The sequence below is a fragment of the Sphingosinicella sp. BN140058 genome, from assembly GCF_004135585.1.
Taxonomy (GTDB): Bacteria; Pseudomonadota; Alphaproteobacteria; order Sphingomonadales; family Sphingomonadaceae; genus Allosphingosinicella.
The window spans coordinates 3,648,761-3,702,665 of sequence record NZ_CP035501.1 but is presented as its reverse complement, the minus strand read 5'-3'; the positions used below and the strand labels follow the sequence as shown (position 1 = coordinate 3,702,665).

At 66.2% G+C, this 53,905-nt stretch carries 63 protein-coding genes (2 of these 63 cut by a window edge); 26 read left to right on the top strand and 37 right to left on the bottom strand.

Translation table 11 applies throughout. From position 1 onward, the window contains the following. A protein-coding gene (locus ETR14_RS16645) for an AI-2E family transporter (protein WP_129386389.1) crosses the window boundary here: on the bottom strand, window positions 1-765 show its 5' portion. 363 nt of this gene lie to the left of the window's left edge; only the first 765 of its 1,128 coding nucleotides appear in the window; its start codon is at window positions 763-765; the stop codon falls past the left edge of the window. Window positions 766-950: 185 nt separating this feature from the next. On the opposite strand from ETR14_RS16645, the gene ETR14_RS16640 reads away from it, so the two are divergent. Next, window positions 951-1,343, top strand: a complete 393-nt coding sequence (locus ETR14_RS16640) for a hypothetical protein (RefSeq protein WP_129386387.1) — start codon at window positions 951-953, stop codon at window positions 1,341-1,343. A 50-nt stretch (window positions 1,344-1,393) separates the two neighbouring features. Further along, window positions 1,394-1,834, top strand: a complete 441-nt coding sequence (locus ETR14_RS16635) for a DUF5991 domain-containing protein (protein ID WP_129386385.1) — start codon at window positions 1,394-1,396, stop codon at window positions 1,832-1,834. Window positions 1,835-1,939: 105 nt separating this feature from the next. Here ETR14_RS16635 and ETR14_RS16630 read toward each other — a convergent pair whose 3' ends face one another. Both ETR14_RS16630 and ETR14_RS16625 read right to left on the bottom strand, forming a co-directional pair. Further along, entirely contained in the window at window positions 1,940-2,629 is a 690-nt protein-coding gene (locus ETR14_RS16630) for a DUF6683 family protein (protein WP_129386383.1), read from the bottom strand. A gap of 117 nt (window positions 2,630-2,746) precedes the next feature. After that, the gene (locus tag ETR14_RS16625) at window positions 2,747-3,817 is read right to left on the bottom strand and encodes a hypothetical protein (RefSeq protein ID WP_129386381.1); all 1,071 of its coding nucleotides are present in this window, start codon (window positions 3,815-3,817) and stop codon (window positions 2,747-2,749) included. Window positions 3,818-3,969: 152 nt separating this feature from the next. On the opposite strand from ETR14_RS16625, the gene ETR14_RS16620 reads away from it, so the two are divergent. The 4 genes from ETR14_RS16620 to ETR14_RS16605 all read left to right on the top strand — a co-directional run bounded on the left by ETR14_RS16620 (window position 3,970) and on the right by ETR14_RS16605 (window position 6,217). Then, the gene (locus ETR14_RS16620) at window positions 3,970-4,290 is read left to right on the top strand and encodes a hypothetical protein (RefSeq protein ID WP_129386379.1); all 321 of its coding nucleotides are present in this window, start codon (window positions 3,970-3,972) and stop codon (window positions 4,288-4,290) included. 125 nt (window positions 4,291-4,415) lie between these two features. After that, the gene (locus tag ETR14_RS16615; protein ID WP_129386377.1) at window positions 4,416-4,949 is read left to right on the top strand and encodes a hypothetical protein; all 534 of its coding nucleotides are present in this window, start codon (window positions 4,416-4,418) and stop codon (window positions 4,947-4,949) included. 26 nt (window positions 4,950-4,975) lie between these two features. Continuing rightward, window positions 4,976-5,473: a hypothetical protein gene (locus ETR14_RS16610; RefSeq protein WP_129386375.1), complete on the top strand. Its 498-nt coding sequence runs from the start codon at window positions 4,976-4,978 to the stop codon at window positions 5,471-5,473. 60 nt (window positions 5,474-5,533) lie between these two features. Then, on the top strand, window positions 5,534-6,217 hold the full coding sequence (locus ETR14_RS16605; protein WP_129386373.1) for a hypothetical protein: 684 nt from the start codon (window positions 5,534-5,536) through the stop codon (window positions 6,215-6,217). Window positions 6,218-6,253: 36 nt separating this feature from the next. Here ETR14_RS16605 and ETR14_RS16600 read toward each other — a convergent pair whose 3' ends face one another. Both ETR14_RS16600 and ETR14_RS16595 read right to left on the bottom strand, forming a co-directional pair. Beyond that, a complete protein-coding gene (locus ETR14_RS16600; RefSeq protein ID WP_129386372.1) occupies window positions 6,254-7,444 on the bottom strand; it encodes a diguanylate cyclase in 1,191 nt (396 codons plus the stop codon). A gap of 161 nt (window positions 7,445-7,605) precedes the next feature. After that, window positions 7,606-7,827, bottom strand: coding sequence for a hypothetical protein (locus ETR14_RS16595; RefSeq protein ID WP_129386370.1), 222 nt, complete (start codon window positions 7,825-7,827; stop codon window positions 7,606-7,608). Window positions 7,828-8,142: 315 nt separating this feature from the next. Between ETR14_RS16595 and ETR14_RS16590 the strand changes: the two genes are divergently transcribed. From ETR14_RS16590 to ETR14_RS16575, 4 genes are all read left to right on the top strand, one after another. Continuing rightward, window positions 8,143-8,454 (top strand): hypothetical protein, encoded by a 312-nt coding sequence (locus ETR14_RS16590; protein WP_129386368.1) that lies wholly within the window; start codon window positions 8,143-8,145, stop codon window positions 8,452-8,454. A gap of 13 nt (window positions 8,455-8,467) precedes the next feature. Further along, complete coding sequence (locus tag ETR14_RS16585) at window positions 8,468-8,968, top strand: hypothetical protein (RefSeq protein ID WP_129386366.1); 501 nt, start codon at window positions 8,468-8,470, stop codon at window positions 8,966-8,968. Window positions 8,969-9,039: 71 nt separating this feature from the next. Continuing rightward, on the top strand, window positions 9,040-9,552 hold the full coding sequence (locus ETR14_RS16580) for a DUF6438 domain-containing protein (RefSeq protein WP_129386364.1): 513 nt from the start codon (window positions 9,040-9,042) through the stop codon (window positions 9,550-9,552). Window positions 9,553-9,663: 111 nt separating this feature from the next. Next, window positions 9,664-10,044 (top strand): response regulator, encoded by a 381-nt coding sequence (locus ETR14_RS16575; protein WP_129386362.1) that lies wholly within the window; start codon window positions 9,664-9,666, stop codon window positions 10,042-10,044. 6 nt (window positions 10,045-10,050) lie between these two features. Here the strand turns inward: ETR14_RS16575 and ETR14_RS16570 are convergent, their stop codons facing one another. From ETR14_RS16570 to ETR14_RS16550, 5 genes are all read right to left on the bottom strand, one after another. Then, window positions 10,051-11,160, bottom strand: a complete 1,110-nt coding sequence (locus ETR14_RS16570; protein WP_129386360.1) for a sensor histidine kinase — start codon at window positions 11,158-11,160, stop codon at window positions 10,051-10,053. A gap of 225 nt (window positions 11,161-11,385) precedes the next feature. Then, window positions 11,386-13,677 carry a TonB-dependent receptor gene (locus ETR14_RS16565; protein ID WP_243455551.1) on the bottom strand — a complete coding sequence of 764 codons (2,292 nt, stop codon included), beginning with the start codon at window positions 13,675-13,677 and terminating at the stop codon, window positions 11,386-11,388. A 203-nt stretch (window positions 13,678-13,880) separates the two neighbouring features. Further along, window positions 13,881-14,717 (bottom strand): 5-dehydro-4-deoxy-D-glucuronate isomerase, encoded by an 837-nt coding sequence (gene kduI / locus ETR14_RS16560; RefSeq protein WP_129386358.1) that lies wholly within the window; start codon window positions 14,715-14,717, stop codon window positions 13,881-13,883. Window positions 14,718-14,762: 45 nt separating this feature from the next. Next, complete coding sequence (locus ETR14_RS16555; protein WP_129386356.1) at window positions 14,763-15,938, bottom strand: glycoside hydrolase family 105 protein; 1,176 nt, start codon at window positions 15,936-15,938, stop codon at window positions 14,763-14,765. A gap of 53 nt (window positions 15,939-15,991) precedes the next feature. After that, window positions 15,992-16,705, bottom strand: coding sequence for a FadR/GntR family transcriptional regulator (locus ETR14_RS16550; RefSeq protein ID WP_243455550.1), 714 nt, complete (start codon window positions 16,703-16,705; stop codon window positions 15,992-15,994). Window positions 16,706-16,907: 202 nt separating this feature from the next. Here ETR14_RS16550 and ETR14_RS16545 point away from each other — a divergent pair, with 202 nt between their 5' ends. From ETR14_RS16545 to ETR14_RS16515, 7 genes are all read left to right on the top strand, one after another. Next, window positions 16,908-20,129 (top strand): glycoside hydrolase family 2 TIM barrel-domain containing protein, encoded by a 3,222-nt coding sequence (locus ETR14_RS16545; RefSeq protein WP_129386352.1) that lies wholly within the window; start codon window positions 16,908-16,910, stop codon window positions 20,127-20,129. Then, complete coding sequence (locus ETR14_RS16540) at window positions 20,129-21,049, top strand: DUF4861 family protein (protein ID WP_129386350.1); 921 nt, start codon at window positions 20,129-20,131, stop codon at window positions 21,047-21,049. Before ETR14_RS16545 ends, ETR14_RS16540 begins: the two co-directional genes overlap by 1 nt. A 17-nt stretch (window positions 21,050-21,066) precedes the next feature. Then, on the top strand, window positions 21,067-22,335 hold the full coding sequence (locus ETR14_RS16535; protein WP_129386348.1) for a DUF2264 domain-containing protein: 1,269 nt from the start codon (window positions 21,067-21,069) through the stop codon (window positions 22,333-22,335). Window positions 22,336-22,574: 239 nt separating this feature from the next. Continuing rightward, entirely contained in the window at window positions 22,575-23,228 is a 654-nt protein-coding gene (locus ETR14_RS16530; RefSeq protein WP_206185851.1) for a PepSY-associated TM helix domain-containing protein, read from the top strand. Window positions 23,229-23,236: 8 nt separating this feature from the next. After that, on the top strand, window positions 23,237-23,743 hold the full coding sequence (locus tag ETR14_RS16525) for a DUF2271 domain-containing protein (protein ID WP_129386346.1): 507 nt from the start codon (window positions 23,237-23,239) through the stop codon (window positions 23,741-23,743). 31 nt (window positions 23,744-23,774) lie between these two features. Continuing rightward, on the top strand, window positions 23,775-24,686 hold the full coding sequence (locus tag ETR14_RS16520) for a DUF4198 domain-containing protein (protein ID WP_129386344.1): 912 nt from the start codon (window positions 23,775-23,777) through the stop codon (window positions 24,684-24,686). 113 nt (window positions 24,687-24,799) lie between these two features. Next, entirely contained in the window at window positions 24,800-25,702 is a 903-nt protein-coding gene (locus tag ETR14_RS16515) for an FAD:protein FMN transferase (protein ID WP_129386342.1), read from the top strand. A gap of 553 nt (window positions 25,703-26,255) precedes the next feature. On the opposite strand, the gene ETR14_RS16510 is transcribed toward ETR14_RS16515, so the two are convergent. From ETR14_RS16510 to ETR14_RS16500, 3 genes are all read right to left on the bottom strand, one after another. Then, a complete protein-coding gene (locus ETR14_RS16510; protein WP_129386341.1) occupies window positions 26,256-26,939 on the bottom strand; it encodes a Fe2+-dependent dioxygenase in 684 nt (227 codons plus the stop codon). Between the two features lie 7 nt (window positions 26,940-26,946). Continuing rightward, window positions 26,947-27,726 (bottom strand): energy transducer TonB, encoded by a 780-nt coding sequence (locus tag ETR14_RS28930; protein ID WP_243455549.1) that lies wholly within the window; start codon window positions 27,724-27,726, stop codon window positions 26,947-26,949. A 125-nt stretch (window positions 27,727-27,851) separates the two neighbouring features. Next, window positions 27,852-30,353 (bottom strand): TonB-dependent receptor, encoded by a 2,502-nt coding sequence (locus ETR14_RS16500; RefSeq protein WP_371416681.1) that lies wholly within the window; start codon window positions 30,351-30,353, stop codon window positions 27,852-27,854. Between the two features lie 575 nt (window positions 30,354-30,928). On the opposite strand from ETR14_RS16500, the gene ETR14_RS29565 reads away from it, so the two are divergent. The 6 genes from ETR14_RS29565 to ETR14_RS16475 all read left to right on the top strand — a co-directional run bounded on the left by ETR14_RS29565 (window position 30,929) and on the right by ETR14_RS16475 (window position 33,808). After that, entirely contained in the window at window positions 30,929-31,054 is a 126-nt protein-coding gene (locus tag ETR14_RS29565; RefSeq protein ID WP_256370180.1) for a hypothetical protein, read from the top strand. Window positions 31,055-31,392: 338 nt separating this feature from the next. After that, window positions 31,393-32,241, top strand: a complete 849-nt coding sequence (locus tag ETR14_RS16495) for a DUF3800 domain-containing protein (protein ID WP_129386339.1) — start codon at window positions 31,393-31,395, stop codon at window positions 32,239-32,241. Between the two features lie 224 nt (window positions 32,242-32,465). After that, window positions 32,466-32,654, top strand: a complete 189-nt coding sequence (locus tag ETR14_RS16490; protein ID WP_129386337.1) for a type II toxin-antitoxin system HicA family toxin — start codon at window positions 32,466-32,468, stop codon at window positions 32,652-32,654. Between the two features lie 109 nt (window positions 32,655-32,763). After that, the gene (locus tag ETR14_RS16485) at window positions 32,764-33,165 is read left to right on the top strand and encodes a type II toxin-antitoxin system HicB family antitoxin (RefSeq protein ID WP_129386336.1); all 402 of its coding nucleotides are present in this window, start codon (window positions 32,764-32,766) and stop codon (window positions 33,163-33,165) included. Window positions 33,166-33,285: 120 nt separating this feature from the next. After that, complete coding sequence (locus ETR14_RS16480; RefSeq protein WP_129386334.1) at window positions 33,286-33,468, top strand: hypothetical protein; 183 nt, start codon at window positions 33,286-33,288, stop codon at window positions 33,466-33,468. A 94-nt stretch (window positions 33,469-33,562) separates the two neighbouring features. Continuing rightward, window positions 33,563-33,808, top strand: coding sequence for a hypothetical protein (locus tag ETR14_RS16475; protein WP_129386332.1), 246 nt, complete (start codon window positions 33,563-33,565; stop codon window positions 33,806-33,808). A 123-nt stretch (window positions 33,809-33,931) separates the two neighbouring features. Here the strand turns inward: ETR14_RS16475 and ETR14_RS16470 are convergent, their stop codons facing one another. Next, window positions 33,932-34,156 (bottom strand): hypothetical protein, encoded by a 225-nt coding sequence (locus tag ETR14_RS16470; protein WP_129386330.1) that lies wholly within the window; start codon window positions 34,154-34,156, stop codon window positions 33,932-33,934. A gap of 12 nt (window positions 34,157-34,168) precedes the next feature. After that, window positions 34,169-34,384: a hypothetical protein gene (locus ETR14_RS16465; RefSeq protein ID WP_129386328.1), complete on the bottom strand. Its 216-nt coding sequence runs from the start codon at window positions 34,382-34,384 to the stop codon at window positions 34,169-34,171. Here ETR14_RS16465 and ETR14_RS16460 point away from each other — a divergent pair. Both ETR14_RS16460 and ETR14_RS29755 read left to right on the top strand, forming a co-directional pair. Next, window positions 34,383-34,757 carry a hypothetical protein gene (locus tag ETR14_RS16460; protein WP_129386326.1) on the top strand — a complete coding sequence of 125 codons (375 nt, stop codon included), beginning with the start codon at window positions 34,383-34,385 and terminating at the stop codon, window positions 34,755-34,757. The genes ETR14_RS16465 and ETR14_RS16460 overlap by 2 nt on opposite strands. A 370-nt stretch (window positions 34,758-35,127) precedes the next feature. After that, window positions 35,128-35,337, top strand: a complete 210-nt coding sequence (locus ETR14_RS29755; protein WP_129386324.1) for a DUF1508 domain-containing protein — start codon at window positions 35,128-35,130, stop codon at window positions 35,335-35,337. A gap of 57 nt (window positions 35,338-35,394) precedes the next feature. Here ETR14_RS29755 and ETR14_RS16450 read toward each other — a convergent pair whose 3' ends face one another. Genes ETR14_RS16450 through ETR14_RS16440 form a run of 3 tightly spaced genes read right to left on the bottom strand, consistent with a single transcriptional unit; the run spans window position 35,395 to window position 36,875 of the window. Beyond that, window positions 35,395-35,661 carry a hypothetical protein gene (locus ETR14_RS16450; RefSeq protein WP_129386323.1) on the bottom strand — a complete coding sequence of 89 codons (267 nt, stop codon included), beginning with the start codon at window positions 35,659-35,661 and terminating at the stop codon, window positions 35,395-35,397. Further along, window positions 35,658-36,134 carry a M15 family metallopeptidase gene (locus ETR14_RS16445; protein ID WP_129386321.1) on the bottom strand — a complete coding sequence of 159 codons (477 nt, stop codon included), beginning with the start codon at window positions 36,132-36,134 and terminating at the stop codon, window positions 35,658-35,660. Before ETR14_RS16445 ends, ETR14_RS16450 begins: the two co-directional genes overlap by 4 nt. 42 nt (window positions 36,135-36,176) lie before the next feature. Beyond that, window positions 36,177-36,875: a hypothetical protein gene (locus tag ETR14_RS16440; RefSeq protein ID WP_129386319.1), complete on the bottom strand. Its 699-nt coding sequence runs from the start codon at window positions 36,873-36,875 to the stop codon at window positions 36,177-36,179. A gap of 75 nt (window positions 36,876-36,950) precedes the next feature. Here ETR14_RS16440 and ETR14_RS16435 point away from each other — a divergent pair, with 75 nt between their 5' ends. Continuing rightward, window positions 36,951-37,661, top strand: a complete 711-nt coding sequence (locus tag ETR14_RS16435) for an FkbM family methyltransferase (RefSeq protein WP_129386317.1) — start codon at window positions 36,951-36,953, stop codon at window positions 37,659-37,661. Here the strand turns inward: ETR14_RS16435 and ETR14_RS16430 are convergent. From ETR14_RS16430 to ETR14_RS16340, 19 genes are all read right to left on the bottom strand, one after another. After that, window positions 37,658-39,862: a hypothetical protein gene (locus ETR14_RS16430; RefSeq protein WP_129386315.1), complete on the bottom strand. Its 2,205-nt coding sequence runs from the start codon at window positions 39,860-39,862 to the stop codon at window positions 37,658-37,660. The genes ETR14_RS16435 and ETR14_RS16430 overlap by 4 nt on opposite strands. Beyond that, window positions 39,862-40,257 (bottom strand): hypothetical protein, encoded by a 396-nt coding sequence (locus tag ETR14_RS16425; protein WP_129386313.1) that lies wholly within the window; start codon window positions 40,255-40,257, stop codon window positions 39,862-39,864. Before ETR14_RS16425 ends, ETR14_RS16430 begins: the two co-directional genes overlap by 1 nt. 17 nt (window positions 40,258-40,274) lie before the next feature. Continuing rightward, window positions 40,275-42,326, bottom strand: a complete 2,052-nt coding sequence (locus ETR14_RS16420; RefSeq protein ID WP_129386311.1) for a hypothetical protein — start codon at window positions 42,324-42,326, stop codon at window positions 40,275-40,277. Further along, window positions 42,327-42,737 (bottom strand): hypothetical protein, encoded by a 411-nt coding sequence (locus ETR14_RS16415; RefSeq protein ID WP_129386309.1) that lies wholly within the window; start codon window positions 42,735-42,737, stop codon window positions 42,327-42,329. Beyond that, window positions 42,734-43,375 (bottom strand): hypothetical protein, encoded by a 642-nt coding sequence (locus tag ETR14_RS16410; RefSeq protein WP_129386307.1) that lies wholly within the window; start codon window positions 43,373-43,375, stop codon window positions 42,734-42,736. Before ETR14_RS16410 ends, ETR14_RS16415 begins: the two co-directional genes overlap by 4 nt. After that, entirely contained in the window at window positions 43,375-43,968 is a 594-nt protein-coding gene (locus tag ETR14_RS16405; RefSeq protein WP_129386305.1) for a hypothetical protein, read from the bottom strand. The genes ETR14_RS16410 and ETR14_RS16405 overlap by 1 nt, the downstream gene beginning before the upstream one ends. Continuing rightward, on the bottom strand, window positions 43,965-46,484 hold the full coding sequence (locus ETR14_RS16400; RefSeq protein WP_129386303.1) for a phage tail tape measure protein: 2,520 nt from the start codon (window positions 46,482-46,484) through the stop codon (window positions 43,965-43,967). The genes ETR14_RS16405 and ETR14_RS16400 overlap by 4 nt, the downstream gene beginning before the upstream one ends. 10 nt (window positions 46,485-46,494) lie before the next feature. Then, entirely contained in the window at window positions 46,495-46,716 is a 222-nt protein-coding gene (locus tag ETR14_RS16395) for a hypothetical protein (protein ID WP_129386301.1), read from the bottom strand. 47 nt (window positions 46,717-46,763) lie between these two features. Next, window positions 46,764-47,171 carry a hypothetical protein gene (locus ETR14_RS16390; protein WP_129386299.1) on the bottom strand — a complete coding sequence of 136 codons (408 nt, stop codon included), beginning with the start codon at window positions 47,169-47,171 and terminating at the stop codon, window positions 46,764-46,766. 2 nt (window positions 47,172-47,173) lie between these two features. After that, window positions 47,174-47,620, bottom strand: coding sequence for a phage tail tube protein (locus ETR14_RS16385; RefSeq protein ID WP_129386297.1), 447 nt, complete (start codon window positions 47,618-47,620; stop codon window positions 47,174-47,176). Between the two features lies 1 nt (window position 47,621). Then, a complete protein-coding gene (locus ETR14_RS16380) occupies window positions 47,622-48,059 on the bottom strand; it encodes a DUF3168 domain-containing protein (protein WP_129386295.1) in 438 nt (145 codons plus the stop codon). 2 nt (window positions 48,060-48,061) lie between these two features. Then, window positions 48,062-48,496 carry an HK97-gp10 family putative phage morphogenesis protein gene (locus ETR14_RS16375; RefSeq protein ID WP_129386293.1) on the bottom strand — a complete coding sequence of 145 codons (435 nt, stop codon included), beginning with the start codon at window positions 48,494-48,496 and terminating at the stop codon, window positions 48,062-48,064. Then, window positions 48,496-48,828, bottom strand: coding sequence for a head-tail adaptor protein (locus tag ETR14_RS16370; RefSeq protein ID WP_129386291.1), 333 nt, complete (start codon window positions 48,826-48,828; stop codon window positions 48,496-48,498). The genes ETR14_RS16375 and ETR14_RS16370 overlap by 1 nt, the downstream gene beginning before the upstream one ends. After that, entirely contained in the window at window positions 48,828-49,403 is a 576-nt protein-coding gene (locus ETR14_RS16365) for a hypothetical protein (RefSeq protein ID WP_129386289.1), read from the bottom strand. Before ETR14_RS16365 ends, ETR14_RS16370 begins: the two co-directional genes overlap by 1 nt. 24 nt (window positions 49,404-49,427) lie before the next feature. Then, the gene (locus tag ETR14_RS16360; RefSeq protein ID WP_129386287.1) at window positions 49,428-51,032 is read right to left on the bottom strand and encodes an SGNH/GDSL hydrolase family protein; all 1,605 of its coding nucleotides are present in this window, start codon (window positions 51,030-51,032) and stop codon (window positions 49,428-49,430) included. Beyond that, window positions 51,032-51,310 carry a hypothetical protein gene (locus tag ETR14_RS16355; RefSeq protein ID WP_129386285.1) on the bottom strand — a complete coding sequence of 93 codons (279 nt, stop codon included), beginning with the start codon at window positions 51,308-51,310 and terminating at the stop codon, window positions 51,032-51,034. Before ETR14_RS16355 ends, ETR14_RS16360 begins: the two co-directional genes overlap by 1 nt. Window positions 51,311-51,372: 62 nt before the next feature. Beyond that, entirely contained in the window at window positions 51,373-52,776 is a 1,404-nt protein-coding gene (locus ETR14_RS16350) for a phage major capsid protein (RefSeq protein WP_129386283.1), read from the bottom strand. Window positions 52,777-52,798: 22 nt separating this feature from the next. Then, entirely contained in the window at window positions 52,799-53,458 is a 660-nt protein-coding gene (locus tag ETR14_RS16345) for an HK97 family phage prohead protease (RefSeq protein WP_129386281.1), read from the bottom strand. Further along, window positions 53,455-53,905: the 3' end of a phage portal protein gene (locus ETR14_RS16340; RefSeq protein WP_243455548.1), read on the bottom strand. Its footprint extends 872 nt past the window's final position; 451 of the gene's 1,323 nt are visible here — the last part of the coding sequence; the start codon falls outside the window, past its right edge; it ends in the stop codon at window positions 53,455-53,457. The genes ETR14_RS16345 and ETR14_RS16340 overlap by 4 nt, the downstream gene beginning before the upstream one ends.

Below are 53,905 nucleotides of genomic sequence, written 5' to 3'. Positions count from 1 at the left end.
TTCGGCCATTCCGGCGACGAGACCGATCGCCCACGCCGCGGGAACGCCGACCAGCCACAGGCCGAGCCCGGTGGCGATGCCGACGAACACCATGCCGAGCGCCTGGCCCTTGAGCCAGTTGCGCAGCGACACGGTCACCGCATCGAGGGTTTCGGCAACGCGGGCGCGCGAGGCGTCGGGCACCAGCCGCAGCAGCCCGCCGGCATAGAGCGTCGGCTGCGCCGCGAGGTAAAGGCCGCCGACCAGCACGATCGCCAACCCGGAAAGGCCGCCGCCGACGGCGGCGAGCGCCTTGGTCGCGGTGTTGACCAGCGCCTGGCCGCTCGGCACCAGCGCCTGCGCGCGTTCCAGCAGCGCCGCGCCGGCCGGGGTTTCGTTGAGGCGCGCCTCGACATCCGCCCAGGCGGCCGGCAGCCGGGCGGCAAGCTCGGCGAATTCGCCCTGCAGGGTGGTCCCGAAGAAGGTGAAGGCACTGCCGATCAGAAGGATGAGCCCGAGCACGCTCAGCCCGAGCGCGATCCCGAACGGCAAATGGGTGCGCCTGCGGATCGCATTGGTGATGGTCAGCAGGATCAGCGAAACCAGGGTGCAGGCGAACAGCAGCAGCAGCAGATCGACCAGCTGCCACAGCACATAGGCTGCGGCGAGCGTGGCGAGCACGATCGCGGTGGCGCGGAACACCCGGCGCTCGAAATTGTCGCGGGTGGGCGGCACCGGCGGCGTATCGTGGCTGATCTGATCGGCTTGCTCGGCGAAATGGGGCATGAGCGCCCGACGTTCAGCGCCCGGCCTGGTTCCGCTGCCGTTCCGAAAACCTGCTTTGGCTGCCGTTGGCGTTTGCCGGAACAAAAATGAGCGCTGTTCATTTTACAGCAATTGAACATCGTTCAATACGTGAATGCCGGATGTCTCTTCAAGGCGGCGGCGAACAACGGAAAAGGAACCACCTCATGAACTTCAGCTCTCTGATCGCCGGTGCGACCCTCGCTGCGGCTGCCCTCGTTGCAGGCCCCGTTTCCGCCTATCCGGTCAAGACGACCGGCACCACCCGCGCCACGCCGCAGCTCGCCGCCGACATCATCGCTCGGCTGTCCTCTTACTCAAAGGCAACCCGAGGCTGCTCTTTCGTGTTCTCCGCCGAGATGCGGGTGATGCCTGCCGGTTATGCGCCGCGCGGCCCGGCTGCGCCGTTCGGGGCCCGCGGCGGACATTATGAGCAATGGAGCGTCAATGCATGCGGCAAGCGTCAGCTCTTCCAGATCGGGATGTGGCCCTCGCCGCGCGGCGGCGCCGACTTCGCGGTGACGCCGCTCACCGCGCCGGCGCCGCTCCACGGATCGTAAGCTCCGCCGCACCAATCAACTCCGTTCCCCAACCTCGAAGGAAGACGATCATGACCAGCAAATTGCCTTTCGCCGTCACTGCGTTCGCAGCTGCTCTTTCGGCTGCCACTCCAGCCGCCGCGGCGCCGCTTTCCACCTGGTACGGCCGCTATGCCTACAGCGAATCGCTCGGCCGCATCGGCGGCGCGCCGGGCGAAGGCCCCGCCGCCTTCGTCGACCATGTCCTAACGATCGGCCGCAACGGCTGCACGCTGACCAGGCAGGGTTTCCAGACCAATCAGCGGATTCGCTGCACCGTCACGCCGCAGGGCCAATCGGCGATCGTTAAATTCTACGCGTTCGACAGCGGCGCGGCGCGCGGGCCGCGCTTCTCGCGCGGGCAGCCGTTGCTGACCCTCACCCGCAGCGGCCCGCGCCTGCTCACCCGCTGGCAGGGCGTCACCCGCATGGACGGCACCCGACCGACGCAGGTCGCGTTCCGCCGTCAGTGACCGCCATCCTCGAAGCGGCGCCGCGCGGTTCAGCCGCGCGGCGCATCCGTTGACGTCATGCCCCCTCTCCTCGCCACCCAGCTCTCGCGCCGGCGGTAGCGAGCTTCAGGAAATCGCAAGTCCGCCGTCGCCGATCCGCACTCGATCCGGATCCACGCCCAGCAAGGCACGCAAATAGCGTCCGCCAGCCTCATGGAGGGCAGCGGCGCGCGCGGCATCCGGGCTCTGCTTGAGCGCTTCACGGGTGGCGGCGAGATAGGTGGCAAGGATCGCCATCGTGATCGGCCCCTGCTGTTCGCGTGCCGTCGCCGCGTCCGGCGCGAGCTTGCGCATCTGCCCGTAGAGCGCCCGGAAGCCTGCGTCGCTGACCTCGGCATCGGCATGCGCCATGTAGCTCGCCGCGATCAATGCCGCCGTCGCCCCCGCCGGATCGCCGCGCTGCACGCCAAGCCGGCGCTCGAGCTCGCCATAGCGCGCAAACAGATCGGCGAAGAGCGTGGCCGCCTTGCGCCGTTCCGCCGCGGGGAAGCCGGCGGCGAGCTCATCGGCGACCTGACGCACGTCCGAAGGGTTGGTGGGAGCGACCTGCGTCCGAGGCGCCCGGGATGAGGCCCCGCCGCGCCGCAAGGAGGCTTCGACGCTCTCATTGAAGATCGTCTTGTGGCTGCGCCGCAGCATCGCGTCCGCCTGCTGGTTGAACGCCCAATTGTTGAAATAGCCAGGGCCGAACCACGCGCCATCCTGCGCCGCCGCCGGCACGCCCCAGAGCAGCGCCGCCGCCAACCAGATTCTCATCCGCACCTCCCCGCCTGATTTCCTGTACCAGGACGCGGAATACCCACCGCTCTGCGGCATGACAGCGGCACGCCCGGGCGAATCGTCCGATTCTCGGCACGCCCGAGCGCCCCGGGCTCAACCTGCGCCGAGCAGGTCCGCCCGTGCGCGGCGCATCTGCGCGAGGGTCCGTTCCAGCATGTCCTGCTGGCGGGGATCGGCCGGATCGAAGACGTTGAGCGGCCTCTCCTCCTCGCCGATCGTCTCTCGCCAGCCGTGCCCCCACACCGCGCGTGCGAACGCATCCGTGCGGTGATCGGCGGTCGTCAGCAGCGCCTGGTGCGCAGCGTCCATCTGCCAGAACGGCGCCTCACCCAAAGCAAGGCCGATCGCCCGCAGCCGCATGTACAGCCGCACCCGGCGCGCCCCGTCGGGGAGCCCGCCCTCCGCCGCGATGCGCCGCATCGCCTCCAGGCCGATCGGCCCGAGGCTGCGGTTCCTCCGCGGCCCGTCGCAGCGCCGCCAGGTGATGCCGATCGCATCGCCGAAATCTTCGGCGATGCTGCGCCGCACCAAAGCCGAATAGGGCCGCACCTCGAGATCGACGTCGTCGCGCGCCGCCAGATCGAGGAAGCCTTCATAGGCATAGGCCGGGCCGGCATCGTGGACGCGCAGGAAATCGACGAAGGGCGCGCCGCCGAGATCGAGGCTTCCGGTCCGCTCCGCATAAGCGGCATTGGCCAGCGCGAACGGCGAGCGCAGATAGAAGAGCAATCGCACACGATCCGCACCCGCCGCACGAAAGGCATCGATCACTTGCTGGCCGCGGCCGTGCACGATCGCGGTCTTGGCCAGTTCGGACGAGACCAGGATCGTGCGGCCCGGCGCGCGCCGGATCTCGATCGCGAGCAGCTTCGCGGTCACGGCGCCGAATGGGCGGCGGTCGAAAGCCTGGATCAGGCGATGATGCGCACCGTTGCTGCCCTGGCCGACGCACAGCACGTGCACGCCTTGCCGCGCCAGGTCCTTGCGCTCACGCAGGATCAGGGCCTGAATACTGGTCGTCCCGGTCTTGTGTTCGCCGCAATGGAGGATGATCTCGCGCGGTCCGTCACCACCGGCCGTTGCAGCCATGCGCACCGCCGTGCGCATCCATCCCGGGACGAGCGCCCGCGCCGCGGCGGCGGCACCGCCGATCCGGCTCAGCATGGGTACCGGTCCCTCTCCCGCGCCGGGACATCCCTTCCGCGCACCTCACACTCCTTCTCGCAAGACCGCTGCCGCCCCGGCGGCTCTTGACGTTCTGGAGCCGCGTTGGGAAGTCGTCTACGGCGGTCAACCGCGAAGAAGAGGGAGGACCGGTGCTCCTGCTGATCCTGCTCCAGTCTGCGGAGGTGGAAGCCTCCAGCTTCGATCTCGCCGAGGTGCACACCGAGAAGCGAAGGCCGGGCGCCGAACTCAAGATCGTTCCGGCGTGCGGCTCGGACCCGGGATCCGAGGAGATCCTGGTGTGCGGCCGCCGCGACGACGGCCGCTACCGGGTTCAGCTGCCGACCGGCGAAACCCCGACACGCATGGATGCGATACGCCAATCGATGACCATGCGCATCGGCTCAGCCGAGCTGGGGCCGGGAACCGATAAGGATCGGGCGGTCGGTTTCCAGCTTCGGATCCCGTTCTGACCGCCGCGGCAAATGCTTACAAAGTAGCCCGCCGTCGAAGACCCCACTCCAGCCGCCAAGGATCTTTAAAGATTCTTCAATCGCTTCCCCGTATTTGCACAATGAAGCACGGACAGGAGCGGAAGATGGCGGCTAAGCTTGTTTTTCTGGTCGGCGTGATGGGGCTGGGCGGTTATGTGTACCACAAGGCTTCGAACTACGATCCCAATGTTTTCGCTTATTCGAAGAGCCAAGTCGAGGACATGCTGGTCACGGCGCGGACCACGATCCCGCGCCGCGACGGCGACGGCAAGATCCAGATCTGGGGCACCGGCCGCTCCGCCAAGGGCGTCTCGCTCGCCATGCAATATTCGAGCACGGCCCCGGTGCTGAGCTGCGAGGCGGTGATTACCGAGATCGATCCGAAACAAAGCCGTGTCGTTCCCGATTGCGGGCACCAGGCTGGGGGCGACAGCGCGATCGGACGCACCCAGGACCAGCTTCGCGTTCCGATGTTCGAGGAGCATATCCTCGCGACGCTCAACAAGCGGGATTTCGACCGGAGCCGCGCGCAGCAGAAGGAAACCGCGGTGGTTCTCGGCAACATGGGCGGCATGCAGCGCGAAGCGCTGAAGCGCTCGGACGAGACCCAGCGGATGATCGCGGAGTCGAAGCCCTAAGCGGGCGGATCCGGGGGAAGGCGCGCATGGCGCTCGGGAAGATCGTGATGGCCGGCTTTGCGCTCGGCGGCCTGTACGTCGCCATGCCGCGCGGCCGGGCGGATCCCGCACTCCTGCTGCCGCAGCCGATGAAGGTCTCGGTCGAGCGGTTGCGGGCGAGCCGGCGCGTCGTCGAAGGCACCGGCATGGGCAGCCTCACCGTCGCGGGCGCGGGCGCGGCCGGCGGCGCCTTGCTGATCGGCGTCAGCCGGGCGGGGGATCCGCACCGGGTGACATGCCGCGTCGCGATCACGCCGGCCTCGCCAACGACATCCCGGGCGGAGGTCGATTGCGACCAGACCGCCTCGAAGGACGAACCGACTCGGCGGGTCGCCGTAAAGGCGATGGCGCTGGTGGTGCGCGAGCATGTCGCGGCCACGGTGGAGGATCGTCCCTACGACATCGACGGCGTGGCCAACCGCATGATCGCGCTCCTCGCCGTCAACCGCGCCGCGGTCGCCGCGTCGCTGCAGCCCGAGGGCTAGTCGCGAGCGCGCCGCGCTTTCGTTCAGGCTGTAGAAGGCCGCGAGGCCACAAGGGGAAGGATGTCCACCGAAAGCCGGATCATGCCCCCTGTTCGCACCACCCTTCTCGCCCTCTCGGCTCTCCTTGCCGGCTGCGGCGGCCCGGCGGCAGCATCGGGCGAGACAACGAGCAACGGCTCCGACGCACGGGCATGGACGATCGGGCCGATCATCCGCGGCCGCAATTACTCGATCGACATGCCGCTCCATCCGACACCGCGGCGCAGCGGCGGCTTCCAGATCGATCTGCCGCGGGATCCGGGAAGCGTTCATTATGTGACCTTTCGCCACGGCTCGCTGGCCGGCAAGAAGCGCATCGTCATGCGCTACCGCGTCGAGATGGCGCCCGGCGTACGGATCATCCCGTCGACCGAGCCCAAGGGGCCGTCGATCCTCACCCTCTATTTTCAGCGGGCCGGCGACAATTGGGGCGGCAAAGGCCGCTTCGAGACCTATCGCTGGTTCGCTACCTTCGCGTCCCACATGCCGATCGAAGCGGGCGACCACGAGATGGTGGCGCCGCTCGACGGCGCCTGGACCGCGATCCAGAGTTCCAGCGCCCGCTCCGATCCCGCCGCCTTCCGCGCCGCGCTCTCCGAGGCGGACCAGGTCGGCTTCGTTCTCGGCGGCGGCTCGGGCTACGGCCACGGCGTCTCCGCGAACGGACCGGCGCGGCTGATCGTCACCAGCTTCCGCGTGGAGTGACGCCGCGCCCGGCGCGGGCTGACAGCCTCGCCCGGTTCAGGCGGCGTTGCGCTGGCCCCAGCCATGGGTGACCTCGGCGGACGCCGGCAACGCGGCGAAGACGCAGCCCGGTTCGGGCGCCGCCTTGGCCGTGTACAATGCCCGGTCCGCCGCGCGGAGCAGCGTATCGAGATCGGGTCCATGGCCCGGGAACAAGGCCGCACCGACGCTGACTCCGATTTCGGCCGCGACATCGTCCAGCAGAAACGGATCTGCGGCGATCGCGTCGACGATGCGGGCGCCGAGCTGCCGCGCGGCCGGCTCGTCGGCATCCGCAGCGACGATGACAAATTCGTCGCCGCCGAGCCGGGCGACGACGTCGCCCGGACGCACGATCGCCCGCAGGCGCTCGCCGACCGCCTCGAGCAAGGCATCGCCGCTCGCATGGCCGAGACGATCGTTGACCGCCTTGAAGCCGTCGAGATCGAGGTAAAATATAGCGAGCCTGCCGCCGTGCGCCTGGCGCGCGAGCAGCCGGCCGGCCCAATGGGCGTAGCCGCTGCGGTTGAGCAGCCCGGTCAACGGATCGTGGCGGGCATGATGGGCATGGTGCCGCTCGCCGTCCATGGTCCGCAGCAGCATCCGATTGAGCGCGAATGCCGAGAGCGCCATGCTGAACAGATAGAGCGGCAGTTGAACGCCGGCGACGAGCATGATCGCCTCACCCGAGAGCAAGGCGCCGAGCGCGCATGGGCCGAGCACGAGCAGGATCATCGCCACGACCAGGCGCGGCACCGCGAAGCTGCGAAAGCAGATCGCACCGGCCATCGCCGCCGCCGACGCGCAGGCCAGGGTGGCTGCCATCCAGTCTCCGCTGGCGATGCTGACGAACCCGCCATAGCCGATCGTCGCGGCCCACAGCAGAGCCACGAAGACATAGAGATCGGGATACACGATTCCGCCGCGCGCCAGCCGCCGGGCGCCACCGATCTGGACCGTCAGCCGAAGCATCGCGAGCAGGGTCTGCACACCCGCCCAGAGCAGGAACGGCCAGGTCTGCATGCGCAGGGCGATCACCCACGCCATCAGCGGCGTATTGATCTCGCCGCCGATGAAGGCTGCAGAGCGCTTGAACAGGGTGCTGATCGCCTCGCGCCGCACCGAATCCGAGACGTCGCAGCCCGTTTCCACGAGCCATCGTGCCAGCCGCCCCCGCGGCAGCATGACCTGCGCATTGTTCCTGTTCACGTCGCCCCCGATTTCCGCCCGGATTGGGAGTGCCCCAGGTGTCCACGAAGCGCAACGGACAATGGAACAGGGCGTGCAGTCTCGGCTGCAAGTTACAAATGCCAGGCGGATTGTCTGGTAGCCGCGCCGCCTCGGCGAGGCCGGTTCCGCCGGCACCGGGGTCAGGCACGGCGCCTCCGCTGCGAAGCCTGCACGGACGTGACCACCGGCGGGCTGCTGCGCTTGAGCCAGATGTCGATGTCGCGCCGCAGCGTTTCGCGGGCCTCGCGCTGGCGCACATGCTCGTCACACCGGGCCCGCGCCTCCGCGTCGACGGACCGCATTTCGGCGTCCGTCATCTTCTCGTTCCCCGGCGCCTGCGCGCCCCCTTTGCTCTTCGACATGCCGTCCTCCACGCGCGCCCCTCGCGTTGCTGCCGCGATTGCACCATCGACCTTCGACGGAGGGCCGGTGCGGCACGACGAATGCGCAGCTGCGCCGGTCCGCGCGACGAACATGCCGGCACCGATCACGCCGGGGAGAGGAGCGGCCCGGATGCTCGATCAGGCGTGCCGCCGCCTCCGCAACCACGACACCGCCCGACTGCAGTGCCGACGCGAAGATCCGGTCAGAAGAGGCGCGCACCCGAAAGAGGGCTTGCGCCAGCGGGGTGAAATGAAGACGATCATGGCTCGACACCGTCACACGAGGAGCATGACATGGGGGGAGCCGAGGCTGCCGCAAATCCGATCGCCGGACAGATTTCCGCGCCGGCCAAGAACGCGACCGTCTCCGACGAGCTCGCCCGCATCACCAAAGCCGTTGCCGCCTTGTGCCCCGACGACGCCGAGATCGGCTTCGAATATGACGGCAAGCTGCGCATCAACATCGATCTCCGCAAGCTGGAGGATCTGGTTAAGGTCGAGATCCTGCTGCCCGGCATGTGCGGCGGCATCTTCTCCGACGCGCAGCGCGGGATGGTCGAGAACCGGCCGTTTCTGCACCGGCTGACGGCGCTGGTCGACCGCTGAGCGGCGAAGCACAATGCGCCGGTCTTTTGCGCTGTTCGGCTTGCTGGGACTGGCAAGCGCCCCGGCGCACGCCGGCTTCGTCACCAGGGATCTGACCACGGTCGAGCCGGCGCTGACCGGCGCGCTCGGCGACGGCTTTGCGGGACGCGCCACCCCGGACAGGATCATCATCACCTGCCCGGACTGCACCGGCGAGCCGCTCGTCAGCATCGAAATCGGGCGACAGACGGACGGCACCGAGGCGCGGGTTCGATCGGGCGCAACCCGCATCGAGGATCTCGAGCGGCTCTGCCGGGCGCGCAGCCCCGAATGCCGGATCCGACCGCTCGAGGTTGCGCCCGCCGTCGGCTGGGTGAGCAGCTGGACGATCGGCAGCAGTGCGGCGTCGACCGCGATGCTGCTTCGCGATGGCGACCTGCTGACTATCCGATCGGTCGCCAACGACGCGGCAGCGGCGCGGCGCACGCTGGAGGCGCTGCTGCCGGCCATCCAGGCGCGTATCGTCGGCCGCTGAATAGCCTTTGCATGCGGGTCGGAGGCAGCCGCGGCGTCTGCACCTGAACTGCATCATCCCGGGAGTTCGTCTTGCGTCCGATACTGTCCAGCCTCGCCTTGCCTCTCGCCTGTTGCGGGCTCGCAGCCTGCGCCACCAACTCTTCCCCTGCGCGCCCGAAAGCGGCGCCGGCGGACGTCGACCGGATCGTCTATGAGGTCGGGCCCTGTCACGGCACCTGTCCGGTGTACAGCGTGTCGATCGTCGCCGACGGCATCACCTATTTCGAAGGACGCCAGCACACCGCCACCAACGGGCGCGCGCCCGCCGAGGGAACGCCGATGCTGTTCAGCGCGGTACGCGATTCCCTGGCGGCGGTTCGTCCGTCTGAGAGCGAGACGATCTCGCATCCGCAATGCCAGACATACGCCACCGATCAGCAGGTCGTCACGGTCACCTGGATGGGCAGCAACCGCGCACCGGTGTCGCTCGCATTCGATCTCGGCTGCCGCGACGAGCGCTATGGCGAGATCCGCAAGAGCCTTGCCGCCGCGCGTCGACTGCTGCCGATCGACACTCTCGTCGGACGGGTAACGGAGTTTTAGCGCTTCGGCCCGAAGATCGCCGCATCCTTGCCCGTCCATCCGGCCGGCGCGCTTGCGCCCGCCGGCAATTCGTGGCGGTATGGGGGAAGCGGGAGGGAGCGATCACCTGAGATGAATTCCTGGATTTACGTCGTCGACGACGACGATCTCGTAGCGGACTCGATCAAGGCTTATCTGGAGATGGCGGGCTATCAGGTCCGCTGCTTCGCCGAGGCGCCGACCTTCCTTCAGACGCTGCCGGTCTTGCCGCCGGGCTGCGTTCTGTTCGACTTGCAGATGCCCGTGATGGGCGGCGTCGAGGCGGCGACGCGCTTCGCCGCCGCGGGCTACGACTGGCCGATCATCATCATGTCGGCACGCATCGACGACATTCCCGCGACCCTGCCCTTCCCCTTGGCAGACGTGATCGAGAAGCCGTTCATGGGCGAGGGCATGCTGGAGATCCTGCAGCGCCATCTCGACCCCAGACAGGCGCTCGCCTCGGGCGCCTGATTTCTCCTACCCCGCGCGGAGCGGCAAGGTGAGCGACAGCGTGGCGCCGCCGCTCGGCGCGTTGTCGAGCCGGATGCTGCCGCCATGCGCCTCGACGATGGTCCGCGATATCGAGAGACCGATGCCGAGACCGCCGCTGGCGCTCCGAAAGGCCTCGAACGGATCGATGTCGCGGGCGAGCCCGCCGCCGCTGTCGGTGATCTGGAGGTGGAGGTGATTGCCCTCGGTTCGCGCCGCAACTTCGAGCCGTTTATGCTCAGCGCCCGCCATTGCATCGCAGGCGTTGCGCAGAGCATTGACCAGCACCTGCTCGATCTGCACCTGATCGACATCGAGAGCGATCTCGGCATCTTCGAGCGCGATCGTCAGCGCGACATCGCGCAGGTGCCCGGAGGCGCGCAGCACCTCGGCGGCATCCTCGATCATCGCCTTCAGCGCGGCGCGTTCGCGGCGCGGCCGCGAGTCGGTGAGCAGCATCCGCGTGCGACGAATGATCTCGCCCGCGCGCTGGACCTGCGCCTCGGCCTGCGCGAGCGACTCCGCGGCGATGTCGCACAGCTTGCGTTCGTTCGCACGGCGGGCACCGGCGAGATATGCCGCGGCCGCGGCCAGCGGCTGGTTGAGCTCGTGGGCCAGAGTGGAGGCCATCGTCCCCATCGCGGCCGCCTGCGATGCCCGCTTCAATTCCTGCTGGAGCCGCGTCGCGCGCTCATGTTCGCGCACCCGGTCGGTCACGTCATAGCCGAAGCACAATATGTCCTCGAAGCTGCCGTCGATCCTGCGGATCGGCTGGGCGGCGAAGTCGAGCACGAGTTCGTCCCAGCCGCCGGCGACGTTGAGCCGGACTCGGACATCGCGGCCGACGAAGGCCTTGCCGGTGACCAGCACCCGGTCGAGCATGGCGACGATCCCCTGCCCCTGCAGCTCGGGAAGCGCCTCGGCCATCGTCGACCCGGTCGGATCGCGGCCGCACAGCCTCTTATATTCCTCGTTGACCAGGACATAATGGTGATCGGCGCCGCGGGTCACGGCCATGAACCCGGGCGCCTGTGCGAACAGGGCCCCGAGCAGCTCGCTGGGCGCGCGATGTTCGATCGGATCGGCAATCATGCTCATCTTGCGGCTCCCCGATGTCCGCAACCAACCCGTCGCCGCCGAGCCTGTTCCAACACGCGCTGCCGACGCGCGTCCGTTACAGGACGTCGCCGAACATCAGCCACAACGTCGCGAACCAGAGCGCCAGGGCGAGTAGGAACACGATCCGCAACTTGAAATTCGCCACGCCACCCCTCCTTGGTCGGAAGCGACCTAGCGCATCGGCCACACGGGCGCGAGAGAGGCTCAGAAGTTGAACGTCGCCCGCACGCCGCCGTAGCGGCGGAAGTCGCGGGGGAGGTTGCTCTGGATGGCCTGGGCGTTGCCCTGGTTGCCGCGGCTGTTGTTGACGTTGAAGAAATATTGCTTGTCGAAGACGTTGTTGACGAACGCGACCAGCTCCCAGCCGCGATCGTGGCCGCGCACGCCGGCGGAGAGGTTGAGGATGCCGTAGCCCTTCTGCACCGTCTCCGGATCGTTGTTGATGCCGAAGTTGAACTTGCTCTGGTAATTGTAGGCGGCCTGGAGGAGGGCATCGAGCGTTGCGGTGATCGGCGGCGTATAGCTGGCGTTGAGCGCGATCTTCCATTCGGGGGCCTGGGCCGGACGGAAGCCGGCGAGATCCTGCCGGGCCGGGTTGCCTACGCAGCCTTGCGCCACGGTTTGGCCCGGATAGCATTGGGCGAGCGGAAAGGATCTGATCGTCGCATCGGTGTAGCTGACCCCGCCCGACAGATCGAAATCGTTGCCCAGCCGGATCCCGCCTTCGACCTCGACGCCCCGAGTGCGCAAGGCGCCGACGTTGGCGAGACGGAAATTGATCGTGCCGTCGGCCAGGGTTTCGATCCCCTGGGCCTGGAAATTGTCGAAATCGGTGTTGAACAGGGTGACGTTGAGCGTCACCCGCCGGTCGAGGAATTGCGACTTGAAGCCGAGCTGCCAATCCTCGGACGTCTCCGGCTGCACCGGGCCCGAATTCTGGCGGACGAGATTGAAGCCGGTGCCGATGTCGTAAGCCTGCCCCTTGTGCCCGGTCGCATAGGTGAAGAAGGCCATCACGTCGGGGGCCAAGCGCTGCTGAATGCCTGCCTTGTAGGTCTCGTAGCGCTCCGAATCCTTGCCGGAGAAGAAGGCGTTGGCATTGGCGATGTCGAGGAAGGTGTAGTCGATCTTGCCCTTGCCGACGCGAATGCCGCCGATCAGGGTCGTGCCGTCGAGGATGTCGAACTCGGCCTGGCCGAACGCCGCATATTGCTTGGTGCCGTTGGTCGCATACCAGCGCGCAAGCGAGAAGAACGGGCCGCGGGTGAAGTCGCGGGTGAGGTTCAGGTTCGAGTAGAAGAGGCCGAGCGTGTAGCGCAGCCGCTGCGCACCGGGCGAGACCAGCCGGAATTCCTGTGAGAAGGCATGGGTGTCGAAGGTACCGAACTGGCGATTGTCGAGCGCCGCGATCGCGGACTCGTCCTGATCGAGGATGTCGAACTGCTTGAACTGATCCCAGGCGGTGATCGACACGACCGAGGCGAAGCCCAGATCGAGCGAGGCGCGCAGCGACTGGCTGAAATCCTGGTAGTCGGTGCCCGAGGTGATGTTGTTGACGACGTCCGTATTGTCCTCGGTGAAGCTCACTCCGGGCGCGAACACCGCCGGTCCGAACGCCGGATTGCCGCGCAGTCGCGCCGCGGGCGAGACCCGGATGAACGGGCGGCCGATGGTGGTGTGACCATCGATGTAGCCGATCTGCGCGACCAGGTTCAGCGTGTCGGTCGGGTCCCAGACCAGTTTGGCGCGGGTCGACAGGATCTCGCGGCCATTGATCGTGTCGCCGTTGAACAGATTGCGGACATTGCCCTCGAACGTGTCGTAATTGGCGCTGACTCGAATGCCGAGCCGCGGCGTGATCGGGCCCGATACGGCAAGGTTGACGCCATATTCGTCGTCGGTCGTGATCAGCCCGCCGACCCGTCCCTCGAACTCCGCACTGGGACCCTGGGTGACGATGTTGAGCAAGCCGGCCGAGGCGGAGCGGCCGTAGAGCGTGCTCTGGGGCCCGCGCAGCACTTCGATCCGTTCGATGTCGGAGAGATCGGCAAAGGCGCGGGCAAGGAACTGGACGGGAACATCGTCGATCTGGACGGCGACGCTCGGCTCCACGCTCGGCGAGAAGGCGAAGGTGCCGATACCGCGGATCGACACGGAGGCGTTGACCGGATGCTCGGCCGGACGGATCAGAAGAGAGGGCGCCGCCCGGGTCAGCTCGGAAAACTCACGAATGCCCTGCGCCTCGAGCGCCTCGCCGCTGACGACCTGCACCGCCAGAGGAATGTCCTGCACCCGCTCCTCTCGCTTTTGCGCAGTGACGATGATTTCGCCCTCGTCGATGGTCCCGCGTTCGCCAAGTTGATCCCCGGCAAGAGCAGGTGACGGGTCAGTCGTGTTCGATGGTGACGTTTGGGAGAAGGCCGGCGCGGCGGCACAGAACGAAACGCCGGCGGCGGCAAGCACGCGCACGACAGCCGTCATGTTCGAAAACATCATGCCAATCTCTCCCTGGAATGCGAGTCTTAGGACTTCTTGATCCAGCTTGTACCAGCGATCTATACGACAGGCAACAAGTTGTATGATGAATTTTCAAGAACAGGCGCACCTGTGACTGCGATGATGCTTTGACGACGGCATGCGAACTGCCGTTCAGCGCGCAACCTACCCGGAGATCCAGACACTTATAGGACAAAAGGGGATCAGCAGAGCTGGCAGACGTCGAACACGTCCATGTCTTCGTAATCGAGGTTCTCGCCGGCCATCGCCCATATGAAGCTGTAGGCGCGGGTGCCGGACCCCATGTGCACCGACCAGGGCGGCGAGATCACCGCTTCCTCATTCTCCATGACGATGTGCCGGAGCGCTTCCGGCCGGCCCATATAATGGAAGATGCGGTCATCCTCGCCGAGATCGAAGTAGAGGTAGACTTCCGATCGCCGCTCGTGGACGTGCGGCGGCATCGTGTTCCAGACGCTGCCCGGTTTGAGGATGGTAAGGCCGAGGCAAAGCGAGGCGCTCTCGCATGTGTGGGGCAGGATCAGCTGGTGGATCGTGCGGGCGTTGGAGGTTTCCAGGCTGCCCCGTTCCATCACCTTGGCATCGCCGAGCCCCAGCCTGCGGAGCGGAAAGGCCCGATGCGCCGGAACGCTCAGCAGGTAAAAGCGCGCGCCCTCCCCTTCGAAGATCACCTCCCCCGAGCCCATCGGCACGTAGAGCGTCTCGCGCGGTGCGAGATCGAAGCGTTCGCCGTCCACGGTGACCGCGCCGCCGACCGCGCCGATGTTGATCGCGCTGAGCTCGCGCCGCGCCAGCAGCGGCTGTCCGGCAAGGCTCGCCGGCTCGGTCAGCCGCGGCAGGACCAAATGCGAGGCGAGAGGCACGGCGCCCCCGATGATGAAGCGCTCGCCATGCGAATAGGTCAGCACGATCTCGCCCGGCCGGAACAGGCCCGAGACGACGTGTCGATCGCGCAGCTGGGCGTTGGTCGCGCCGGCCATCATGTCCGGGTGCGCGGCGTGGAAGGTTTTCTGAAACAAGGGGACCTCGCTGTCCGCTGCCGGCCACCCAGCAGCGCGAAAGGATCAGAGGGCGGCGATCGCCGTGGCGGCGAGCAGGAACGCTCCGGTGCCGTAATATTGGGTATCTGCGGCCTCGACCTTTTCGGGCCGATCGCTGACCTGCTGCACCCAGCCGAGGCGACCGTCCGGCTGGATCGCGCGGACCAACGCCGCCCAGCCGCGCCGCGCGGCCGGCTCGTATTCGCGGCGATCGAGCAGGCCCTCCTTGATGCCCCAGGCCAGACCGTAAGTGAAGAAGCCGGTGCCGGAGGATTCGGGCGGTGACTTTTCGGGGGAGAGCAAGGAGGGCGCCCAATAGCCGTCGGCTTTCTGAAGCTGCTTCAGCCGCCCTGCCATTTCGACGAACAGGCTCTCCATGCGCTTGCGATCGGCACTGCCCTTCTCAAGCAGCGGGATGATCCGGGGCATGCTCGCAAACACCCAGCCATTGCCGCGGCTCCAGAACAATTTGCGGCCATCTTCGCCGCGTCGATCGAAGAAGCGGCTGTCACGATAATAAAGGTGCTCGGCGGGATCGAACAGGAAGTCGGTCGTTGCCCAATATTCGCGCATCGCGAAATCCCGATAGCGTGGATCGCCGGTGATCTTCGACAGCGCGATCATCGGCGGCGGCGCCATGAACAGAGCGTCGCACCAGCACCAGCGCTTCAGACATTCGGTGTCGTCGTAGCCGCTGGGCGGAAGATACCAGGCCAGGCTCACCCGGGGCGGATTGGAAAGGATGAAGTCGAAGGCCTTGCGGGTCGGCGCGAGCGCCGCCGCACCGGCGCCGTTTTCGGCAGCCCAGACGTAGGCGGCAGTGATGGCGAGATCGTCGGCATGATAAGGGCGGCGGGCGGGAAGCCATTGATTGTCGCGACCCACGGCGAGGATCGCCTCGCGAATGCGCGGCGGGCCGCCGGCGTCCGCAAGCGCGGTCATACCGACCCAGAACGCCGCCTGTTCCCAGGCGCGCGGGTTGCGAGTCTCCGTGGTGGCGCGGGCGACATGATCGGTGTCGCGCATCCGCTGCAGCTGCCAGTCCGCGAGCCGGGTGGCGACGGCGATAATCTCGCGCGCACGCGCCGGCGTTGCCGCTGCCGGCGCCGATCCGGACTGGGCAAGTGCCGGTGAGAACCCCGCCGTAAGCAGGATCGCGGCGCACACCGACTTCAACCGACTCCGTCGCGCCTTGCCCATCGCCCCCGCTCCTTATTGTTGGAGCAGAGTTATCATACAAGCGCGAGCGTCGGTCAACTCTCGGATGCGCGATCGCGGATGCGGGCGCTGGCCGAGAGCATGGAGTGCCGGCTGAGGCTCTCCTGCATGTGGTGCCGCGCCGCCTCCCGCGCACGCGCCGGATCCATTCGAACGATCGCGTCGACGATCGCTTCATGCTCCCCCAGCACGCGGGCGACGTAAGCGTCGTGGGCCTCGCGCGGCTGATCGCGCAGGTAAAGGTTACGCGGCGGCACGAGCCGAAGCCCGAGGAAATCGACGAGGCGGACGTAATAATCGTTCTGGGTCGCCCGAGCGATGGCGAGGTGGAAGGACGCATCGGCCTTTGCGGACGCGACCGGATCGTCGATCGCCTCGACCATGTCCTGCAATGCTTCCTGGATCGCGCCGATGTCGGCAGTGGTCCGCCGCGACGCGGCGAGCCCGGCCATTTCGGTTTCGACCGCCAGCCGCATCTCGAGAAGCTTGATCACGTCGGCAAGCTCGTTGAGCTCGTCGCGGGTGATTTGAAAGGCGCGATATTCGGCGGTGTCGGCGACGAACACGCCGGAGCCCTGGCGGGATACGGTAAGCCCCTGCGCCGCCAGCCGGGCAAAGGCTTCCCGCACCACGGTGCGGCTGACGGCCTCGCTCAGCGCGATCTCCTTCTGCGTCGGCAGCCGAGAACCGGGCGCAAGCGCACCCGAGCGGATCTCCGCCTCGAACTTGGCGAAAAGATCGTCGGTCATCGAGGACGCTCTTTCACCGCCCTCACCACGTCCGCCGGTCGCTCGGGGCGCCGCAAGCCGACTTGTCATATGAATCTCCAAAAGATAGCGTGGCATATCACCAAAGCCGGGGCGCGTCGATTCTCGGCGGGCCTCGGGAGAGAAGCAGGATCATCGGGCGAAATCGCCGGCCTGCGCCAGCGGTGAGGAGGAGGGGAAGCGGATGCGCGTCACGCTGGCCACGACGCTGTTGCTTGCATCGGCGACTGCCGCTGCCGCGCCGCCGGCGGTTCCGATCAACCCGCAAGTCTCCCCGGATCGACCCGACTGGGAAAACCCGGCAGTGTTCGCGATCGGCAAGATGCCCGCCCGGGCGACCGGCTTTCCCTTCGAGAGCCGCGACAAGGCGCTTGCCGGCCATCGCACCCGATCGGAGCGCTTCCTGCTGCTGAACGGCCCCTGGCAGTTCATGCTGTCGATGGACGCCGATCACCTGCCGGCCGGCTTCGAACGCCCGGATTACGACGTCTCCGGCTGGTCGAAGATCAGCGTGCCCGCCGACTGGCAGGCGGAAGGGCATGACCAGCCGCGTTACAACAACATCACCTATCCCTTCCCCGCGGACCGTCCGTTGATACCGCACGCGGCCAATCCGGTGGGCTCCTACCGCCGCGACCTCGACCTTCCCGCGGGATGGGCGGGCGAGGACATCATTCTCCACATCGGCGCCGCCGGATCGGCTTATTACGTCTGGGTCAACGGCACACGGGTCGGCTATTCTGAGGATTCGAAGCTGCCGTCCGAGTTCGACGTCACCCGCTTCGTCCGCCCCGGTCGGAACACGATCGCGATCCAGGTCTATCGCTGGTCGGACGGCTCCTATCTGGAGGACCAGGATTTCTGGCGCGTCTCCGGGATCGAGCGCGAAGTGTTCCTGATGGCGGCGCCGAAGATGCGGATTCGCGACTTCTTCGTTCATGCCGGGCTCGATTCCAGTTACCGGGAGGGCCGCCTTCAAGTCGACCTCGCCGTCACGCCGCTGGCGAAGCCGGCCGTCGCGCGGATCCTGCTTCTGGACGGCGATCGCAAGCTCGCCGAAAGCACGCAGCGGCTGCAGCCGAATAGGCAGGAGCAGACGATCGCCCTGGCCGCCGCGATCCCGAGCGTGCGCCCGTGGACGGCCGAGACTCCGAACCTCTACATGCTGCTGGTCGAACTCGCCGACGCCGGCGGCCGCACGATCCAATCGACCTATAGCCGGATCGGTTTCCGCACCGTCGAAATGAAGAACGGGCTCGTCACGGTGAACGGGCAACCGATCACGATCCGCGGCGTCAACCGGCACGAGCACGATCCGGCGACATTCCACGTCATCTCGCTCGAATCGATGGAGCGCGACATCCAGTTGATGAAGCGCGCCAACATCAACGCGATCCGAACCTCCCATTACCCCAACGATCCGCGGCTCTACGAACTGGCCGATCGCTACGGCCTCTACGTGATGGACGAGGCCAACATCGAGTCGCACGGCTATATGGATTTCGCCAACAAGCATCCCGAGCAGCGGGCAATCTATCAGCTTGGCTTCGATCCGGCCTGGGAAGCCGCCCATGTCTCCCGCGTCGCCAACATGGTCGAACGCGACAAGAACCATCCGTCGATCCTGTTCTGGTCGCTCGGCAACGAGGCAGGAATTGGGCCGACCTTCAACAAGGCGGCCGCAGCCGTGAAAGAACGCGATCCGGGTCGTCTGCTCTCCTATCTCGGCTGGGGCACCTGGCCGGGCGTGCCCGATCACCGCCCGAACGATTATGCCGACATCTACGCGCCGATGTACGACAGCGCCGCGCGCATGGCCGATTATGCCGAGAATTGGGCGTTCCGGCAGCCGATGATCCAGTGCGAATATGCGCACATGCAGGGCAATTCGGGCGGCAATCTGAAGGACTATTGGGACGTCATCTACGCCCATCCGGACAAGCTGCAGGGTGGCTTCATCTGGGACTGGGTCGATCAGTCGATGTACCGGAAAACAGCGGACGGGCGGCCCTACTGGGGAACCGGCGGCGAATATGGGCCGAACCCCGGCGGCGACATCGAGTTCGGCGATGGGCTGATGCAGGCAGACCGTACGCCCAACCCGCAGATGTTCGAAGTTCGCAAGGTGTACGCGCCGATCCAGTTCGAAGGTTACGACGCCGCATCGGGCCGGCTGACGGTGATCAACCGCCACGACTTCCTCGATCTCTCCGGCTTCGACTTCGGCTACACCTTGCTCGAGGACGGGATCGAAGTCGCGCGCGGCGCCCTGCCGGCGCTCTCCACTGCCGCCCGCAAGCGACAGACGATCGCACTGACGCTGCCGAGGCATGAACGACGCCCGGGCCGCGAATATGTGCTGACCGTCGCCGCGAGGGCCAAAGCCGGCACCGTTCCCGCACTCGATGCAGGCGCCGCCGTCGGTTGGGAGCAATTCGTGCTCGGCATCGAGCCTGCTGCCGTATCGCGGCCGGCAGGCGACATCAGCCTCGTCGAGACACGGAACGAAATCCGCCTTGCCGCCGGCGATGCGGAACTGGTCGTGGATCGCGGATCGGGTCTGGTCAAGAGCTATGCGGCGCGCGGCCAGCTGCTGCTGGAAGGCGGGGCACCCAATTTCTATCGCGCGCTGATCGACAACGACATCGGCACGGGTGTCGAGCGAAGCCATAAGATCTGGAGCGATGCCTCCACGGCGCGCCGGGTGGAGAGCGTCAAGGCCGCGCGCCTCGCCAATGGCGATGCCGCCGTGACGGTGCGTTACGCAATCGGCGGCGACGCCGCGCGCATGGTCGCCCGTTACCGCATGGCCGGCGACGGCTCGGTCGCCGTCACCGGCGACTTCACGCCGCTCAAGGGGGATTTGCCCGATCCGCTTCGCATCGGCCTCGCATATGCCATGCCGATCCGCATCGACACCCTCTCCTGGTATGGCCGCGGTCCGCACGAAAGCTACCAGGATCGCAAGACAGGCGCCCCGCTCGGCCTGTGGCGCGGGCGGATCGCAGACCAAAATCACGATTACATGCGGCCACAGGAAACCGGCAACAAGGTCGACGTGCGCTGGATGGAGCTGTCGCACCACGGTGGCGGCGGACTGCGCATCGTCGGCGACGCGCCGCTATCGATGAACGCGCTCGCCTTTCCCTATGACGATCTTTCGCGCCGTCCGCCGGGCACGCGGCGCAGCTCCGACATCGTGCCCCATGACGAGGTTTCGCTGATGATCGATGCAGTTCAGGCCGGAATAGGTGGCGACAACAGCTGGGATGCGGGCGGGCGGCCGTTGCCGCACTATCGGATCCCGGTGGCGCCGCGCAGCTTCGGCTTCACCTTGATGCTCTTTGCCGGGCTCGGCACCAATGCGGACCGCGCCACACCGGTGGTCGCGGCGGACCTTCGCTGATGCGCCGGCCGCTGCTCGCCGCGCTGCCCTTGCTGCTATTTGCCGGAATGACCTCCGCGCAACTGCCTCCCGTCGAAGGGCCGCTGCCGCCGGCTCCGGATCGCACGCCGCGTGCCACCGTGATGATCGCCGATTATCGCTACGACGATCTGCTGTGGGAGAATGACCGCACCGCCCACCGCATCTACGGCCGTGCGCTCGAGGCGGCCGAGCCGCCGTCCGGCTCGGGAATCGACAGCTGGGGCAAGAACGTCGCCTGGCTGTTCATGGATCGCCAGCTGCGCAGCGGCGACCAGCATCGATATCATGGCGAAGGCATCGATTTCTACAATGTCGGCTCGGCGCGCGGGGCCGGCGGGCTTGGCATCTGGCACGACAACAAGCTGTGGACGTCACGCAATTACCGTGCTCACCGCATCCTCAGCAACGGTCCCGCTGCTGCGGATTTCGAGGTCGATTATGCGCCGTGGCCGATCGACGTCGGTCGTTCGGTGTGGGAGACGCGGCGCTTCACCCTGCCGCTCGGCACCCACTTCACCCGCATGGTCTCCACCCTGCGCTCCGACAAGCCTGGCCCGCTGATCGTCGGCATCGGCATCGGCAGGCGCGCGGCCGGCGACGGCGGGGAACTGACCGTCGATCGTGCCCGCGGCATCCTCTCCTTCTGGGGCCCGGCCGATCCGCACCACGGCCGCATGGCGATTGCCCTCAGGGTCGATCCGGCAATGATCGCCGACATTCGCAACGACGCCGACAATTACCTGGTGCTGCTCAACGTCCAGCCAGGAAAGCCCTTCGTCTATTATTCCGGGTCGGCCTGGGATCTCGGCGAGGGCGGCTTTCGCACCCGCGCCGCATGGGACGCCTATGTCGCTGCGGAGCCGGTGACCTTCACCCCGCCATCTTCCCCGAAGCGCTGAAATCGAGGAGCGAGCCCATGGAGAGACGCGACTTCCTGGCGCTGGGCGCCGGCGCGCTCGTCGCCGCGCCGTCGGTTGCAGCGAAGCCGAAGGGCGGGAGGGCACAAGTCGATCTGCCGGAAGGCTCCGCCGACCGGGCCTACATGGTCGATCTGCTCGGCAGGATGTCGGCGCCGGTGCTCGGGCCGATGTCCGAGGGGCGGCTCCACGCCGTCTTCGCGCCGGAACTCAGCCCGAGTTGGGACGGCCGCAATGCCAAGGTCGCCTACCTTGAGTGCTTCGGGCGGCTGATCTCGGGTATCGCACCCTGGCTGGCGCTCGCCGATGACGACGGAGCCGAAGGACGGCTGCGTGCGCGGCTGAGGCAGCAGGCGCTGGCAAGCTATGCCCATTCCGTCGATCCGGGCAGCCCCGATTACCTGCTGTGGAGCGTCGAGCCGCAGGCTTTGGTCGACTCCGCTTACTTCACCAATGCGCTGCTGCGCGCACCCAAGGCTCTGTGGGCGCCGCTCGATTCCGCGACCAAGCAGCGCATCATTGCCGAGATCAAGGGGCTGCGGCGCTTCTCGCCGCCTTATACCAACTGGCTGCTGTTCGCGGCGATGAACGAGGCATTCCTGCTGTCGGTCGGCGAGAAATGGGATCCGGTGCGGATCGATCTTGCCATTCGCAAGATCAACGAATGGTATGTCGGCGACGGCTGGTATGCCGACGGTCCGCGCTTCCATTACGATTTCTACGGGTCCTATGTGATCCATCCGATGCTGGTCGAGATCCTGGAGGTGCTGGTCGCGACCGGCGCCAAGTTCAACAGCCTCGCCACTACCGATCTGCTCGCCCAGGCAACCAAGCGGATGCAGCGCTACGGCGAGCATCTGGAGCGGATGATCGCACCCGACGGAAGCTATGCGCCGATCGGCCGTTCGCTCACCTATCGCACTGCCGCGTTCCAACCGCTGGGCCTGCTCGCCTGGCGCAAGGCGCTGCCCAAGACGCTGCCGGAAGGCCAGGTCCGCGCCGCGACGCTGGCGGCCCAGCGTGCGGTCTTTCGCCATTCCGGCAATTTCGACGCCAAGGGCTATCTGACGATCGGCTTCACCGATCACCAGCCGCATCTCGGCGATTGGTATTCCAACGCCGGCAGCATGTATATCGCGGCGGAAAGCCTGATCGCGCTCGGATTGCCGGGTGAGGACAGCTACTGGACCGCGCCGCCACAAGCCTGGACTTCGCGCAAGGCTTTTGCGGGGGACGCGTTTCCGAAGGATTATTACGTCGATTATTGATGGGAATGGAAAGGCCATCTGAAAGGTTGGCGTACAGAGACGATGACAAGAACCGTTCGGGCTGAGCTTGTCGAAGCCCTCCTTAATCTTTGGCACACAAGCAAAAGGAGGGCTTCGACGGGCTCAGCCCGAACGGGTGAGGGAGGCTGCGGCAAGCTTTCGGCCTCTTTCGTATCGCAGGCACACTCAATCACAATTGCGATTGATTATCAAAAGCAGCTCGGTTAGCCCAAGCCGCAATGACCGCGGCGACACCGATCAAACCCAAGCCCAATTCCAAATCCAAGCGAGGCTTCTGGCTGCGCCAGCTGCATCGCTGGCACTGGATCAGTTCGGCAACATGCCTGGCGGGAATGCTGCTGTTCGCGATCACCGGAGTCACCCTGAACCACGCCGGCGACATCTCGGCCGAGCCGGTGAGTGCGACGAGGACGGTGTCGCTCGATCAGGCGACCGCCGCCATGCTCGCCTCGGCCAGGATCGGCGACGGCGAGAAGGCGCCCTTGCCGGAGGCGGCGCGGTCGGCGTTGAAGGCGCTGCTCTCCGCCTCGATCCCGGCGACCCCGGCCGAATGGTCGGCGGAGGAGATCTTCCTCGAGCTTCCGCGCCCGGGCGGCGACGCCACCCTGACGATCGATCGGGCGAGCGGCGAGGCGGTCTACGAGACCACCGATCGCGGCTGGATCGCCTATCTCAACGACCTCCACAAGGGCCGCAACACCGGCCCGGTCTGGTCGTGGTTCATCGACCTGTTCGCGGTCGCCTGCCTGATCTTCTCGATCACCGGCCTGTTGCTGCTGCAGATGCACAGCAAGCATCGCCCATCGACCTGGCCGATCGTCGGCTTCGGCCTGCTGCTCCCCGCCCTCCTCGCCATCCTCTTCATCCATTAGGTGGACATGTGAAGATCTCTCACCGAACCCTCATCACCGGCCTCGCCGCCACCGGCGCGGCCTCGCCCGCGGCGGCGGCCACGGCCGACATCGCGATCGCCATCCCCCAGTTGAAGGTCGCGGAGTATCACAAGCCCTATGTCGCCGTGTGGCTTGAGCCGGCGACCGGCGCCTCCGCGCGGACGCTCGCCGTCTGGTACGATGCCGACAATCGCGAGGATGCCGGCCAGAAATGGTTACGAGACCTGCGCGCCTGGTGGCGCAAGGGCGGTCGCACCCTGAAGATGCCGGCCAATGGGATCAGCGGCGCCACCCGCGCGCCGGGCCCGCAGCGCGCGCGCTTCAACCTCGGCGCGCTCCCGCCGGGCGCCTACCGGATCGTGGTCGAGGCGGCGCGCGAGGAAGGCGGCCGCGAGGTCGTCACCCTGCCCTTCACCTGGAACGGCAAGGGCGCGCGGGCCAGCGCATCCGGATCCACCGAGCTCGGCGCCGTCGTCGCCGCCATTCGTCCGTAGAGCCGCCATTCGTCCGTAGAAAGGCACGTCCATGAGAAGACTGATCGTCGCGGCTCTGCTGCTCGGTGCCGCGCCCGCGGCCGCCCACAATATGTGGATCAAGCCCTCGGCCGCGACGGTGTCGGGCGAGGATGGCTGGGTTTCGTTCGATGCCGCCGCCTCTACCGACGTGTTCATCGCCGACCACCAGCCGCTCCGCATCGAGCAGGTCAAGGCGTTCGCGCCCGACGGAAGCGAGACCAGGATCGAGAATGGCATCACCGGCCGTTATCGCTCCACCTTCGACCTTCACCTGACCAGGCCGGGCACGTGGCGAGTCGCGATCGAGAATGCGGGCGTCCAGGGCAGCTACAAGCTTGGCGGCGAGGATTACCGTGTCGGCGGCCGCCCGCCGGGCGGGCCGGGCGGGATGCGTCCGCCGGGCGCCCCCGGCGCGGCCAGTGCCGGCGGCCCGGCAGCCAAGCCACCGGGCCAGAGTGGACGGCCGGGAGCGAACGCCAAGTTCGTGCCGGGTGGCCCGGATTTCGCACTTCCCGCAGGTGCGACCGACGTCAAGCTGACCCAGATTGCGAACCGCAACGAAGTCTTCGTCACCCTGGGCGAGCCGAGCGAGATCAAGCCGACCGGCAAGGGCCTGGAGATGGTGCCGCTCACCCACCCTGCCGATCTCGTCGCCGACGAACCCGGCCGCTTCCGCTTCCTGGTCGAAGGCAAGCCCGCCGCCAATCTCGAAGTGCGGCTGATCCCCGACGGGAAGCGCTACCGCAACGCGCAGGGCGAGATCGTGGCCAAGACGGATGCAGCCGGCGAAGTGTCGGTAACCTGGCCGGCGGCCGGACTGTACTGGATGAACGCCACCTTCCAGGACGGCACATCGACGGTTGCAAATGTCAGCGGTCGCCGATTCAACTATGTCACGACTCTCGAGGTTATGACGCCATAAGCGACCATTCCCCGGCGGCCGACGCGCCGCGCATCCTCGTCCCGCAGCGGGTCGATCTGCTCGCCCTCGTTCGCCGCCCCGGTGCCCGCATCCACACGCTGTCGGGCGAGACGATGGGCACGACCTGGTCGATCCAGTTCGTCGCCCAGGACGCGCCGGCGGGTCTCCAGGGGCGCGTCCAGGCGCTGCTGGACGTTTTCGTCGCCGAACTCAGCCACTGGCAGGATGGTTCGCTGCTCTCGCGCTTCAACCGTGCGCGGGAGGGCAGCTGGCACGACGTGCCAAGCCGCTTCTTCCATGTCGTTGCCGCCGGCCTCGAGCTGGCACGAGAGACAGGTGGGGCCTTCGATCCGACGATCGGAGCGCTGGTCGACCTCTGGGGCTTCGGCCCGCGCCCTGCGGCAGCGCTGCCGCCGCCCGAGACTGCGATCGATGCCGCTCGGCAAAACGGCGGCTGGCAGCGCCTCGAAGCGGATCCGCTTGCTGGGCGGCTGCGCCAGCCGGGCGGCCTGCAGCTCGATCTGTCGGGCATCGCCAAGGGCCTTGCAGTCGACGAAGTCGCCGCCCTGCTGGAAGGCTTCAGGCTGCGGTCCTTTCTCGTCGAGATCGGCGGCGAGTTGCTCGGCCGCGGCCTGCGCGCGGACGGGCTGCCCTGGTGGGTCGACATCGAGGCGCCGCCGGCGTCCGCGCTGCTGCCGACCCGGATCGCCCTGCACGGCCTCGCCGTCGCCACGTCGGGCGATTACCGGCGCTATTTCGAGCAGGGCGAGCAGCGCTTCGCCCACACGCTCGATCCGCGCACCGGGCGTCCCGTCGACAACAAGATCGTATCGGTGACGGTGCTCCACGAAAGCTGCATGATCGCGGACGCTCTGGCGACCGCGATCACCGTGCTCGGCCCCGAGGAGGGGCTCGCCCTGGCCGAACGCAAAGGCGTCGCCGCCCTCGTCACCGCCAAGGCCGGCCCGATCCATGTCGAGATGCTGAGCAAGGCTGCGGCGGCGATGGCGGAATAGGGAGGGAAGCGCTTCCTGAGCGGGGCTACTCGACGCGGTGGCTCCACAACACCGTTTCGCGCTGAGCTTGCCGAAGCCCCTCCTTGTCTTCTGGTGAAAGGCAAAAGAAGGGCTTCGACAGGCTCAGCCCGAACGGGTGTTTGTGCACGCGTGTTCGGAAAGAGCCCGCTGATGCGTCTGTAGGATTAGCGCGCTCACCCGCCTCAGGCGTCCGCCCAGCGACGCAGCAGCTTACGATCAGGCCGGTGTGGCGAACCACCTTATTTGGTCCGGACCGACGTCTCCCGCCAGGGCCGGACCGATCAACCTCGGGATGCCGAGCAAGGCTGCGGCGGCAATGGCGGAACAGGGTGGTGGCGCCGCCTGACACGGGGTGACTCGACACTATGGCCCCACCACACCGTTCGGGCTGAGCTTGTCGAAGCCCCTCCTTGTTCTTCTGGTGAAAGGCAGAAAAGAAGGGCTTCGACAGGCTCAGCCCGAACGGGTGTTGTGCACAGGTATTCGGGAAGGGCTCGCTAATGCGTCTGTAGGATTAGCGCGCTCACCCGCCTCAGGCGTCCGCCCAGCGGCGCAGCAGGTTGTGATAAAGGCCCGTGAGGCGAACCACCTCCTTGTGGTCCTGGCCGAGCTCTCCCGCCAGGGCCTGCACCGATGTGTCGAGATCGAACAGGGCGCGCCGCTGGCCCTCGTCGCGAACCATCGACTGGATCCAGAAGAAGGACGCGACGCGGGCACCGCGGGTGACCGGCGTGACGTGGTGCAGGCTGGAGGCGGGGTAGAGCACCATGTCGCCGGCCGGGAGCTTGACGCGGTGGGTGCCGAAATGGTCTTCGACGACGAGCTCGCCGCCGTCATAATCCTCAGGGTCGCTGAGGAAGAGGGTTGCCGACAGATCGCTGCGGAGTCGGAAATCGGTTCCGCGCTGATAGCGGATCGCATTGTCGACATGGGTGTCGAACCGTCCGCCCCCTTCGTAGCGGTTGAACAAGGGCGGAAAGACCTTGAGCGGCAGCGCCGCCGCGATGAACAGAGCGGAGCGGCCGAGGTTGTCGAGGATGGCCCCGCCGAGTTCGCGCGCGGCCGCCGACGTCTCCGCAAGCTGCTGATTGCGTTTGGCCAGCGCCGACTGGCTGCCCGAGGTCGCATTGCCGTCCTGCCACGAGGCCGCGGAGAGCGTTTCGCGGAAATGCGTCAGCTGGGCGGCATCGAGCACGCCCGGAATGGCGATCATCATCGCAAGCTCAGCCGCGCAGCTGGAACGGAATGGTGACGATGCCGCGGACCTGGACCGGCGCGCCGTTGCGGACCAAAGGCGCCCAGCGCCACTCCCGCACCGCCTTCAGCGCTGCCTTGTCGAGCCGATCGAAGCCGCTGCTCGACGACACCGAGAGCGTTTCCACGCGTCCGTCGGTGCCGAGCAGGACAGACAGCGCGACGATCCCCTGCTCGCGCTTGCGACGCGATTCGAGCGGATATTTGGGCGGCGGCGCCGAGAGCATGCGGGCGCCGAGGCCACCATCCTCCACCGGTTTGTGCGGCGCCGGCGCCGGTGCCGGAGTCGCAGGGGCCGGAGCCGGAGCAGGACCGGCCGGGACCGCCGACGCGACGATCGGCGAGGCGATTGGAAGCGGCGAGCTCGGCGCCACCAATGGGGGCGCGACCTGCGGCGCGGCTACCGCCTGCTCAGGCTGCGCCGCAACCGGCACATCAGGGGCCCGCCGGGGTTCCGGCACGCTGGGCGGCGGTGGCGACTCCAGCGAGAGGAGTTCGACCACGGTCGGACGAAGCTCGGGCTTCCGATCGGGCAGGGTGTTGAGGGTCAGAAAGGCGCCGAGAAAAAGGGATACGATTGTTGCGGAGGCGACCAGCGCCGGGAGGTTGACCCGCTGAGTCGCTCCGTAGGGCAACCCGCGCTCCCATCCCGCGACGGCGAGCGTGGGTCGCGGTGCCGCATAGGCCGATGCCGGAGGCTGGTCGGGAGCGTCCGGCTCGGCCATCAGGATTGCCGATTGTAGGTTCACCCCTTGCCCCGCCTCCAAATTGCGACACACCTGCATAATGCGACGCATTCTCAAAAAGAAGACACTTTCTGCAGCGATGTGGTCTCCCGACCCGCGGAGCGGTCCTTCCGCGGGCCGGCTCACCCTCAATATTTGAGGTTCAGCGTGAGGATCGCGGTCCGCCCCGCCGCCTGATTGGCATAGTGGGCGGTGTAGGCGCGGTCATAATAACGCTTGTTGGTGAGGTTCTGGACGTTGAGCTGCAGCTGGACGGCGTCGCTCAGGGCGTAGGACGCGCTGGCGTCGAAGCGGGTATAGCCGGGTACCTTGCGCGCGAGCTCCTTGGTGATCAATACGGCGCCGTTCTGAACGCTGCGCAGGTCAGAATAGCCGCCATAGACCTTGCTCATGTAGATTGCGCCGCCGCCGACGGTGAATTCGGGCGTGACCTTGTAATTGGTGAAGGCGGTCAGGCTGTGCTTGGGCGTATTGGGGAAGCGCTTGCCGGTGTTCACCGACGGCGCGAAATAGGCGACATTGTTCACCGTGGTTGTAGTGATGCCGCCGTCCCGGATCTCCGAGTCCATGTAGGTGTAGCCGCCGAAGACGTTCCATTCCGGCGTAATGTTGCCGTTGAAGCCGAACTCGATCCCGTCGATGCGGCGGTCGCCGATATAGGCGACAACGCCATTCTCGACGGTGGTGCGCGCATTCTTGGTGTCGGTGCGGAAGGCGGCGAGGGTCAGCGCCAGCGTATCGTCGAACAGGCTCCACTTGGTGCCGATCTCATAGGATTGAGTCTTTTCGACCTTCAGGGCATCGGTCAGCGCCTGCGCCGTGGTGTTGAGCGCATTGCCTTCGGTACCCTGGGCGAGGAACGATCCCGGCGGCGTCGAGGCGGTCGCGGTCGAGACGTAGAGGCTGCCATTTTCCGCAGGCTTGAAGACGATGCCGGCCTGGTAGGTCCAGAGGTCATCTTTGCGGGTGAAATAGGCGCGGTCTGCGGTCGAGGTCGCGGCAAGGCCCGGGCTCACCGTGGTTTCGAAGCGATCGTAGCGGCCGCCGAGGTTGATCAGCAGCGCATCGCTGATCGTGATCGTATCGAACAACGAGAGGCCGATCGTCGTCGCCTCGCTCCGAGTGCGGGTCCTGGGTGCACTCTTGACGATGTCGGCGAAGACGGTGGAGGTGTCGCTGGCATAGCTCACCCACGGATCGGACGGATCGGGGGCGTCGATGCTGGTACAATTGTAGCGGGCGATCGCCGCCGAGGTGCAGCGCGGGGTGATGGTCGAGCCGGTGGCGATGGCGGCCCCGGTGGCGGCATTGGAGACGTAGCTGCCGTTGGACGCCTTTTCCCAGCTATATTCGAGCGAGGCCGCGAAGTTGTGCCCGATCCCGCCGGTGTCGAATGTGCCGAACAGGTCGGTCTGATTGATCATGCCCTCGGCTTCGCCGTTGCGGGTGTTGATCCGCCGCCAGACCTGGCCGCCGGCGGTCGCGGCGCTTGCCGCATTGGTGCCGAAGACATTGCCCTGGGAATCGTCGGGCTGGGTCCAGATGTAGTTCTGCTCGCTGCGCCCCCAGCGCGAGGTGTTGCGAATGGTGATCCCGCCGGCGAATTCATGCTCGAAGCGGAGGGTGAAATTATCGACTTCGGTATCCCGGAAATCCCGTGCCTCGAGCCCGTAGAAGGCGCCGCGCGGCACCTTGACGGCACGGCCGCCGATGGTCGTGAAATCCTGCGCAGGCCCAGTCTCGGTCACGCCCGCCGGCGCGTTCGCGATCGTGTAGAGGTAGGGAATGCCCGAATCTGGCAGTTCGTCGGTCTCGAGATGGTAGAAACTGGCGGTGAGGCTGGTCGGCCCCTCGAGCCCGATCTTGAGCGAGGGCGCGATACCCCAGCGTTTCTGGTAGATGGCGTCGCGGCCGGCAACGTCCTGATCGTGCCACATGGCATTGAGGCGAACGCCGACATTCTCCCCGATCGGCTGGTTGATGTCGATCGTCGCGCGCTTGTAGTCGGCATTGCCGAGGCTGCCGCTCGCCGCAGCGAAGCGCTCGGCGGTCGGAGTCTTGCTGACGAGGTTGAGGCTGCCGCCGGCATTGCCGCGGCCGCCGAGCGCGCTGCTGGAGCCCTTGACCACCTCGATCTGTTCGATCGCGAAGATCTCGCGGCTCTGCGCGCCGATGTCGCGCACGCCGTCGAGATAGGTGCTGGCCTGGGCATCGAAGCCGCGAATGAAGGGGCGGTCGCCGAGCGGATTGCCGCCCTCGCCGGCGCCCAAGGTGATTCCGGGAACGGTCCGCAACGCCTCGGTCAGCGAGGCCGATGCGGTGTCGCGGATCACCTGGGCCGGAATCACCGTGACGCTGCGCGGCGTGTCGATCAGCGGCGCGGTGAATTTGGGCGAATCGGCGGTCTCCGCCTTGTAGCTGCCCTCGTCGATCGCCGTGTCGGTAACGGTGACGCCGCCGAGCTGGGGACCTTGATCGCCGCTTTGCGCGGAAGCGGACGCAGCCTGGTCAGGCGTGGGCTCGGAGGAAACCGGCTGCGCGGCCGCAGGCATGGCCGAGATCAGCATGCCCACGCACGAAAGGGCAAGGCTTGCCGGCACGGCGGCGCCGCGGTCGAATTTGCTGTTCACGTCTGTCTCCCACTTCAAGAAAGCGGGTCCCCCCGCTGCGTGCGGCGTTATTGATATTGATTATCATTAGTGTCAATTCGTTTGGGAGACGAAATTTTCCGACCCTAAACTGCGGTGCACCGGAGAGGCCGCAATGATCCTGCTGGGGGCGCGTGCCCGGCGTTACGAGCGCAGTGCACAAAAAAAGGCCGCCCCGGAGGACGGCCTGAAGTTTCTTAGGAGAGGATGCCTGAAAGGCAGGTCCCTTGTGCAGCGCAGCACGCTCGGTGGCAAGTACGTACTTACACGATTGTAGGTGAAAGATTCACCGGTCGGGAGAAGCGGCATCGCAGCGTGCACCGAGCTTTCATCCGCCGTACGCCGTTCCAAGGACGCGGCGCGTCGCCTCGGCAATGGCCATCGCCCAGTCGAGACCGTGCCGAGCCCCGATTCCTCCTGTCTCGCCAGCGTCGGGATGGCGAGTGTGCGCAGAGTTCCCCTACTGCCGCTCCGGGTCTTTCCACGCGGCCGACTACAGACAACACCCGATTGCCGACGCCGTCCGGTTGGTCTCCCCTCAGGGGCAGGAGAGATCGATGCCGTCGAAGCTCGCACGATTCGTGCTGCATGTTCTTGTCGGGCTGACCGCAGCATCGATCATGCTGGCGCCGGCGATCTGGCCTGATCCGTCTTCCACCACCGAAATCTTCTTCGATCCTTGACACGCCTGTGCCGGCCCGGAACGAGGAAGGTGATGCCGCGGTGCCGTTGATCCGCAAGCCGCGGGGGAAAAGATCCCGCTCACGAGGCTGGAACCGGCGAACGCGCCAAACCGAACTCAAGCGTTTCGATGTGGTGACCCCAACGGGACTCGAACCCGTGTTTTCGCCGTGAAGCGGAAAACGCCTTTGTTTTCAATGCGCCGTCCCCCATTCATGGGCTGATGCGGATCGTTCGATATCAATGAGTTACGGTGGTGGGGGGACGGCGGTATTGATAATCTCGGAGGTCGGAGGATAGACTCTCCTCAGGCGGAACCGTCGCCCGAGGAGTAGTAAGGGTGCGGATCCTTTATCTGGACGAGTCTGGTGTCGGCAGCCTCGAACACGATCCCGTCATCGTGGTTGCGGGAGTGTTGATACACGCCGACACTCAGTGGGTGGCGATTTCGAATCTCCTGCAAGATCTCCTTAGGGATGCGACGCCACCAGGCATGCCGGTGCCACCCGCCTTGCACGCGAAAGACATTTTCCATGGGTCCGGCCATTTTCCTCGCGAGCATTGGCCGCGCGCTACGCGCTTCCAACTTCTCGATAGACTAGCTGATATACCAGCGCGGTTTGACATTCCGGTTGTGTGGAGCTCCATGGACAGAAAGGCCTTTGCCCGTACATCTCCGGACCTATCACCCGCCGAACATCTGTGCACAAGCTACACCGTTTGTGCAGTTTCGTGCTTCATGCAGACAGAAAGGTATATGCGTTCTCTTGAGCAAAATACCGAAGTAGCTACCATTATAATGGAGCAGAATGCGGAGTTGCAAAAACGCATTCCGGACATGTTCGACTATCTTAAGCGCCCCCCGAAGGAGGATCATGCGGAGCTACATTCCGGATGGGAAGACTTCATGCCCTTGTCGAGATTGATTGACCGTCCAGCGTGCCAACCTAAGAGTGCGTCGAACATACTGCAACTAGCTGACTTCTGTGCGTTCGCTATAAAAAGAAAGCTGCAAGGCGCGAAGGACGCCACAAAGCTCACGCACGGCTTTGCTGGCAATCTTCTTCTTTACAAAGAATCCGCCCGTCGGGGTGAGCCGGCATTCTGGAACCCGCGGTACATGCCTGGGAAGCCAGGTAGACGAGTGACCTTCGAGGATGGGAAGTTTGCCATCTCAAAAGCTGACTAGTTCGAGGATGCTAATGCGGGACCGTAAGCTTCCCAAGCTCCCCCGATCCGCAGATTTCCGCCACTTCCTGCGTAAAACGTCGCCGAAACCGGCTGTTTGCTTTCAATAGCTTAGCGGCAGCGTGTAAAAGCCAACGCTGCGGTTAGTGTGTATCCGGTGTGTATTTTCTTGTTGACGAAGCCGACTGCCTGTGTGTATGAAATACACATAGGGAGACGGAAACAATGCGCAGCAGGGAAGTCATCAAGAAGATCGAAGCAGACGGATGGGCCGAGGTTCGCCAGTCCGGTAGCCACAAGCAGTTCCGCCACCCGACGAAACCCGGCACGGTGACGGTACCGCACCCGGAAAACGATCTTGCGATTGGCACGATCAAGAGCATCGAAAAGCAGAGCGGCATAACCCTTCGTTAGAGGGGTTACGCCTACTGCGTGTGTACCAATGCACATAAACCCTTGAGTTTATCGCCGCAGTGTGTATCTATGTGGATAGCTGGTTCGGATGAACCTGAGGAGAGGCCAAGTGGCAACCGTAGTTTATCCCGCGATTGTTGAGCGCAGCGCCAACGGCTATAGCGTTTTCTTTCCCGACCTTCCCGGTTGCACCTCAGCCGGCGCCAGCCTTGGCGAAGCGTTCGCCAATGCCGAGGAGGCCCTTACCGGGCATCTGCTGGTGGCGGCTCAGCACGGGGACGAGTTGGCTGATCCGAGCCGGCTCGAGGATATCGAGTACGATCCCGAGATCCAGGAAGCCGGGCGCTTCCTCGTCCGTGCCGAGAAGCCGGGCAAATCGGTACGCCTCAACATCACCCTCGACGAAGGACTGGTTGCCGCGATCGACCGGGTTGCGAAGAACCGCTCGGGCTTCCTCGCCGAAGCGGCTCGGGTCGCCCTCGCGGCCAAGCGCGAACTCGCCGACCCCTGAGGCGCTTTGCAATTGCGCTGAATAAGCGCATATTTACGCCGTTGAGTGCATGAATGGTGGGCCGAGGGAGCCATCCTTCGGCCCTTCTGCTTGTTACCGCACCGACTAGGAGCCGAGCGCGTGCAAATCGTGCGGATCCCGCCCAACAAGATCGAGACCGTTCAGTCGCGCGAATGCGAGGCATGGGTGGTCGAGAATTGCCCGCACAACGTGCAGGGGCATGTCGGGGAAGATGGCGGCTTCGCGCTCAGGTTCGACGAGAAGGCCGAAGCGGAAGCGTTCCGTCTGCGCTGGCTGCTCTGAGAGGCGCCTCGGCGGCACTGTTATGCAGCATGCAAACACGGTGAGCAAAACCCAGGCTAGAGCGTTAAGCCCTGCTACCCACTAAGGATAGCCGATGCTCTACTTCTTCAACGTCGCCGGGGCCGTCTACGACCCCGATCAAGAAGGCGTGGAGCTAGCTTCTATGGCCGAAGCCCGTGCTTTGGCTGCTCGCCATGCCGGTGAGCTGATCCGGGACAGGCCCGACTTAGCGTGGGTCGGAGAAGAGTTGCGGGTCGAGGTTACCGACAAAAACCAGATGGTGCTGTTCACGGTGATCGTGGTTGGGATAGACTCACCCGCCGGTAAAGGCAGGGAGTAGCTATTCTGGCTCGCCCGGGAACTTCCTGTCCCCACCTTCAGCAGCCCTTCCTCCCATCTGACGGCACAGCGAAATCGTGGTGGCAGTGTAGATAACGCCCTCCCGGGCTCCGCTCTTGCGCGCTCAGCGTATCGGCATCGGGATCGGTATCAGACGCGCGCGCTTCTCGCCGCAGGCTGTACAGCGGAGACGACGCTCCGCTTCCTTGATCGTCACCGGGATCGGAAACACGTCCGAGAAGGCGCAAGGTGCAACGATGATCTCATGGCCGCAGGCCTGACAAAGCACCCGGCAATTCGCCTTGTGCCGGCTGAAGCTGAAGGTCGTTTCGAAACGTGCATTCGCCATCGGCGCCGACCGTCAGCGATTCTTCATGTCGCCGAAGTCCATTCGGCGCGGATCCGACTCTTGCACCTCGCAGCCCGCGAAGCGCTCCGCCACCGCCTCGGTAGCGACGTCCAGCGCCTGCTCGCGCTTGTCCGGTTTGCCGACCAGGTCACGGATCGTTGACCTCGACAGCTCTTGCAGGGCACGCTTGATTCGAAAGCGAAAGTCGGACGGGGAGATTCGGCGCATGAGAACAGACGTGGAACATCGCGCCACCAATGACAATGCTCTTCCGTGGTCGCTGAACGGTCCCGACGCCGATGGCGCCGTCTGGATCCACGTTGACGAAGAGGAGTGCCGGCGAGCGTTCAACCTCGGTTCGCTGCGACCGGTGCACGAGGCTATCGCCGATGCGCTCTGCAAGGACGATTGGCGGATCTGCCCTGACGGCGCACGATGGCGCACGCTCCCTTGGACGATCGAGCCGCCGGAGACGGATTCCAGATCGTGGCGTTTCGAGTGGCGCGGCGAAGGTCCGGATGAAGACTTCGATCTCGGCGGCAAGGACCAGGTCGCCGAGATCCTGCTGGCCTTCGTGGTCGAGCATGACGACGAGCGTTGATCGAGCCTCGCGTAAGGCGAAAGCGGATCGGCTTCTCCCCCGATTCGCGCTCGTCATGAGCCCCGCGCCCGAGCAAGCCAACATTTCGATATGGGAAAGCGCCCGATTATACCGGAAAAACCCGGTTTCTCGATGATTTCCTGTGGAAAAACCCCCGTCCGACTCGACAGAACATTCCGGGCACACGATAAACCGTGCCCGATAGCCCCAACGGAAAGAGGCTCAGCGGTTGCAACGCTGAGCCTCGACCGGGGCAAGCTTCACGTGGTTCCAAGGCCAGTGCGTGGAGCCGAGCGCCCGTGTACGTGCGACCTGTCACACGTACACGGGCGCCTCGTCAACCCTGGTCAAATACCAGAGGTGATAGAAAATGTACTTTCAAATATACCAAGACGGTGTCGGACGTGGCCTGTTTGGCGCTGCAAACGCGCTTGCTCCGCGCGAGTGGCGCTGGCGTCTCCGGGGCCGCAATCACGAGGTGGTCGCGTCAGGCGAAGGCTACAAGAACAAGCGTGATTGCGAGCACGCTGTGAACTTGCTGAAGGGTACCGGCCTGCTCACGCCCGTACATTACGTCTAACGTACTCGGCGCGGTCGCTTAGCGGCCGCGCCGTTTTCGTACTCCAGTGTTGTGTGATCAAACCCCTTCCTTCCGCAGCCCCGCTTCGGCCGCCTTCCTTCCCGCCGGCGACGAGCCGAATTCATAGCTGATCACCGTCGATCCCCAGCCCAGCACCAGGCCGAGCGCGAGCAGTAGAGGCTCGCGATTGCCCTCGGGGATCGGGATTACGTAGAGGCCGCCGAAGCCGAGCAGGCCACCGACCAACGCGATCGCGCCGATGATGGCGCGGAAGCGGGAGCCTTCGACCGGCGGCGCGGCCGCAAGCTTCTCCTCGCCGCTCACCGCGCCAGCTCGAAGTGCGGGCCATCGATGAACGCCGTCTTGCCGATGCCGCGGCGACGGGTGACGTAGGCGTTCACCGCCTGCTCCATGTAATCCGGCGCCGGATGCAGCGCCTCGAGCGGGCGGTCCCATACGCCGCCCCAGATCAGCTTCACGCCCAGCTCGCCGGCGGCCTGGCGAACCGCGGCGGCGATCGCGAAGATCGGTTTCCATTCCCAGCGAAGCTGCCCGTTGATGAACGGCACCAGGTCGACGGCATGGCCGAAGCCGTCGGCCTGCCTCCGGTGCATGCTGTTCATCGTCTTGGAGGCACCGCGGCGGACGAGCTCGCGCTGCTCGGCTTCGGTGCGCAGGCCGTCATGCACGCTGAAATCCTGCTGCGTGATCGCGATCGCGCGCTCGACCACCTGCACCAGCTTCGGATGCACGCCGGCGAGCTCGGCGCGAGATCTCGCGCCCAGGGTATAGGCCATCTTATTCTCCATGGTTGCCGCTGACCCGAACGGGTCAGCCGTTCAGATTACAGGCCCACCGGCGCCGCCCACGTCCGGCCCGGCCAGGAACAGCTTGGACGCGCCATATTGCTCCTGCCGGCGCTGCTCGCCGCGGGCCTCGATCTCGGCGGGATCGTTCGGGTTGTAGGCATAGCCTTCGTAGATCAGCTCGCTGTCGCGGCCGATGCCGGCAACCTTGACGACGATCATCTTGGGCAGGGTGTGATGGACCTGCATCAGCGTGCTCGCCGCCCGTCCGGGCTGGGCGAGGGCGGCGCGATCGAGCCGCTCGATCTCGGCCGCGGCATCGGCCTCGAGCAGATCGACGAAGCGGCGGCCGACGACGTCGACACGCGAATAGCCGAGCGGGGCGAAGATCATGATCAGCGCCTGATTGTTCAACCATACGATCCGGCGCGAGCTGTCTTGGACGATCCACCGGGCCAGGTAGGAGCTGTGGTGATGCTCGACCACCTCGACCCTCCGCTCCAGCTCGTCGAGCCGATCGAGGCAGCCGCGATGGCTCGCCTTCTCCTCGGCGAGCTCGCGGCGCAGGCGATCGCTATCCTTCTCCTCCCTTGCCGCGCCGAGGTTCAGCCGGGCGATCAGGAAGTTCCACAAAGGCCCGCCAACCAGCGCCCCACCCAGACCCGCCAAGGCCGTCACCACGTCTCCGCTCATTTCGGCCCTCACCCACTGATAATCGTTTGAAACAGGCACGTCCTATGCGAGAGCAATCGGAGACGTGACGAAGCGAACCGCCTCCGCAGCGGTTCGAATTGGAGCCAAGGATCGATGACGTACGCGCGATCACTCGCCCGCAAGACACTGCGCGCGGTAGGTGTCGAGAAGATCAAACACCCGTGCTTCGCTGATTTCATGCAGCATGAAGGTATCGACACACTGTTGGACGTCGGCGGCAACGAAGGTCATTTCGCACTTGAGATGCGCGAACGTGGCTTCCGCGGCAGGATCATCTCCTTCGAGCCGATCGCCGAGGTCTACGGCACTCTTGCGACCCGCGCCGCGAACGATCCGCATTGGAACACACATCGCCTGGCGCTCGGCGACGAAGCTTCGGAGGCCGAGATCTCCATCGCCACCGCACACGTCTTCAGTTCGTTCAAGCGCCCTAGCGCCTATACGAGCGCCAAGTTCGTCGGCGCGCAAGAGCAAGCGCGCGAGATCGTGCCGATCGTCCGCCTCGACCAGTTCCTCGACGCCCACCCCGATGCGATCACCAGCGCAACCTACCTCAAGATCGACACCCAAGGTTTCGAGCGGGAGGTACTGGCCGGCGCAGGAACGTACATCTCGCGGTTTCGGTCGGTTCAGCTCGAACTACCTTTGCGCGAGCTTTACGAAGGTCAGCCCACCCTCTGCGAGATGGTGCAATGGATGGAGCGGCGTGGGTTCGAGATCGCGATGGCGAAGGAAAACGGCTTCGACTGGCAGGCCTGCAGGCTGCTTGAGATGGACGTCGTGTTCACCCGGAAGGCGCCTTAGGGATCGATCGATCCGAACGCTTTGATGACGGCCGTCGAACCGACGATTCCTGCGGTAGTGCAGACCCAGCCCACCTTCCCGCCCGGTGTCGGGTTCGTGTTGAAGCGGATCTCCCCTTTGGCAACCTGCGCCCCATTGGTGAAGGCGCTAGCATAGCCGATGATCTTGGGACTGGTATCGCTCGGGTTGTCCGGGTTCAGCATGGCGAACTTGCCGAAGAAGTTCACCCACGGCTGCGGCGATGCGCGGCCGAAATTGACGGCCGTGTTCTTGCCGGTGGTGTAGCGGATCAGGTTGCCGGAGCTGCCATATTCGGCATCCTGGTAAACGTAGTCACCCTGCGGATTGCGGAAATAGCAGAGCCGCTTGCCGTCGACGTCGTCATAGTGGGTGAAGATATTCGGGTGGCCGCCGCCGAAGATCATGCCCAAGCCGGCATAGCTGTAGGCCCCAAATGGCGACCCTGATGGCCAATTGCGAAGCACGCCGAGCGCGTTGGTGTTGAACACGCCCTTTCCCATCTCGCTGTTGCCGTGGAAGAAATGGTTGTTCTGATGGTTGTAGGGCGTGAACGTTCCGCCGAACATGATCGCGCCGGAGAAGACGGTGTTGACCAGTAGATTCTCAGAATAGCCGCCGAAGACCGCCGAGGTGTTGAGGGATCCCTCTATCAGCATGCCTGCGCCCGAGGTGTAATCCGTGGCGGCGCTCCACGCCGGCCAGTACGGATCCGACGCGCTGACCGGCCCATAATCGACCCAGACGTTGGGATCGCTTGACGGGATCGTTCCCTTGTCCCGTGACTTGACCAGCTTGTAGGCGCGGCCGCCATATTGCACGCGGCCCCGACCCTCGGCAGCGCTTCGGACGTCCCCCGAGCCATCGAGCTGCGGATTGATCCAGACATTGCCGAATTTGCTCTCTTCCAGAATGCCGATACCCCAGGCATCCTTGATGCGAATGCTATCGAAAGTGCACGCGTTGGCGTCGGCTTCACGCACCCAGCACGACGCCAGGCCCTTATTGTTCCTGAAGGTACAGCGCACGAAATAGCTCTGGTTTGGTCCGCCGTACTCGGCGCCACTTCCGCCATAGGTGCCGTTCACTTTGAGCCCAGCGCCTTCGAAGCTGTCGAAAACACAATCGATCACGCGGCACGTGGCTCGTGCCCAGATACCATGGGACACGTCGTCACGCGCCCCGCCACCGCCGACAAAATAGATGTCACGAATGATGCTTCCGACAGCGCCGCCGCCGGGACTTCCGCCCTCAGCTGAGCCACCACGACTGCCCCAAACGATTTTGCCACCGTCTCCGGAATCATGAAGATTGATGACGATGCCACCGCCGCTGTTCGCAGGCCACCGAAACAGCGTGCCTGCAGCTGCGGAACCGTCGGCGCCGGAACCCTGCAGATTGATCATCGTGTACGGCTCCAGCTTCGCCGAAAAATAATAGCCAGCCATGCCAAAATGCAGCACGGGAGCCGCATTTCGATAAGCGCTCTCCATGTGGAACTGGTAGTAGCGCCAATATGCGTCGAACGCCGGCTTGTTGTCCGTTTTTGTAGGCGGCAGATCGCCCGGGAAGTTACCGTCAGAGTTGAGGAGCACAAGGTCTCCTCGCCCACCAAACATCTCGATCGTCCAGCGCTGCTCAATCGCCAGCCTGAACCCCCGCCCATTCACCGTCCGGAACGCCACCCGCGGGTTCGCGGTCACGTAAGCCGCCGTCACTGCGGGATCGTAGATATAGTGGGCGGCGCCGATGCCTTCGGCCGAATAGCCCGTGGTGCGTACGGTGGTGACGCTCGCCGGCAGCGCCTTGGTCCATGCCTGGGTGAACAGGCCGATCGAGTAGATGGCGGAGGCCGCCGCCGGATAATCGGCGACGATCGTCGCGGCACCGGCATCGTTGCGATAGAGCGTCGCATAGACCGACCCGGCGCCCGGCACGGTGAAATACTGGCCGTTGGTGGTGGCCGCCAGGCCGGCTGCCGTTGTCGGATACATGTCGGCGTTGAGCGCCGCGGCATCGGCGGCGATCTCCGCGCGATCAGCGTCCAGCTCCGCCTCGGCAGCCGATGCGGCAGCAGCGATCGCCGAGGCGCTGGCGGAGGCGGTGTAGGGCGCCAGCAGCGACGCACCGCCGACGATCACCTTGGTTTCGTTCTCGACGATCCTGACGATGGTGTCGGCCATTATTGGGTCACTCCTGCGTGGACGGTGAATTTCCCCTCGATCACCCGAAACTTGTCGCTGCCGACCGGGGTGATCTGAAGGTCGTAGTAGAGATCGGTATCGCGCCCGATCTCCGCAGGGCTGGGCAGGCCCTCCACCACGGGCTCGTTGATGCGGATGCTGACGTGGCTGATCGGCAGGCCCGCCCCCGTCTCAACGCCGAGCAGCCGAACGCCCTGCGTTCCCGCGGATCCGACGGTGGCGAGATCGACCAGGGGCGCGCCCGGCGCATCCGGGTAGAGGCGAACCTGCAGCTTGAAGGCGGCGCCGGTGAGATCGAGCCCTTCGAAGTCGATCGTGTGGACGAACGGCTCCCACCGGTTCGCGACCAGGTCGCGCCGTCCCGTGCTTGGCATGTGAATGGTCTCCGTGGTTACGGGTAGAAGAGGATGGAGCTGAGGCTCACCGACGTCGTCGTGTCGGTGCCGGTGCCGCCGACGTAGATCTCGCCGTTGGCGCGAACCTCCAGGGTGCGGATGACGCTGCCGTTCTGGCCGGCGAAGAAGCGGGTCTGCCCGGGGCGATATCCGGCGGGGAGAGTGCCGATCAGCGTCGTTGCCGTGCCGCTGCCGATAACCGTCCCCTGCACCGCGATCAGGCCGTCCTCGGCGCGGCGGACGAGCGCCCCACCATAAGGGCTGCCGAGGTTCGACCATCCGGTGGCGAGCGTCACCGCCGTCGTCGCCGGCACCGCCGCCAGCTCGGCGATCGCATCCTGCACGTTCGTGCCGACGATCGTGCCCACCGGCGTGAAGGCGGTGGTGGCCGCGGTTGCGGCCGCCGTGTTGCCGATCAGGGTCCACCCGGCCACGCTGCCGCCGGCGGCGTCGTTGCGCTGCCACGTCTGGCCGGTGGCGGTGACCTTCACCGTGGTGCCGGCGACGACGTCCAGCGCCACCATCGCCGCGTCATCCGCGACGACGATCGGCGCGCTGCTGTTGGCGTCCGAGACGGCGGTGTCGAGATCCTCGCCCCCGGTGATCGTCGGCGTCGCCGGCGCCGTGCCGCTCTGGCCGAGCGCGTAGGCATGTTTGACGGTGCTCTCGCTCATCAGCGACAGGGTGACGACGGCCCGCGCCACGTCGACCTGGCGCTGGCGGATCTCGCACAGCTGATTGACGAGGCCGAGCTCGGGGATGTTCACCGTGCCGACCTCGCCCGGGCGGTAGGCGGCCAGCCAGGGCTTGCACGGCAGCACGATCGGGCCGAATTCGCGGCTGTTGACGACGCGGTAGGCGGCGAGCTCGGCCGCCTGGTCCTTCTCCTGAACGAGGCTGAACGGCACCTCCTCCTGCTTCTCCTCACCATCCTCCGCCACAAGGCTGGCGACGGTGACGGCATCGAGCTGAACATATTCCCATTTGTGGGTTTCGAGCCGGATCTTCGGCACCACGCTGTTCTTGCGATCGCGCCAGCTCGTCATCGCCGGCACCGAATAGTCGCCGTCAGCGAGATCGTCGCCGGTGATCGTGAACAGAGAGACCTTGGGCGCGCTGTAGCGGACGCTGAGCTTGCCGCCGGCGAAGAAGGGCTCGCCGCCCCCGGCCTCGCAGATCGCCTTCAGATTGTCCCAGCGGCTGCCCGGCTCGTACACCGCGCCGCCGATCTTCCAGCCATTGGCGTCGCAGACGTTCGCGAAGCCGACCCAGGCCGGCCAATCGATCGCGTCGACGGCGAAGCCGCAGCCCATCACCTTCTTGCCGTTCTGGTACCGGCCCAGGGCATAGGTGACGCCGTGACACCCCGGGTTTTCGGCCGCCGTGCCGCCGACATAGGTCGTTTCCTGCAGGGGCCGGGCAGACCCGGACCCGCCGGGATAGGTGCTGTCCTGCCGCGGATCGTAAACCTTCACCCCGCGGGCCACGATCCCGAACTGCGGCACGCCGGAGGCGAAGCGCTTGCCGTCCTTGTCGAACTTGAGCGTAACGAGGCTCGCGGCGTAGCCCGAGAGCTTGTAGGCGGCGCCCCAGCGCGGGATCGCGCCCTGCGGGCCCGAAAGGGCCGAGGGCTCCGGACAAGCCCCCAGCTGGGTGGATCGCCACAGGAAGCCGGCATAATAGCCGGTGGCGGCCGCACCGGAGAAGTTGATGGTGGTGTAATCGGCCTGGAAGGCCTCGATCGATTGGATCGGCCCGGCACCGCTGTAGACGAACACCATCGAGCGATACGGGTTCTTGCTGCCGCCATAGCCGACATCATGTTCCTGGTTGCCGCCGATATAGGTGCGGCCCATCAGGTAGGGCGTGGGCAGATTGGCGCCGATCTGGATCTGGCTGATCGATCCGCGCGCCGCCGGCGGCTTGGCCGTCAGCGCCGCGCCGACGGAGGCGACCACCGCAACGGCTTGGGCGATCGGCTGCCAAGGGCCGGGCACCAGCGCGACGACGCTGGCGATCGAGCCCACCGCCTTGAACACACCCGACATCTAGATCGCTCTCCACGCGCCGATCGTCTCGATCGGCATGATGTTGGACAGGCGGCTCATGTCTTCCTGGTGCCACCCGATTACCTTCTCGCCGACGCTGATCGTGATCGCGTCGAACAACGCGTCGCCCTGCATCAGAACGATGTCGCCGAGCAGCGCCTCAGCCGGCGCGATGCGGAGCAGAAAGGAATCGAGCAGGCCTTCCAGGGTGTCGAAGCCCATCTCGCGCAGCGCCCTTTTTGCGCCGATCGCCGATTTGTAGGCGCGGCAGCGCGGCAGCTTCACCTTCATGCCCCGCAGGTGGAAGCGGGCCATCTGCCAGCAATCGGCCGTGCCCCAGGCGTGCGGCGCCTGGCGGAAACGGTCGATCGTTCGGGCCGTCGCGACCTGGCGCACCAGCAGAGGGTTCATTGCGCGTCCGCCAGCTCGAGCGCCCGGAGCAGGCTGGCGCCGAAGCCGCTGCCGCCGCCACCGCCGGCGGCGCTGGTGATGCTGCCGCGCGGCGGCCCGGCCACGCCCCAGGCTACGGACACCTGCAGGCCGGTGGCATTGTCCAGCCCAAGCTCGCCCGGCCACACGCTCTTGTGGAAGCGAGAGGAGAGGACGTTGCCTTCGTTGATGAGGAACAGCCGCTCGGCCGTGGAGATGAAATCCACCTCCAGGCGCCGCGTGCCCCTGCTGAGCTTCAGGTCCGTCTTGTCGAGCAGCCCGTCGAACAGCAATTCGGGCGTGCCGATCACCGCTCCGGTCGCCTCGTTGACCTCCGCCAGGTAGAAGCGGACGCGGGAATTCTGGAAATCGGGGCGGGAAAGCGTGGCGGCCGCCGCCGTGCTGGACGGCAGGAACACCAGCTTGCCGCCGGGCGCTTCGTCGCCGGCGCCTTCCAGCACCGGCTCCAGTCCCTCGATCGCGCCGAAATCGGCATCGACGCTCTCGAACTTGGCGCCGCCCCAATAGAGGAAGCCGCCGTCGCACAGCCGCACTGTCTTGGTCGGCAGCTCCATGACGAGCAGCCCGGCGAGCATGATCTTCTGACCGGCGAACGGCATCAGACATACTCCTCCACCTCGAAGGCGATGCCGAGGTGGTGGGCGAGGCTCATCTGCCACTGCCAATCTTCGCCATGAACATAGCCCTGGATCACCGGGCGGGCGAAGTTGATCACATCGTTGTCGAGCGGCTCGACCCGCAGCATCGGGCTGATCGCGAGCGTGGCCTGGCCGGAAGCGTCAGCGGCGACGCCGGCGGTGACGTTGTAGAGCATCACGTCGGCGCCGCGGACGTGATTGAACCACTGGCCCTCGCGCACGGGATAGCGGGGAGTCAGCCCGTCGACGACGAGCGTCTTGCCGGCCTGGCCGCCGCCGTTCACCCGCGGTGCGCCGGGTGCGCCCAGCTTGAAGCCCAGTTGGGGGAGCTCGATCCGGATCCCCTCCGTCTTCGCCCGGATCAGCCGAGACACAACGATGCGGCCGAGGCCATCCGCCTCCATGGGCGGAAAGGTGAAGGCGACGCGGAAGCGATTGCCCATGCGATCGATGCGCTGCACGCGGCCGCCAAGCCCCGGCGTCAGGAAGCCGCCGAAATCGAGATAGGCGGGCGTGGCGCCGTTCGGCACCGCTTCATAGGGCAGCTCGATCATGGCAACCGCCGCCGCTGCTGCTGCAGACTGGAGACGCGGGCCCGGGCCGCGCCGCCCATCTCGGCACGCGCGGCCAGCGGCGCGGCGACACTCTCGGCGCGGCCGTCGACCACGGCTGTGAAATAGGGCGAGGGGACGATTTCGACGCGGGAGCGACGGCCATTGTCGTTGTTCGGCGTGACGAAGCCGCGAGCGCCGGGCGTGAACCACTCCGGCCCGTTCTCGCCCACGACGTAGCTCTTGCCGGGCACGGTCGGCCCGCCAGCGGCGCGAAAGCCCCCGAAGCTGGTCTGCGGGCCGCCGAAGCCGCCAAAGCCCTGCACCCCCTTGATGACGGTGCCGATCATATCAGCGACGCCGGCGATCTTGTCCCAAATGTTCCCGGCTTTGAAAGCGGAGACCATGTCGCTGATCGATCCAGCGACCGACTCCGCCATGTGCGCGAAGCCGAGTGCGACTTCGCCGGTATGCTCGAGCGCCGACTTGGAGAAATCCGGCAGAGACTTGTTTGCGACCTGATCCAGAATGCGATCGAGATCCCCGCCCACGGCAATGGTTCCGAGCCTGTCCGGATCGATCAGGCCTTCGAGCTGCGGCAGCTCCGGCTGATCGTTCGGCGCCAGGCCGACATATTCCTTGTGCAGCCGGCGCATCGCCTCGGCGAGCTGATCCACGGGCATCTTCGCCGCGTTGGCGTAAGCCTCCAGCGCCTTCATGTCAGTGAGATACTGGTTGTAGCGCGCCTGCTCGGGGAAAAGCCGCTCGAAGATCCCGCCGGCGGTTGCCTGCAGCTCGCGGAAGGCCGCGCCCGCTGCGCCGGTGGCCTTGGTCACCGGCTGCACCATCAGGCCGTCCAGGCGCGCCATATGCACGCCGATCGCGTCGACCATGTCCGGGATGTATGAGTGGCCGACGACGACGTCCCAGAGCCACTTGAACTTGTCGCCCACGCTCTGGATCTTCGCCTTGGCACTTTCGAAGATCGCGTTCAGCTTGTCGCTGATCCACGTCTTCACGCCATTGTAGAGCGCGGTCACCGCCGCGATCGCGCCGGGCACCATGGATTCGATGACGCGGCCGATGCCGGTCACGACGTTGGTCACGACGGCCTTCGCGCCTTCCCAGGCTCCGGAGAAATCGCCTTTGAGCAGCGCGGCCGCGACGTTGAGGATGCGGCCGACCTGGGCGAACACCTCGCCGATCGTGGTGATGAAGCCGCGGAGCAGAGCGAGCGCTACCGGGCCGACGGCCTTCACCGTCGCAACCTCGAACTGCAGCCAAAGCTTGGCCGCCTGCCGCACGCCTTCGCCGAACGGCCCGTTCCAGAGCTCGCTCAGCGTCTGCTTGACCGTGTCGAACAGATGGATGAGCGGCGGGCCCAAGGCAGCGGAGATCGTCGACCACAGCTCCGACAGCATCGGGCCGATCGTGTCCCAGTTCTTCCAAGCCAGGTAGGCGGCGGCCGCGGCGGCGGCCATGGCAGCGACGATCGGCAGCAACGGCACCAGCACGGCGCCGACACCTCCGGCGGCCGTCGCCGCAGCCCCGAAGCTCGTCGCCCATCCTCCAACCATCGGCAGCAGGGTTGCGCCGACATTGATCAGCCCGCCGACGCCAACGAGGATCGGGCCCAGCGCGGCAGCAACGGCAGCAGCACCGACGGCGAAGCTCTGCACCTGCGGCGACAGGCCTGAGAAGGCGTTGAGCAGATCCGCGGCGATGCCGACCAGCGGCGTGATTACCGGCAGCAGCTTGGTGCCGAAGGTGATCGAAAGCTCTTCCCAGGCCGCCTGGGCGGCGCGGATCTGGTTGGCCGTGCCGGAGCTCGTGCGCGCAACGTCGCCCTGGGCAGTCTTGGTCTGCTCCATGATGACGTTGGCGCGGGCGAGGATCTTCTCCTGCTCGGTAAGCGGGTTGTTGACCCCCTTCAGGCCCATCTCCAGCGCCTTGGCCTGCACCGCCGCGTCGGAGAGGAACACGCCAAAGTCGCGCAGCGGCTCGCTCTCGCCCGAGAGGCCGGAGCGAAGCTTGTTCATCGCCTCGTCGGGACTGGTGTTGAAGAAGCTGGAGAGATCCTGCGCCAGCACGGCGAATTGCTGGGACAGCTCGGCTGCGGCCTTCTTCGTCGGCGCCGCCTGGTTGAAGAACATGCCGAAGGTGTTGGCGGCGCCCTGGATCTCCTGCGTCGACCGCCCCATCGCGTCGCCGGTGACCCGTGCCCATTCGGTCATCTGCGCCGACATCGCACCGAACGTCTGGTCGAACGCGCTCTGCAGCTCGGCCGCGTCGGAGGCGGCGTTGACGCTCTTCACCCCGAACAGGGTCAGCGGCGCGGTGATGCCGATCGACATGGTGGCGCCGATGTTGGTGAACTTCTCGGCCGTCTGCTGCAGATTGCGCTGCACCTTGTTCAGCCGCTTCTGCGCCTGATCCGCACCTTCCTCGAACGCCAGGCTGTCGAAGCCGAGCACATATTTCAGGAAGCCGAGCACGACTCCGTTGCCTTCGCCCGCCACACTCGCCTCCCTATGTGCTTGCCGGCTTCAGCCGGGTGATCTTCACGTGCATGCCCTTGGCCCTCAGGTCCTCGAGCATCCCGACGACGGCGGCATCGCCGCCGCCGTGCGCGCGCTTCTTGTGCTGAAGGTATTTCGCCAGCGGGTTGAGCTTCTTCTGGCGAGCCATCGCCTCGATCTGGTGGGCCAGCGTGATGATGCGCTCGCGCTGCCCCTTGATCCGCGCACCCATGACTATTTCGAAGGAGCGCGGCGTCTGCCGCCAGAAGCTGTCCGGCTCTAGACCTTCCTCGACCCACGCGCCGAGGAGCGCGTCCCAGTCCCAGCCTGACGAGCCTTGCTCGCCGGCTTCCGAGGGTTTTCGGTCTTAGCTGCCCCTCCAGCAGGCTTGAGCTGCGGCATCGCCGCGGTGATCGCCTTGCCCATGGCGGCGCCAAGAGCATCGCCCTCGCTAAGCATCAGCGCGCCGACGTCCTTCAGACTGATTTCCTCCTGAAAGGTGCGGAGACCGGCCCAGATGAGGGAGCGAACCACCTTCATCCGCGGCGAGCCGCTCGCCATGCTTGCGAGAAGATCGCTTAGCGCCATGTCCGCTGCATCTTCCGCCAGAACGAGGGCGTCGAAGTCGTAGAAGAACAACAGCGTGCGGCCGTCCTTCGTCGCGTGCGCGACCGTTCCTGTCGCCATGATCAGGCCGCCGCTGCTTGCGTCTGATCGCCGGTGATCCGGAGACGCAGGGTCGCTTCCATCTTCGTGCCGGCTTCGACCGTCACGCCGGGATAGCCGCGGCAGATCGAGCTGGTGTCGACCTGCCAGGCGGGATCTCCGACCTCGTCCGGGATGATGAACCGCACGGCGCGCGAATTGCCGAGGGCCTTCCACGCCCGAATCTTGATGTCGGTATCGGAGCCGGGGCGATAGTTGAGGCGCACCTCGACCTCGCCGCCGTCGATCAGGCCGGACATGAATTCCCGGCGCTTGCCCGGCGATTTCAGGTGCGTCTTCTCGATTTCCTCGATCTCGTCGTCGGGCAGATCGAAGCCGACGACTTCGACGGCCTCGTAGAGCGCCGTTCCGTCGTGAAAGTGGAATTCGCCGCCCCAGCCATGGGCGGCTTCCTGCGTCTCGCCTGCCATCTTAGTCCTCCTGCGCGTAATGCCAGATGGTCAGGTCGACCGACTGGCGGTGAAGATAATCCGTGCTCGTCTGCTCGCCGAGCGCACGCGGCTCGCCGATGTCGGTCGCACGGCCGAACTTGATGCCGGCGAAGGTGCCGGGCTGCAGCACGGCGGCGATCGCCACCTCGATCAGCGCCTTGGCGGTGTCGAAGTCGTCGGCCCACGCGTCGATCTGCACCGTGGTCGCTCGGAGCGACTGGAACCCTTTCAGGTGCTGGGGCCGCGATCCGGTGACGATCGTCAGCACCAGCGCCGGCAAGCCGCTGCCCTGCGGCCGCAAGCCCCAGAACACGGCCTTGGTCGGCGTCGCGCCTGCCGGCGCAAAGGGCGCGACGATCGCCGCCACCGGCGCCGCGGCGATCAGCCGGGCGCGCAGCGCGCTTTGCATGTCCGCCATGTCTATCCCTGCGCCTTCTTCGCCGCGCGCTTCGCCGCCCGGGCGACTGCCTTGTCCGTCTCGTCCTTCAGCGCGGCAGCGAAAGCCTCGAACATCACGCCTTTCTCGCTCTCCACCGCCGGGCGGAAGAAGGGCTGCGCCGCCATGCGGCTGTTGCCGAATTCGTCCTGGATCGCTGCGATGTCGTTCGCCCGAACCTGCACCTGCGGCCGCCCGCGGCGTGCCCGCTCGGGCCGCTTCTCAATAGATTCCTCGAGCGCACCGGTGAACCGGATCGCGGCTGCGTTCTTCTTCACGGCCGTGACCAGCATATCCGCCGGCACCTGCAGGGCGCGCCTGCCGACACCGCGCGCCACGCCTTTCGACAGGCTGCTGAGCGCAGCGCTGCACTCGCGGACCCCTTCGATCCGCGCTCCTCCTCCCCGCCGCCGCGCCATCAGGGCTGCCGGGTCGCCGTGATCTCGCGATCGGAAAGGCCGAGCGCGACATTGCTGGTGATGTCCCAGAGCCCGCCATCGTAGCGGATCCGGTCCTGCACCCCGATCGAGGCCGTCTTCGTGCCCTGGCGCACACGAAACGTGGCAGAAACCGTCGACCGCTCCTGCGCAGCCTCGCGCCGCTCCTGGCCGCTCTGGTTCACCACCTGGGCTGAGAGGCTCAGGAACGTCGACCAGGCCGGCGCCTTCGGCTGCCCGTAGTCGCCGACGGCGATGCTCTGTCGCTCCACCACGATGCGCCGATCGCGCTTGCCCGCCGGCACCGCCGGCATCAGAGCGTGATCCGCCGCAGCGGCCTGCACAGGCGGATCGCGCCTTCCGGCATGTCGCCGCCCTCGCGGTTCGCGAACAGGTGCCCCAAGGTCAGCTTCACGGCGCCGATCAGCGACGCCGGCGCCAGGCCAACGTCATAGCCAGCCTCGAAGCGGATCCGCACAGCGCCCAGCTCGGTCGCGGCCCTCGGCCAGGACGCGCGGAAGGCAGGCATGACGACGTCGGCGGCCGACTCGCTCCAGCGCCAATCCGCTACCGTCAGGTCCACCGCGGCGCCGTCGACGTCTGTGTAGGCGATCGCCGTCACACCCGTGACCGGATCCCGCGGGATCGAGATCAGCTCCGGCACCGCCGGGAAGCCGCCGAGCGAGATCTCCATCAAGCGCGGCGTCAGCACCTGGCTGGTGAACCGCTCCACCGCATCCATGGCGGTGCGCAGCAGACCTTCGACGTTGATCTGCTCGGCGGGATCGTCGGCCAGCTCCGGCACCTCGAGATGCTTGAACGCCTCCGCCAGATCGAACGGCAGCGGGATTTCGTTGGCCGCCGTGACGGTCCTGATCGAATATCTCACGTGGCGTCCCCTGGCGGTGGCGGTTCAAGCAAGCGACGGGCCGAGGCGGCGCTTGATCGACATCTGCTTGATGACGACGGTGGCGGAGCCGGCGCCGCTGCCGTTGATGTAGATCTGGCAGCGCATGGCAGTTTTCGACGTGTAGTTCGGCACGGTGAACGGCCGCGTCTTCAGCGTCACCTCGAACGCCTTGTCTGGCCCGAGCGCGCTGCTGGTGACCGAGGCACCATCGAGCAGCTGCGTGGTGACGCTGTCGCCCTGGCTCTGCATGTTCAGATAGACCTGCGAGAAGCCGGTGGGCGTGCCGGTGACTGCGATCACCGCGGCGGCTTCGACGATGTCGCCGGGCAGCCAGTCGGCGAGATTGAGCTGCTGCGAAACGACGATGCTGTCGCCGGCGGCGGCGAAGGTGCAGGCGGCGACGATGTTGTTGCCGAGGCCGTCGGCATCCGCCTGGGTCGAGAAGGTCGCCGTGGGCGATCCTGCGGAGCGCCCGGCGTAGACCGACGATGGCAGCGTCCCCGTCATGCCGGCGTCGAGCGTGCCGCCGGTCGCCGCATCCCGGAAGATCGGGTTCGGCACCAGCTGGAAACGACCGTTCGCCGGCAGCTGCGTGCGATCGTGGATCCGCACGCCATGGCGTGGGGGCACGATCGCGCCGATCAGCGCCGCAAGGCTCTCGCCCCAATAGAGGCCGCCCCGACCCTGAATGTGCAGCCCGTCCGGCGCGAAGCCGGCCTTGTAGTTCAGCGCCGTGCTGCTGGCGCCGTGATCCATCACGGCCAGGCGGGCATCGTGCAGGTAAACTCCGGGCCGCCCCTCGCAATAATCATACAGGCGCGCGTTCAGCTCGAACAGATTGACGAGCTGCGTCGTCGTCATCCCGTTCTGGCCGACCTCGGCCTCGATCACCACCAGCATGCCGGCGGCACGCGCCGCCTCGGTGATGGTGACGATGTTCGCGAAGATCGCCGGGGCGAGCACCCCTGCGGTCAGATCGTTCACGCCGCACTGGACGTAGAGCAGGCCGGCGCCGCTATCGATCGCCGCCGGGAGGAAAGGCAGCAGCTGGTCCGAGCGAAAGCCCGCGGTGCCATAGGTTGGCAGCATGACCATGCGCTGGCCGAGCAGGGCGTTCGCCCAGTTCAGCGCGAAGTTGCCGCCCTTCTGCCGCTGCGTGGTGCGATCGTTGTAGATCAGCCCGCGGCTGTCGGTCAGCGTGGTGACGACATGCGGCAGCCGGCGGTTGGGGATGAGGCCGCGGGACGGCAGTTGCGAGCTGCGCAGCACCTCATCCGGGGCCGCGGCGATCGCCGGCAGCGGTGCCACGGTCAGCGTCACCGCGCTCGCCTTGGGCGTGCCGATCGCACCGCCCAGCGTTTCGGTGATCGTCACGGCGGTGGAGCCTGCGGCCGCCGGCGAACCGGTGATCGTCCGTGCCGCGCTGTTGAGGGTCAGGCCGATGGGCAACGTGCTCGAGGTGAGCGTCGAGCCCGGCGTGGCGCCGAGGATCGGGATCGTGACGGCGGAACCGGCAACGGCGCTCCCGCCGAGGCCGAGCGGCTTGAGGGTCGCGGCTCCGCCCTGCGAAGCGACGAAAGCGCGGGCGCGAGCGGAGCCGCGGGCCATCAGTTGGTTCCTTGCGTGCGACGGCGCGAGGCCGCAGCCTGGACGTCCTTGTTGTTGGGCGCAGGCTCCATCTTGTTTTCCGGCGGAGTGTCCGACTTGCGGTCTGCGGCGTCGGGCGATTCGCCGGAGCTGCCCTCGGCCGCAGCGATCTCGTCGTCGGTCGCGGCACGCACCGCGTGCAGGCCGACGAGCGTTTCGAAGTCGGCCTTGGTGAACGTGCGGACCTTGCCCTCCGGAACGCCGTCGAGCGGCTTCAGCAACACTGCCTTGATCGTCATCTCAAGTCTCCTGGTGCAACGTCAGGTGGTAGGGCCCGGCATCGCCGAGCCCCGGGCCGGGCTTAGGGGACGCGGCCGAGATCGCCGTAGACGATCGCCTGCGGACGATAGATCGCCAGCGCCAGGCGCTCCTCGGCGCGGATCGTCACCTTGTTCTTGACGAAGTTGTCCTGATCCTCGGTCGAGACTTCGACGGTGGCATCCTGCCGGTCGAAGATCTGCGCGGCGAGATCGAAGGCGCCGACCAGCGCCTTGTCGACGCCGATCGCCTGCGTCTCGACGACGGGAAGGCCCCACAGCCGCTTCTGGATCGTGCCCTGCGGATCGCCGATCAGGTACGCGCCGGCGGCATCCTTCGACATCTCGATCGCTGCCATATCGATCGGGTTCATGACGACGCCGTTGGCCGGGTACTCGGCGAGCGCAACCTGCAGGATCATGAGGCGCACCACGTCGACGGGCGTCGAAGCGACGAGGCTGCCCGGTGCCGCGTAGGCGGTAGCGTTGGTCACGAGACCCGGCAGGTTCTGGCCGGTGCCGGAACCGTTCAGCAGCTGGCCTTCCTCGACGAACGCTAGGCCGTAGCGGAGACGCTGATCGATGATCGACCGCAGGCCTGGTGCATCGGCAAGGATCTGCACCGAGGTGCGCATCCAGTGGGCGATCGTCCGAACCGTTGCGGTCGCATCTTCGAACTGCAGCTCCGACTGCGGCTTGGTAACGCCCTCGGCAACCGGTGCAGCGTTGTTGGTGAAGACCTTCTCCCGATCATATTCGATCGAGCTGCTGGCGGTGGTACCGGGCGCGAGCAGTGCGCGAACGGTCATGCGGCGCTGCGGCAGTTCAGCGACGAGGCCGCGGCGATCGGTCTGGATCAGCGCACCCGCTGAGCCGGCTGCATCCGTGGTCAGGGAGGTGATGTCCTTCACCTCGGCGATGTAGCGGCCGCGAGGGCGGGTCTGACCCGCGAAGGACTTGAAGCCCTCGTCGTTGACGAAGCGCTCGCCGGCGCTCTGGGCACGATTATCGTCCGCCGTGATGCGCCTGGCCAGCTTCTGCTCGGCATCCTCGACACGCGCCTTCAGCTCATTGAGCTTGGTCAGCGCCTCGTCGGCCTTTTCCTTCAGCCCGGTGGTCAGCGTCTCGCCGGCGTTCGCCTTGCCCAGCGCTTCCTCGGCGATCGCCTTCACGGCGTCGTGCTGCGCCTGAAACGCAGTTTTCACTTCGGCGGCGAGCTCGGCCGCCGTCTTGGTATCGTGACCGTCCGGACCGCGCATGAAGCGGCCCATGCGGCGCTCGAGCGCCGACATTGCGAGGCGAGCCGAACCGCCCGCGCCGGTCGCAACTAGGGCACCGAGGCCGGTCAGGCTGAGCAGATCTCCGGCAGAAGCCGCAGCCGGATCGAGGACGACAAGGAAGGTGGCGGCGAGCGCGAACGCTGCCGCAAGTAGCGACCGAATTTTCATGTTCTTTCCCTTCGGGGTGAGATCAGGCGCCGGATTGCGCCCGCAGTGCCGACCAGAAGTCGGCGGCTTGGTCTCTGCCGGGCTCACCCCGGAGCAGATGGGACAGGCCCTTGCCCGCGATCGCGGTGGCCTGCGTCTTCGTGAAGCCTGCCTCGCGCAGGAACTCCTCGAACTCGGGAAGCGAGGGCAACTGCCCGGCTTCGATGGTAGCTTTGACGCCGGTCACCTGGGCCCGGCGCTGCGCCGGAAAGTTGACCGGAGATACCTCCCAAAGATCCAGCTTCGTCAGGTGCCGAACATGCTCGCGCTTGGCATCCGGCTCGCTGGCGATCGTCTCGTAGCCGATCGACAGCCCACGGGTGCGGCGTGCCTTCAGTGCCCGGTGCACCCGGCTGCCGAGCGGATCCTCGATATCGATCCTGCCTTTGACGAACAGGCCCTTCCGGTCCTCGGCCATTTCGTCCCACTGGCCGATCGGTACCTCACCCGCCTGATGCCCCCAGAGCATCAGCGGCATCGTGCCCTCGGCGGCATGCTTCGCCAGCGTATCGGCAAAGGCACCACGCCGGACGATGTCGCCATAAGAATCGGGCGCGCCGCCGAAGACGCTGCCATAGCCCTCGACAACGCCCTCGTCTGAGACGTCCTTGACCTCGAAGCCGAAACCCTTGCGAAGCATCATACGTCTCCCAGCGGCGGCCCGCCATTGTGGCCCATCAGCGTCGCGATCGGCACGTTCTGCATCTGCAGCCGGATGATCTCGCCGCCCTCCACCGGGGGGAGACCTTCCAGCGCTCGAACCTCGTTGATCGTCATCCAGCCATTCTGAAGAGCGAGCTGGTAGAACTCGGCCCGCGCCTTGCTGTCCCCGCGCATCAGGCCGCGGAGGTCGAACTTGACCTTCAGCCCCCGCGCCCGATCGGCGGGGGTAAGCAATTGCTTCCAAATCGACTGCTCGAACCTCTTGAGCCTGCGCCGCAGCGCGAAGATCACGAAGCCGAGCGTCTGCTGTTCGATGCTGCTGCCGAGGTGCGTGTTCCCGGCAGTATGGCCGATCATGTGCGGCGGCGTTCCGAAGAACCGGCAGATCTCCTCGACCGACCAGCCCCGGCTCTCCAGCATCTGGGCA

What these genes read in the sequence shown, in the direction of transcription:
- ETR14_RS16640 (WP_129386387.1), top strand. Translation starts at nt 951, where the DNA reads ATGAACTTCAGCTCTCTGATCGCCGGTGCGACCCTCGCTGCGGCTGCC.
- ETR14_RS16635 (WP_129386385.1), top strand. Translation starts at nt 1,394, where the DNA reads ATGACCAGCAAATTGCCTTTCGCCGTCACTGCGTTCGCAGCTGCTCTT.
- ETR14_RS16630 (WP_129386383.1), bottom strand. Translation starts at nt 2,629, where the DNA reads ATGAGAATCTGGTTGGCGGCGGCGCTGCTCTGGGGCGTGCCGGCGGCG.
- ETR14_RS16625 (WP_129386381.1), bottom strand. Translation starts at nt 3,817, where the DNA reads ATGCTGAGCCGGATCGGCGGTGCCGCCGCCGCGGCGCGGGCGCTCGTC.
- ETR14_RS16615 (WP_129386377.1), top strand. Translation starts at nt 4,416, where the DNA reads ATGGCGGCTAAGCTTGTTTTTCTGGTCGGCGTGATGGGGCTGGGCGGT.
- ETR14_RS16610 (WP_129386375.1), top strand. Translation starts at nt 4,976, where the DNA reads ATGGCGCTCGGGAAGATCGTGATGGCCGGCTTTGCGCTCGGCGGCCTG.
- ETR14_RS16605 (WP_129386373.1), top strand. Translation starts at nt 5,534, where the DNA reads ATGTCCACCGAAAGCCGGATCATGCCCCCTGTTCGCACCACCCTTCTC.
- ETR14_RS16595 (WP_129386370.1), bottom strand. Translation starts at nt 7,827, where the DNA reads ATGTCGAAGAGCAAAGGGGGCGCGCAGGCGCCGGGGAACGAGAAGATG.
- ETR14_RS16590 (WP_129386368.1), top strand. Translation starts at nt 8,143, where the DNA reads ATGGGGGGAGCCGAGGCTGCCGCAAATCCGATCGCCGGACAGATTTCC.
- ETR14_RS16585 (WP_129386366.1), top strand. Translation starts at nt 8,468, where the DNA reads ATGCGCCGGTCTTTTGCGCTGTTCGGCTTGCTGGGACTGGCAAGCGCC.
- ETR14_RS16575 (WP_129386362.1), top strand. Translation starts at nt 9,664, where the DNA reads ATGAATTCCTGGATTTACGTCGTCGACGACGACGATCTCGTAGCGGAC.
- ETR14_RS16570 (WP_129386360.1), bottom strand. Translation starts at nt 11,160, where the DNA reads ATGAGCATGATTGCCGATCCGATCGAACATCGCGCGCCCAGCGAGCTG.
- ETR14_RS16565 (WP_243455551.1), bottom strand. Translation starts at nt 13,677, where the DNA reads ATGATGTTTTCGAACATGACGGCTGTCGTGCGCGTGCTTGCCGCCGCC.
- ETR14_RS16555 (WP_129386356.1), bottom strand. Translation starts at nt 15,938, where the DNA reads ATGGGCAAGGCGCGACGGAGTCGGTTGAAGTCGGTGTGCGCCGCGATC.
- ETR14_RS16550 (WP_243455550.1), bottom strand. Translation starts at nt 16,705, where the DNA reads ATGACCGACGATCTTTTCGCCAAGTTCGAGGCGGAGATCCGCTCGGGT.
- ETR14_RS16545 (WP_129386352.1), top strand. Translation starts at nt 16,908, where the DNA reads ATGCGCGTCACGCTGGCCACGACGCTGTTGCTTGCATCGGCGACTGCC.
- ETR14_RS16540 (WP_129386350.1), top strand. Translation starts at nt 20,129, where the DNA reads ATGCGCCGGCCGCTGCTCGCCGCGCTGCCCTTGCTGCTATTTGCCGGA.
- ETR14_RS16535 (WP_129386348.1), top strand. Translation starts at nt 21,067, where the DNA reads ATGGAGAGACGCGACTTCCTGGCGCTGGGCGCCGGCGCGCTCGTCGCC.
- ETR14_RS16530 (WP_206185851.1), top strand. Translation starts at nt 22,575, where the DNA reads ATGACCGCGGCGACACCGATCAAACCCAAGCCCAATTCCAAATCCAAG.
- ETR14_RS16520 (WP_129386344.1), top strand. Translation starts at nt 23,775, where the DNA reads ATGAGAAGACTGATCGTCGCGGCTCTGCTGCTCGGTGCCGCGCCCGCG.
- ETR14_RS16515 (WP_129386342.1), top strand. Translation starts at nt 24,800, where the DNA reads ATGGGCACGACCTGGTCGATCCAGTTCGTCGCCCAGGACGCGCCGGCG.
- ETR14_RS16510 (WP_129386341.1), bottom strand. Translation starts at nt 26,939, where the DNA reads ATGATGATCGCCATTCCGGGCGTGCTCGATGCCGCCCAGCTGACGCAT.
- ETR14_RS29565 (WP_256370180.1), top strand. Translation starts at nt 30,929, where the DNA reads ATGCCGTCGAAGCTCGCACGATTCGTGCTGCATGTTCTTGTCGGGCTG.
- ETR14_RS16490 (WP_129386337.1), top strand. Translation starts at nt 32,466, where the DNA reads ATGCGCAGCAGGGAAGTCATCAAGAAGATCGAAGCAGACGGATGGGCC.
- ETR14_RS16475 (WP_129386332.1), top strand. Translation starts at nt 33,563, where the DNA reads ATGCTCTACTTCTTCAACGTCGCCGGGGCCGTCTACGACCCCGATCAA.
- ETR14_RS16470 (WP_129386330.1), bottom strand. Translation starts at nt 34,156, where the DNA reads ATGGCGAATGCACGTTTCGAAACGACCTTCAGCTTCAGCCGGCACAAG.
- ETR14_RS16460 (WP_129386326.1), top strand. Translation starts at nt 34,383, where the DNA reads ATGAGAACAGACGTGGAACATCGCGCCACCAATGACAATGCTCTTCCG.
- ETR14_RS16465 (WP_129386328.1), bottom strand. Translation starts at nt 34,384, where the DNA reads ATGCGCCGAATCTCCCCGTCCGACTTTCGCTTTCGAATCAAGCGTGCC.
- ETR14_RS29755 (WP_129386324.1), top strand. Translation starts at nt 35,128, where the DNA reads ATGTACTTTCAAATATACCAAGACGGTGTCGGACGTGGCCTGTTTGGC.
- ETR14_RS16445 (WP_129386321.1), bottom strand. Translation starts at nt 36,134, where the DNA reads ATGGCCTATACCCTGGGCGCGAGATCTCGCGCCGAGCTCGCCGGCGTG.
- ETR14_RS16435 (WP_129386317.1), top strand. Translation starts at nt 36,951, where the DNA reads ATGACGTACGCGCGATCACTCGCCCGCAAGACACTGCGCGCGGTAGGT.
- ETR14_RS16430 (WP_129386315.1), bottom strand. Translation starts at nt 39,862, where the DNA reads ATGGCCGACACCATCGTCAGGATCGTCGAGAACGAAACCAAGGTGATC.
- ETR14_RS16425 (WP_129386313.1), bottom strand. Translation starts at nt 40,257, where the DNA reads ATGCCAAGCACGGGACGGCGCGACCTGGTCGCGAACCGGTGGGAGCCG.
- ETR14_RS16420 (WP_129386311.1), bottom strand. Translation starts at nt 42,326, where the DNA reads ATGTCGGGTGTGTTCAAGGCGGTGGGCTCGATCGCCAGCGTCGTCGCG.
- ETR14_RS16415 (WP_129386309.1), bottom strand. Translation starts at nt 42,737, where the DNA reads ATGAACCCTCTGCTGGTGCGCCAGGTCGCGACGGCCCGAACGATCGAC.
- ETR14_RS16410 (WP_129386307.1), bottom strand. Translation starts at nt 43,375, where the DNA reads ATGCCGTTCGCCGGTCAGAAGATCATGCTCGCCGGGCTGCTCGTCATG.
- ETR14_RS16405 (WP_129386305.1), bottom strand. Translation starts at nt 43,968, where the DNA reads ATGATCGAGCTGCCCTATGAAGCGGTGCCGAACGGCGCCACGCCCGCC.
- ETR14_RS16395 (WP_129386301.1), bottom strand. Translation starts at nt 46,716, where the DNA reads ATGGGTGCGCGGATCAAGGGGCAGCGCGAGCGCATCATCACGCTGGCC.
- ETR14_RS16390 (WP_129386299.1), bottom strand. Translation starts at nt 47,171, where the DNA reads ATGGCGACAGGAACGGTCGCGCACGCGACGAAGGACGGCCGCACGCTG.
- ETR14_RS16385 (WP_129386297.1), bottom strand. Translation starts at nt 47,620, where the DNA reads ATGGCAGGCGAGACGCAGGAAGCCGCCCATGGCTGGGGCGGCGAATTC.
- ETR14_RS16380 (WP_129386295.1), bottom strand. Translation starts at nt 48,059, where the DNA reads ATGGCGGACATGCAAAGCGCGCTGCGCGCCCGGCTGATCGCCGCGGCG.
- ETR14_RS16375 (WP_129386293.1), bottom strand. Translation starts at nt 48,496, where the DNA reads ATGGCGCGGCGGCGGGGAGGAGGAGCGCGGATCGAAGGGGTCCGCGAG.
- ETR14_RS16370 (WP_129386291.1), bottom strand. Translation starts at nt 48,828, where the DNA reads ATGCCGGCGGTGCCGGCGGGCAAGCGCGATCGGCGCATCGTGGTGGAG.
- ETR14_RS16360 (WP_129386287.1), bottom strand. Translation starts at nt 51,032, where the DNA reads ATGGCCCGCGGCTCCGCTCGCGCCCGCGCTTTCGTCGCTTCGCAGGGC.
- ETR14_RS16355 (WP_129386285.1), bottom strand. Translation starts at nt 51,310, where the DNA reads ATGACGATCAAGGCAGTGTTGCTGAAGCCGCTCGACGGCGTTCCGGAG.
- ETR14_RS16350 (WP_129386283.1), bottom strand. Translation starts at nt 52,776, where the DNA reads ATGAAAATTCGGTCGCTACTTGCGGCAGCGTTCGCGCTCGCCGCCACC.
- ETR14_RS16345 (WP_129386281.1), bottom strand. Translation starts at nt 53,458, where the DNA reads ATGATGCTTCGCAAGGGTTTCGGCTTCGAGGTCAAGGACGTCTCAGAC.